The organism is Olivibacter sp. XZL3 (genome assembly GCF_004368405.1).
Lineage (GTDB): Bacteria > Bacteroidota > Bacteroidia > Sphingobacteriales > Sphingobacteriaceae > Olivibacter.
The window spans coordinates 1-46585 of sequence record NZ_SBJH01000017.1 but is presented as its reverse complement, the minus strand read 5'-3'; the positions used below and the strand labels follow the sequence as shown (position 1 = coordinate 46585).

The following is a 46585-nucleotide window of genomic DNA, read 5'->3' as shown; positions in this document are numbered from 1 at the left end:
CCAAGAGAAATTAACAAAAATGTAAACGGCTCCGAAAAAATAGTGGCCTAGAAACTTGTAATTTATTAGAGTATATGAAAAAAGCGTTCATCACAGGTGCAAACAAAAGCATTGGCTTTGAAGTGGCCAAACAGTTATTACAGCAAGGCTTTTACGTGTATCTCGGAAGCCGGAGTTTGGAAAACGGGCAAAAAGCGGTAGAAGAATTAAAATCAGAAGGATTAAATGATGTCGAAGTGATCCAGATCGACGTAACTGATGATCATTCGGTAAAAAATGCACGACTGGAAATCGGCAAGAAGACAGACGTTTTGGATGTCTTGGTTAACAATTCGGGAATTTCAGGAGTTAAGTTTGACGAAAACGGGAATTACATTCCGCAAACTGCGGCAGATACCAGCGTGGATGTCTTCAAAGAAGTGTACGAAATCAATGTCTACGGTGTGATTCGGGTAACGCAGGCTTTTTTGGATCTGCTCAAAAAATCTAAAGAACCGAGAATCGTCATGGTGAGTTCCAGTCAAGGTTCCATTACCTTGCACAGCGACCCGAATTACAAATACTACAATTTCAAAGGTGCGGTTTATCTATCGTCGAAATCGGCGCTCAATATGTACACGGTGAATTTGGCCTACGAATTTAGGGATACCAATTTCAAAATTAATGCAGTAAGTCCGGGTTTTACGAAAACGGATTTCAACAATAACCAAGGGACCGGCACGGTAGAAGATGCCGGAAAACGTATCGTAAAATACGCTTTAATCGGTAATGATGGCGTTACCGGCAAATTCTTCTGCGAAGAAACCAATCCCGAAACAGGCGAAATTCCGTGGTAGAAACCTGTTTATTACTTAAGCGAGAGCATTGCTTTCGCTTTTTTGTTTTTAATAGGCAATTGCGCTTCCCCCGATTTGGATACAAGGAAATCCTGTTTGGAAACATACCATTTTAGACTTCTGCCCAATTTTGCATTGTACATTTAAATAAGCAGAACCATGTCAAAAACAATTTTCATTACTGGTGCATCATCGGGTTTGGGAAAAGCAACCGCTAAATTATTTCAGGCAAAAGGTTGGAATGTCATCGCAACCATGCGAAACCCGGAAAAAGAAGCGGAATTATCGGCATTAGAAAACGTGACGTTACTCCCCTTGGATGTAACCGATTTCGAACAAATTAAGCAAACTGCACAAAAGGTCATTTCATTATATGAAATTGATGTGGTATTTAACAATGCGGGTTATGGACTAATGGGAGCTTTGGAGGCGTTGACCGACGAAAAAATCGTTCGGCAACTCGATACCAATTTGTTAGGTGTGATTCGCATTACACAAGCATTTATTCCGTATTTCAGAGCAAAGAAGAGCGGTTTGTTTATTGCAACCACTTCTATTGGTGGTTTTATGGGATTCCCATTACATTCCATCTATCACGCTACAAAATTTGCATTGGAAGGTTGGAGCGAAAGCGTGTCGTTTGAGTTGAGTAAATTCGGTGTCGGCATCAAAACCGTGGCGCCGGGCGGAATTTTAACTGATTTTGCCGGCCGTTCGATGGATATGAATCCGCATTCGGCATATGCGGAAATTGAAGCTAAGATGTTTGTGGCCTTCGAGGAAGCGTTTAAAAATGCTTCGACTGCCCAACAAATTGCGGAAGTGGTTTACGAAGCCGCAACCGATGGACAAGACCAGGTGCGTTATTTAGCCGGTGCAGATGCAAATGCGTTATATGCAAGACGCTTGGAAATAGGGAAAGAAGCCTTTCGGCAAGAAATCGGGAAACAGTTTGCAGAATAACGTTAGATAGGAGCAACTGTCTGAAAAAGGCGGTTGCTTTTATATGTCATGCAATTCCATTGCATATAATAGACAATTCATCTAAGTTTGTAAAAGAAAAACAACATGCACATCGTCAATTCCATATCTGAGTTTCATCAGCAATTGTCATTGCCTGAACCCTTGCATCCGCTTGTTAGTGTAATTGATGTTTCGGGCATAAAACCTGATGAAAGTGAAATCTGGGAGCAGTTTTTTGTGAATTTTTATAGCGTATCACTGAAAAGAGACGTAACCGCAAAAGTAAAGTATGGACAACAATACTACGATTTCAATAAAGGGACGATGAATTTTATTGCACCGAAACAAATTCAATCCCTGACGATTCCCGAAATCAGAAAAATGAAAATCGAATGCGGAAAAGGGTATATGCTGATGTTTCACCCCGATTTTTTGTATAAACATCCACTTGCAAGAGCAATTAAAAATTACGGGTTCTTTTCGTATTCACTGAATGAAGCGTTGCACCTTTCAGAAAAAGAGGAAGGTAATGTTGTCGAAATCTTTAAGAAAATAGAGCAGGAATATCAGCATATTGACCGCCATACACAGAATATTATTCTCTCGCAAATTGATTTGTTGTTGCAATACAGCAACCGTTTTTATGAACGACAATTCATTACAAGAAAAGCTGTTAACAACGATTTGCTTACTAAAATGGAACAATTGCTGAACGACTATTTTGACAAGGATGAGACGCTACAAAGCGGTTTGCCAACAGTAGAGTTTGTGGCGAGCCGACTGAATGTTTCTCCGCATTATTTGAGCGATATGCTGCGATCGCTCATTGGACAAAGCGCAAAATCGTACATTCACGAAAAGATGATCGAAAAAGCAAAAGAATATCTCTCTTCTACCCAATTATCCGTTGCCGAAATTGCTTATCAATTGGGCTTTGAATATCCGCAATCGTTCAATAAACTTTTTAAAAAGAAAACCGAAATGTCGCCGTTAGCATTTCGGGCGAAGTTTAATTAACCATAATTTGGCCTTTTCAGGATAATAAAATTGGACTTTTAAAGAAAGCCTACGGAAAATTTTATGTTCAATTTTGTAGCATAAAAAATTTTCAGGGAATGGAAACTCAAAAAGCATACATCATCACGGGGCCTACTTCGGGCATTGGTTATGAAACGGCTTTAGAACTCGCAAAACACGGCACCGTTATCCTCGTTGGGCGAAATCAGGAAAAGCTGAATCAAGTACAAAAAACAATTAAAGAGAACGGACAACATGCCGTTTCTGTTGTTTGCGATATTGCTGACATGATCAGCGTAAAACGTGCGGCAGAAGAAATTATTGATCTTGATTTGCCGATTGCAGGATTGCTTAACAATGCAGGAATCATGCCTCAGAAGGCAACGAAAAGCAAGCAAAATTTGGATATGACTTTTGCCACCAATCATCTCGGTGCATTTGCATTGACCGAAGCACTGGTGCCTCATCTTGCCGACGGAACAAATGTGGCGTTTATTGTTTCTGCTATCGAAGACCCCGAACGCAAACCTGCAAAAGTTATGGGAATGAAAGGTGGTCGCTATATCTCTGCCGAAGCAAGTGCAAGAGGTGAATGGAAAGAAGGCGGTTCTAAAATGCCTGGCGTAGATGCGTATGCAACGTCAAAACAGGCATTGCTAGCATCGGCACTTGCCTTTGCCCGGAAAATACCTCGGCTACATATTAATGCGATTGAACCGGGTATAACACGCGGAACAAATCTCGGTGGTGCAAATGCTATCGTCAGTTTCATCTTCGGGCATTTAATGGCTATACTTCCGCCTTTCAGCAAATACAGTAGTACACCCAAAAAATCGGCAAAAACCATTGCGAAAATATTGACGGATACTTCCGGAAAAACAGGAGTTTATTTTGATGAAAAGGGGCAACCCATGCGTGGCTCTAATTTAGCTCACGATCCAGAATTTCAAGATCGTGTCGTGGCCGAAACAAGAAGATTATTAGCAGGAATTAAATAACCAAAAGCTTTCGCAAATGAAAATATTAAGCGCAATATTAATTTTATTATCAATCTTTATCGGTTTCGCCCATGGATTGGGAACACTCATGAACAGTCCGTCTCCCGAAAGCCTAAAAATGATGGCAGAGGTTGGAATTACAGAACCTGTGAGAAAGTTATTAGGTGTTCTATCATTGACAACGGCTTTATTGGTTCTGTTTCCTAAGACATTTCTATTCGGTAATCTATTGAGATAATAATGTTAATTACAACTATTGGACTCTTACTAAATTCCAGAAACTATCAACTTGCATTGATAGAAATTCCTTTTTTAATGATACCATTGGTGTTAATTTATCTTGGCTATCCGCTGAAAAAGTAAGAAATTTGTAGGATTATCCCCACCCTAAATGAAAGAGCACGCAACGCATATGCACTATGTGGGCAAAGAAATCTCGCCCGAACAATTTATTGCTGAGCATACCTTTGTTTATGTCATAAAAGGCATCATGAATATTTATGACGGAAGTAAACAAACCGTCTTGAAAGCTGGCGATTGCTGCATTGCACGGAAAAATAGACTGGCTCGTTACAACAAAGAAAAAGTGAACAGCGAATTAGAAAAAGTGTTTGTCTTTTTTGACGAAACCTTTCTTGGAAAGTTTCAGGAACGCCATAAAACAATTGTTCGGAAATGCAATGCTGATGAAACGTTGCTACACATATCTCAAAATGATTTACTCCCCAATTTTATCCAATCTTTGCTGCCGTATTATAATCATGCGACGATTGCAGAGCCTTTTGCTGATGTGAAGCGTGAAGAATTATTACTTATCCTTTTACAAAAACAACCTGATTTGGCCGGCTTGTTCTTTGATTTCGGTATCCCACAAAAAATAAACATGGAAGAATTTATGTATAAAAATTTCCAATTCAACGTAAGTATTGAACGGTTCGCTTTTCTGACAGGGCGGAGTTTGTCAGCTTTTAAACGGGATTTCAAAGCAATATTCAACGAAACACCCAATCGTTGGTTGGTGCAAAAACGACTTCAAGAGGCCTATTTCCTGATCGAGAAAAAGAACAAAAAGCCGTCTGAAATTTATCTTGACTTAGGGTTTGAAACGTTATCTCATTTTTCTTTTGCGTTTAAAAAACAATTTGGATGCTCTCCATCGGAAGTTCGGCGTTCGTTCGATTAAACAACTGTTTTTTGGATACTCGTTTCGCGGTTTTGCATACCACAGTTAGTGTCGTTTGCGAAACTTTGTGTTCTAAAAATAAGGAAGCAGGACAATACAGGTAAGAAACTATGTTGCCTACCGAGAAAACGAAAATTCGGTCGGTGAAATATTGAAAGACGGGAAATAGGCACACACAACGTACAGTGAACTTCCATATTACGGTGTTTCTCATCTCGGCTGTGATAAGATCAAAAACGAATGGTATCCGGAATTTTAAAAAAAAATAAAAGTAGCTGTAGCGTTTATCTCTTTCCGGTCGTTTAGTCAATAAGTTGGATTAAAAATAGTAAGGGCTCCGTACTCTCAATATGGGGCTCTTGCGCTTTTTTAACTTACTTCTCAGAAGCCTAATTTATTTCTCTCTTTTGTTAATTGTTTTTTTATCTTCGTCGCTCGGTACAACGATTGTATCGAAACCTTATATATTATTTATTAATCAACCTTAAACTAATAGCATGTCATCAAGTAAGATGTTTTTATTAGCCGTATTGCTTTTTGTTGGAAAAAGTGTATGCGGTGCTGATCTTTTCCGTCCAGGATACGTTATAAATCATCGGGGCGATACCCTCCAAGGATACATCGAGTATCGAAATTGGTCAACAAACCCGCAAGTGATTCATTTCAGGTCTACGCCCACTGCGCAAGTCGTCTCCTATAAACCAGCCGATCTGTCCGCTTTTTCCGTCGCCGAAGAGTATTACGAAAGTGCGGCCATTCAAGTGGAAAGTAGCTCAAACTCTTTTGATCGACTAAGTGATTCCGCCGATTTTGAATTGAAAGCTGATACCGTGTTCTTGCAAGCTTTGGTGAAGGGGCGGAAGTCTTTGTACTTTCTGAAAAACAGAGAAGGGCAGTCTTTTTTCTTTATTAAGCAAGGAGATCAATATGTGTGGCTTGGATATAAGCGCTATCGCAAGCAAGAGAATGGAAAAAATCTAATCGCAAGCAATAATTTATACATCCATCAGCTGCAGCAGTATCTCAACGATTGCAAGGATTTGATTTTGCTTATTAGTCAAACTTCTTATAAGACTTCTTCATTGAATAAGTTATTCAACAGCTATTACACGTGTACAACAGATTCGGCTAATTATACCTTGCCACAGGAAAAGATGAAAACGGAGTTCGGCCTTTTGATGGGCGTTAGTACGGCCTCTTTTAATTTCACGAGTACCCAAAGCTTTTACTTGTCGGGCCGACATCGGGGCTCCACCAACCTACTGGGGGGCATTTTCCTCGACTTGGGACTGCCACGCAATTTCAATCGCTGGTCTATCTATAACGAATTGGTTGTAACCAGTTATACGGTGGAAGGTTCTTTAACAGCTAATCAGTACCAACGTCATGATGTGGTTTTCGGGCAAACGCAGCTTAAGCTGACCAATTTACTTCGCTATAAGCTTTCTTCATTTGCAGAGGGTGGTTTTTACCTCAACGTGGGGATGGCCAACGCTTTTGGAATCGCTGAAAAGAATGAACGTATAACGCATCGACAGTATCTGAGTGATGCCGTCACCTACGACAAGGCTCTGGAAATTATGCGAAAGTATGAGCAGGCGCTCGTCTTGGGCTGCGGAACGAATTATAAACGATTTTCTTTACAGGCTCGGGTCGACTTCGGAAATGGCTTTTCCGATTATTCGTCCTTTAAGGTAAGCAGTACACGATACAGCCTGCTATTCGGTTACAGGCTTTAACCCTTAACAGAACCAAGCCGGCTGAGCGCGATCAACAGGTGAGGGTACACATAAAAACAACTATTTTTTAACACTAAGCTAATATTGACAGGTTTACTTTTGCTGATAAAAAAAGCAATGAATCGTAGATCCTTATTAAAGAACCTCGGAATTGGCACGCTGTCTAGCCTGATATTGGGTAAATCTGTTGTTGCAGAGACACTTGACTCCGTTGCCAGTAAACCAAAATTAGCGAAACGTTCGCTGCGTTTTGCCCATTTGACGGATGTTCATATGCAACCGGAACTGGATGCACCGAAGGGCTTGGCCACTTGTTTACATCATGTACAGTCGCAAACCGATAAACCTACGCTCATTGTTAATACAGGCGATTGTATTATGGATGCACTGAAACAGCCGAAAGATCGCGTGGTTACGCAATGGGACCTTTGGCACAAGCTGATGAAAGATGAAAATAGCCTGCCAATCGCTTATTGCATCGGCAATCACGATTGCTGGGGTGCCGGTGAGAAACAGGATCCGCTTTATGGAAAGAATTATGCTTTAGAGATGATGCGGCTTGAGAAACCATATCGTAGCTTCGACCAAGCAGGTTGGCATTTTGTTGTGCTGGATAGTATTCAGATTCGCGCAACCGACGGGCAATGGTACGCTTGTCAGTTAGATGATGAGCAGTTCGAATGGCTCGGGCAGGACCTGGAAGCAAATAAAGATAAACATACCGTTATCCTGTCGCACGCGCCTATCTTGTCGGCAGCGCCATTGGTAGTTGGCCACTTGGGCAAGATTGATACCGGCTACCAACTGGGTGGTGGCGCTATTTTAAATGATGCGGAGCGCGTAGTGACCTTGTTTACCAAACATCCTCAGGTTAAGTTGGCATTAAGTGGCCATATCCACCTGAACGACGAGGTGAGGTATCAAGGCGTAACCTATATCAGCAACGGCGCTGTCAGTGGCAATTGGTGGAAAGGCGACCGATATGCAACAAAAAACGGCTATGCTATTGTAGACTTATACGACGACGGTACATTTGACAATGTGTATATCCCTTATGGATGGAAAGTGTAAAAAGACCGCTTATTGCGAAAAAAAAATAAAGCACTAAAATAAAAAGCCAAAAGCGGCGTTTATAATTTAGGTTTAGGTTGATTATATTACAAAGGCCACTGCTTCCCCAAAGCAGGGCCTTTGTTGTTTACGGTTCAGCGCTTTTAAAATTGAGATATGATATCGAAGGCATAAGGGTTAAAGGTGTTGGGAAGTTCGAAGAATCCTTACTAAATTTATAAAAAAGTAATGGCTATGGAAAACCTAAAGAAAGAAGATGTAAAACAGGAAGTTTTCGATCTATACGATGATTATGCGCATAACCGGATTACACGGCGCGATTTTATGCAAAAACTGTCTGTTTATGCAGTCGGCGGTGTCACTGTCAGTGCCCTGATGGGCTTTTTGATGCCAAACTATCAAGACGCCATTCAGGTAAAGGCAGACGATCCGCGGATAACTTCCACTTATGTCAACTATCCATCTCCCAAAGGCGGAGGCCAGATCAAAGCACTTTTGTGTATGCCCAAAAACAATCGGAAGAAATTGGGCGGTATTGTAGTGGTACACGAGAATAGGGGACTCAACCCCCATATTGCGGATGTAGCCAGAAGGGCGGCCTTGGCCGGTTTTATCAGTTTGGCACCTGATGCCCTGACTCCTTTGGGCGGCTACCCGGGTAACGATGATGAAGGACGGGAGCTACAAAGCAAACGAGACCGCGATGAGATGCTTGAAGATTTTATTGCAGGTTTTGAATTCCTTGAGAAAAATGAATTTTGCAACGGCAAAGTAGGGGTGGTTGGTTTCTGTTTCGGCGGCTGGATTGCAAACATGATGGCCGTGCGGATTCCCAACTTAGCGGCGGCCGTACCTTTTTATGGCGGTCAGCCTCCGCTGGAAGAAGTGCCGCAAATAAAGGCGCCGCTCTTATTGCACTATGCAGCACTTGACACACGTGTCAATGAAGGATGGCCGGATTATGAAAAAGCGCTAAAGGAAAATCATAAAGATTACGCAGCTTTTATATACGAAAATGCCAATCACGGTTTTCACAATGACACGACACCACGTTATGATAAAGAGGCAGCACAATTGGCCTGGAAGCGGACGATCGATTTCTTTTCACAAAAACTGAGCTGAAACGCTTGTGCTGAACGGTGTGTTGACATAGAATTCAGGTAATTCCAACTTCTTTCCAAAATTTAACCCTATACTTGTCGGGACGAATTGTGTATAGATGAAAATCTTAATAGTTGAGGACGAGGAGAGACTGTTGGAAGCCATTTCCGCTTCCTTACTGAAAGAACATTTTGTAATTGAATCGGCGGGCGATTACCAAACTGCGTCCGAAAAGATCGCGGTGTACGACTACGACTGTATTTTGCTGGACATTATGCTTCCAGGTGGAAGTGGTCTGCAACTGTTGGCTGAGCTCAAACGTACGCACAAATCGGAAAATGTAATTATTATTTCGGCGAAGGATTCGCTCGATGATAAACTGGCCGGATTGGAATTGGGGGCCGACGACTACTTAACGAAGCCTTTTCACCTTGCCGAACTCAATGCGCGCGTAAAAGCGGTTCTGAGAAGGAAAAAGCTAGACGGCAAAAATAGCATCGAAACAGCGAATATATTGCTCGATTTAAACGAGCGAAGGCTTTCGGTAAGCGGGGAAATCGTTGCGCTCAATCGAAAAGAATTCGATGTGCTGAATTATTTTTTACTCAATATGAACCGACTGGTTACAAAATCGTCCTTAGCAGAGCATGTTTGGGGCGATCACATTGATCAGGCCGACAACTTGGATTTTATCTATTATCAAATTAAAAACCTTCGGAGAAAATTACAGTCGGCAAATGCAGCTATTGAGATTGAATCAATCTATGGGATTGGCTATAAAATGGTGGAGAAATGAAGCTGCTCAATAAATCACTTAAATCGCTCTCTTTTTCTATCTTAATTATCGTAACCGCTTGGTCGGTCGTTTTTTATATCAATATGCTCGATGAGATCCACGATAGCATCGACGACGGACTGGAAAATTATAAAGTGCTCATCATTCAAAAAGCTAATACCGATTCCACCCTATTAAAGAAAAAGGATTTCGACGAAAGTAATTATGCGATTCAGGAAATCAGTAAGACGAGTGCGCTTGCGCGAAAGGACCGGTATTCCGACACCCTGATGTATATGCAGGATGAGGATGATCTGGAACCGGTGCGTATGCTTACGACGGCCTTTGAACACCAAGGTCATTTTTATGAACTGAAAATCATCAACTCGATGGTAGAAGAAGATGACTTGATTGAAGACCTCTTTTGGTCTGTGTTCTGGTTATACCTCATACTTGTGGTCAGTATCATTATTATTAACAATTTTGTTTTGCGCCAATTGTGGGAACCCTTTTACAACTTTTTGGGGCAGGTTACGAAGTTTAGGTTGGGGAGTAGCAAAGCGTTACCGGATATTGTAACCGACGTAAGGGAATTCAATCTACTGAAGAGCGCAGTAAACACCTTACTGCAGCATAGTCTGGAAACTTATGCGCATCAAAAGGAATTCATTGAAAACGCCGCTCATGAATTGCAAACGCCTTTGGCAATCGCAACCAATAAGTTGGAATTGCTCTTAGAAAAAGGAGATATGGAACCTGCCCAAGCGGAAAATATAGGAGAGGTTTTACAAATAATCGAACGCTTAGTCCGCTTGAACAAATCATTGTTGCTGCTAACAAAAATTGAGAACAAACAGTTTTTTGATAAGCAACGTATATCCCTAAATGAAGTCATAAAACAGAGCTTGGAAGACCTGGAAGAATTCGCTGCGTTCAAAAATATAGAAATACGAGTATATGAACAGGCCGAATTAACCGTCGAAATGGACCCGACGCTTGCCAATATCGTAGTTTCCAATCTGGTTAGAAACGCAATCTTTCATAACATACCCGAGGGCGAGGTATATATTGACATCGAAATGGATGCGCTGACGATCAGTAATACAGGAAAAAAAGAGCCGCTTGAAATCGATAAAATATTTAAACGCTTTTATAAATCGACTGACAAGACAGGCGGAACAGGTTTGGGCTTGGCTATTATGAAAGCCATCTGTAATCTATATGGTTTTAAGGTTTCATATCGTTATCTTGATGAAAAACATCGCTTCGAAATCCGATCTAATAACTTAAATAAAAACGGATTTTGATCATAGACGTGTTTAGACCATGTGTATACTTGCAATACCTTTTCTTTACCTATTGTTTACCTTTTCTTTACCCTATTCTATACCTTTTGTTTACCCTTTGCTTACCCTTTGTTTACCTAAAAGGTAGCATTTGGGTATGGTGAAAGTTAAGTGTGGTATTGTAAATGTATAGAAAGGAATACTGCACTTTAGTCGTAGCCTATTGTATTCCAACTTTTTTCCAGAATCCCATGCTTCCTTTGTTTAAAATTAAAAACAACAGATATGGAAAAAAGTATGTTAACCGGTTTTCTCGCATTGCTTATCAATAGCAGTATTTCTTTTGGACAGGATATCCAGGCCAGTCAGGTACCCTCGGTTGTGGTGAACAGTTTTCATAAGTCTTTTCGAGATGCGACTGATATAGAATGGGAGCGTCAAGGCGACTTGTATAAAGTGGAATTTGAAACAGGTTTATTAGCTAAGGATCATGATGCATGGTACGATAAGGGTGGCAAACTAATAGAACACAAAGAGGAAATTTCGAAAGCAACTTTGCCGGCAAAAGTTTTGGCTACGCTGAAAAAAGACTTTAACGGCTACCGCGTGGACGATGTGAAGAAGGTCACCAAAAGGCAAGGAGTCATTTATATAGTTGAGCTGGAAAGCAACGCAGAGGAGTTAAAGGTGATGTTGGATACCAACGGAGGTGTGTTAAACAAAATGTTCGACTAGTATGAAGATCAAGCCGTTTCTTTTTTGCATGGGAATTCTATTTTTATCTTATACTGCTTATAGTCAGGTCAGTCCGCCCGGTTTAGGGGCGGCAAAAGCCGCCAGTTGGTTTGCATTCGGATTAAAGCAGCGTTTTGGACGATCGAAGAAGTGGCAGTCAATGTCGTACATAGGGATGGGACGGAAAAGCAACCCAGATAACGGTGCCCCTTTTCTGAAACCCGCTATCTGGGTGCTCAATCAGGAATTTTATCACCAATTCCATCCAAACTGGCAATATTCCATGGCTTTGAGCTATCGGAAGCAAAACGAGTATAACGACGATCCGCCTTACAGTCAAACGCAGGCGGGCTATAAAGGGGAATGGAGGCTTTACGGTCGAATGGCTTACGCGCGCGGCAGCGAGCGACTCAAATTTACGACCACCCTGAGGCAGGAGTTTAGAAGCTTTGTGCATCCACTGGCAGAAGCAGCTAGCGAGGTGCTGCAACTCCGCTCGCGGCTGAAATTCCAGTTAGCTGTAAATCTCGATAAACGAAAGATACATCGGCTCATAGCAGGCTACGAATCGTTGTTTTCCGTGAGCCGGATTGCCCGGCCAGATGCATGGACGCCTTTTAAATATCAAGAAAGCAGGTTCACGCTATACTATGCTGTTTCGCCTCTAAACATGCCTTTTACAATTGATCTTGGTTATATGAACGATCTGGTCGGTTATAAATCGCCATACTCGGTGCATTACCTAGCGCTCGATGTCGTATTCAACAATCCGTTTAGCCTTTTAAAGCAAGGGAAAAGCAAGGAGCGCTAGATCGCTTTTATGGCAAAGTGCGGGATTCCAAGATATCAGTTGACCGTCCAGATGACATCGGTAAACCATTTTCTGCTGTCGAAGAGTTGACCAACAGGTTGGAAGCCACTCGCACTTGCCAATGCGTCGATTTGTTCAAAGCTGAATTTTTGCGAAATTTCCATGAAGATGTATTCGTCCTTCGCAAAACTTATCGCCGTTTCGCCGATCTGCACAGACTGGTCCGTCAGACTGATGAGGTAACTTTTGCAAGCACCACTTTCGGGATCGTAAGTAGCGTAATGGTCGAATTGACTGATAATGAAATTACCTCCGAGTTCGCGGTTAATCCTTTCCAACAAATTAAGGTTGAATCGTTTCGTGATGCCTTCTTTGTCATCATAAGCCGCTAAGATCGTTTTGGGGTTTTTCTTCAAGTCCATACCCATAAGTAAGAGATCGTTTTTCGATAAATAGCCACGAAGCTTTTTGCAGAAAGCCATGGCCTCATGGAGTGGCATATTCCCTATATTTGAACCCAGAAATAACACCACTTTCCGGTTTGGCGACAAGGATGTGGCTTGTTCGAGCATGTCAAAATATTCGCCGTTCAAGCCGGTTATCTGAAGGCTTGGCAACACCTTTGGTAAGCGCTTGCTAAGATTGTCAATGACGTTCCTCGATATATCAATTGGCACATAATGAAAGTCGATTTGCTGTTCTAATAACGCTTGTAGCAGATAAGTGGATTTCATCGCATCACCGGCGCCCAACTCAATGAGATCAAAGCGATCTCCCTGAGCGATAGTCTCGACCAATTCATGGGTTTTCTCGGAAAATATTTCGAGTTCCGCATTTGTTAAATAATATTCCGGGCAGTTCATGATTTCCAGGAATAGCTGGTCGCCTTTGGCATCATAAAAATATTTTGAATCCAGGTGTTTTGGAGTCGATTGAAGTCCCTCCATCACATCCTTACAAAAGAGCGCTGTTGTCGTATTTGTTATATCCGTCATTTCTCCCACTGAATAAAAGAGCTGTGTGTTCATAGGCTTATATCTTATTTTGCCAATCTGATACCGGTAAATTGCCAACGTAGATTGGTTTGAAAAAAGTTGCGGTAGCTGATCCGGCTATGCCCCGGTGAGGTGACCTCCGAAGCGCCGCGCAGCACCTTTTGATTAACCATAAATTTGCCGTTGTATTCGCCAATGGCGCCCGGCGCTTTGGCAAAACCCGGATAGGGCAGATACGCACTCTCTGTCCATTCCCAATTCTGGCCCCATGTGAACTGTCTGGCTGCCGCTTCCCACTCAAATTCCGTGGGCAATCGCAAGCCCTTCCAAGCGGCATAGGCATAAGCTTCGAAATAACTGACGTGTCTCACAGGAGCGTTTAACTGGAGCGGTTCGAGCCCACGGAAGGTATAATGGTGCCATTCGCCGTCGAGCTGATGCCAGTAAAGCGGGGCCCTTATGTTGTTGTTTTTCACCCAATCCCATCCTTCGGCATGCCAGTGGCGGAAGTCGTGATATCCTCCATCATTTATAAATTTCACGTACTCGGCGTTCGTTACTAAGCGGGTGCCTATTTCAAAGTTGTTCAGGTAAACCCGGTGCCTGCTCAGCTCATTGTCGAAGCAAAAACCATTCCCTTCAAAACCGATTTCGTAGATGCCCTCGTCTATGCGAATGAAATCGGAGCTTGGTTTTATGGTTGGTTCGGGCAAAGGGTAGTTCACATCATAGGCAGGGAACAAGGGGTTATGCCCTAATATATACTTGATGTCGGTGTATAGGAGCTCTTGGTGCTGTTCTTCATGATTGATGCCTAAAATCAGCAAATCTTGTATAGATGGGGCAATGGAGCTTCCCAGAAATTTCGACATTTCTTTGTCTACATAAGCGCGATAGCGGTAAATATCATCCACTGTTGGCCTGCTTAAGTTTCCTCTATCCGTCCGTATTACCCGATTGCCCACTGTTTCATAATAGCTGTTGAATACATAATTATAATCCGGGTTGAAGGGCTGATAAGCGGTACAGTAAGGTATCAATATGAAGGTTTCAAAGAACCAGGTGGTGTGCCCTAAGTGCCATTTTGGAGGGCTGACATCAACGATGGGCTGTACCACATAATCTTCGATTTGTAGCGGACGGCAAATCATTTCCGTGCGTTCGCGTGTATTTTTGTAGCGGACAAGCATTTCCATTTTTACTATTTTCTTTCTAAATACTGTTTAAGGTCTGATATGGTTTTGATCGCTAACGCGTTAGCCTGTGCCTGTCGCATCATCAGTGCATAGGTGTTATTGAAGCCTATAGGATCCAACCAGGTAATTCCGTAACTTTTTTTAAATGCATTTTTCACATAGGCGAAGGTTTTATCCTTGTCGCCGCCTAATGAATCGATCGTTCCTCGCGACGGTTGTAGAATGGCCAGTAAACCGGTTCCGGTGTATTCCGGGTAAAAGTCGATTTGGTCATTAACAAGCGCATCAAAGCAGATTTTCGTTCCGCCAAGTCCTGTTTTTGTAGCCACCTCATAATTGGTGTAACCTCGTATCAGTTGGCTGTATATGCTGGCTAAAATATATTGTTCTCCAAAAATTTTAGAACCCAAACGTACTACCCCGGTTTTTTTACTACGGTCTTCTTTCCATAGCCCCTGTGACTTTAAAAAGGCCTCAGCCACTTTGTCGGGTGATCGGTGGAGATAGTCGACCTGATAGTTCAGCTCAGTCATCACGCTGTCGTCTATTTTTCCGGCCAATAGGTTAAGCGTTTTTTCTAAGTCGGGAAACTTTATTAGGGATTCATTTCGCACGATAGGGGCGGCATAGTAGGGAGGGAAGACGCCCTTATCGTCTTTCAGTATCACCAAGTTGTAGGCTTTTAACCTGCCATCGGTGGAATAGCCGCTAATGACGTCCAACTGTTTCTCATAGGCCGCCTTATACATAACGGCGTCATTAATAACGACGGTATGTATTTTCAAGCCGTAAATTTTTTCCAGACCTATATTGCCGTCTTGGCGACCCATGAATTCGGGGGTGAATCCGGCGGTAAGCTTGCTGCCGTAGGCCGTATTCGGCACAAAATACAACAAACTAAGTAGTGCAAATAACAGGGGCGCTGTTACAGCGATTTTGCGGAGCTTTTTAACGCTTAATTTTTGCAAACGCGATAAGGAGAAGTCGAATAGCAGGGCCAGCAGAGCAGCGGGTATAGCACCTGTAAGGATCATATGGGTGTTGTTCAGCGAGATGCCTCCGAATATGAATTCGCCCAAGCCCCCCGCGGCAATGTAAGACGCCAAGGTAGCTACGCCTACATTAATGACGGTCGCCGTGCGTATACCGGCCAAAATGACGGGCATAGCAAGCGGCAGCTCAACCTGCAACAGGAGTTGCCATCGGTTAAGCCCCACGGCTACCGCCGCCTCCTTTACATGGGCATCAACACCGGTGATGCCTGTATAGGTATTACGGATAATCGGAAGCAAGGCGTAGAGAAACAAGGCAACAATGGCCGGCTTAATGCCGATGCCGAGCAAGGGGATCATAAAGCCCAGTAAGGCTATGCTTGGTATTGTTTGCAGGATGCCAGCAACGCCCAGTACAGGGCCCGACAAGCTTTCTTTTCTGGCGATAAGAATACCTAAAGGGAGGCCCACCAAAGTGGCAATAGATAAGGAAATGAAAGTGAGGCCTATGTGCTGCAAGGTCTGAATCAACAGCTTATCGGCTTGTTGCGACATATAATTCCAAAGTGTTTGCTGTGGTTCGTTCATGCAACGATATTTTTTTTATACTGGTAAAAAGCGGCCATCAATTGCTCAAATTGCACGGCTTTCAACTCATTCCGCTCGCGGTCGAGGATCTGCAGCGCTTCTGCCCCACGGTATTTAAAATAGGCCAAGGCACGCCATAGGGTGGTCTTGGATGGTAGGGCCGCTGTAGTTGCCGGCCCACTGCCCGGAGGCAACCACTTCCATAGCGCTTGCAGTTGGATGACCTTAAACTCGAGCTGCAAACGTTGTTCGTTCAGAAAATCCGTCACCAGCGGGCTCGACGGCCTAAAAAGCAAGTCCTCCGGCGCGCCCGTTTGCACGACTTTGCCTTTATCCATCAGGCAAATCTGATCGCCCAGCTCAAAGGCTTCCTGTACGTCATGCGTAACCATAATAATAGTTTTTCTTTTCAGCTCATCCAAGGCGATGAATTCTTCTTGTATTTTGGCGCGGGTCACATTATCCAGTGCACCGAAAGGTTCATCCATCAATAAGATTGACGGTTCTGCCGCTAAGGCCCTGGCAAGTCCCACGCGCTGTTGTTGACCTCCGCTTAATTCATGCGGATACATAGAACGGTACCTTGTCGAGAGGTGAAGCTTCTCCAAAAGTTCGTCTATGCGCTTTTCTATTCGTTTTTTATCCCACTTTAATAGATGTGGCACAATGGCAATGTTCTGCGCTACCGAGTAATGGGGAAAGAGTCCTGTGTTCTGAAGTACATATCCCATATTTCGCCGCAGATCGACGGCCGATTGATCCCATATGTTTTTATTGTTGATGAAAATCTGTCCAGTGTCCGGTGTGAGCAAGCGATTGATCATTTTAAGCATCGTGGTTTTACCGCAACCGCTTGCCCCCAGCAGGATCAGGTTTTCTTCCGCTCTGATTTCTAGAGACAGCTGGTCAACCGCTTTCCGGTCGCCGAACGATTTGCTTACCTCTTGTATTTTGATCATCGCGTTTAGTCATCCAAGGTCATAAACAGGTTATTTAATGATTCGGTATAGAGCGGGTGGGCGAACACACAATAGCGTATACGATCATAAGTTATTTTGCCTTCCATAGCCATTTGCAATACAGACATAATTTCACCGCCTTCGGCTGCCAAGATGGTCGCGCCAAGTACTCTCTTGGTTTTTGAATCGACAACAGCTTTCATAAACCCGCGCGTATTTCCCGTTTCGACGCCGCGGGCGACACTCGTCATGGGCAGTTTTGCCACTTTTATGTTGAGTCCTTGCTTTTTAGCTTCCATTTCGCTCAGGCCGATACGACCGAGCTGGGGGTCTGTAAACATGCAGTAAGGGACCGGTCTGGCACGCGTTGTGTACTGCTTGTTCTCCAAGAGGTTGCGATAAACAATCGTATAGTCGTTATAGGAAATATGGGTAAAGGCAGGACCTCCTTTTACGTCGCCTAAGGCATAAATACCCTTTACATTAGTCTCCAATTTGCCGTTTACTTTTATATATCCTTTGTCGTCCACTTTTACACCGGTGTTGGCAAGCTGAAGACGGGGTGTTTGTGGAACACGTCCCGCTGCGATTAAGACATGGCTACACCTGATGTCGCGTTTTTTTCCAGCAACATCAACGGTTGCGATCACTTGTTCTTTGCCGACTTTTTCGAAGGACTTAGCCGTTACATTTGCTAATACCTCGATGGCTTCCTGTTGCAATATTTTATGCATTTCGTCTGACACATCCTCGTCTTCACCGGCCAGAATGCGAGCTGATTTTTCCAGTATAGTAACCTTGCTGCCGAAACGGCGGAACATTTGACCGAATTCGAGGCCAATATAATTTCCGCCGATGATGAGGAGGTGCTCGGGCACTGCTTCCAATTCAAGTATGCTTGTAGAGGTAAGAAAGTCTATGGTGTCGAGGCCTTCAATTTCGGGTATGCGCGTCGTGGTGCCTGTGTTCAGAAAAAAGAGATCAGCTTTTAAGGTTTGCTCTGTACCTGTATTCGTTGTGACAAGCACCGTTTTAACATCGGTAAAAGTCGCTTCGCCTAAAATCAGATCCAGATTTTTCGTTTCTTCCAACGCTTTTTGGCTGCCTTTCCTGGCATTTTCAACAAGTTCATCTTTCCTTTTTTTTATGAAAGACATATCAATTTTATAGTCTTTCACAAAAATGCCTAAGTCGGCATTCTTCTGGGTTTCATAAGCTGCTTTAGCGGAAGCTATCCATGCTTTAGTGGGCGTGCAGCCATCGTTAATGCAAGTACCGCCTACCCACCGTTTTTCAATGATTGCCACTTTTTTACCCGCGTTTGCCAGCTTCTTGGCCAGCGGGACACCTGCTTGGCCAGAGCCAATAATGATAGCGTCATACTGTCTATTCATCATATCTCTCGGTTTTATAGGTGTTTGAAGGTCTACAATCACCTTCATTGCAAACAAGGAAGTGTCAAAATGGTTTTTATAATTGCGCAAACGGTTGAGATTTCCTTGCAGGCTTTTTGTGGAGTGTCTTCAAGTTCATTATACTTGGCTGATATCTATTGCAAATTGTTTAGTTTTGAGTGCGAGGAACCGATACTTCGCGTTTTATGTATACAGTCAATATTTGCCCCTATGTCGAAACTTTTTAGCCCTATCAAAATAAAGGGCATCACTTTAAAAAACCGAATAGTTGTTTCTCCAATGTGCCAGTATTCGGCCGTAGACGGATTTGCTAACGATTGGCATTTCGTGCACCTGGGAAGTCGTGCTGTAGGTGGAGCCTCTTTAATTATCGTTGAGGCTACTGCCGTAGCGCCGGAAGGAAGAATATCTCCTGAAGATTTAGGTATTTGGGATGATGCGCATGTAGGAAAACTCCACCAGATCGCGTCGTTTATCAAAAGCCAGCAATCGGTGCCCGGAATTCAATTGGCACATGCGGGTCGGAAAGCCAGTACCGCCGCACCGTGGAAGGGAAGGGGTAAGGTGGCGGTAGAAGAAGGGGGATGGGACACCGTAGCTCCTTCGGCAATCGCCTTCGCAGATGACTATCCGATGCCGGTCGAATTGAATAAAGAAGGAATTAATGCGATTGTGGCCGACTTTAAATCGGCGGCCGAGCGGTCTTTGCGCGCAGGATTCGAGCTTATCGAAGTGCACGCCGCTCACGGGTATCTATTGCATCAGTTTTTGTCGCCCTTAAGTAATCAACGCCAAGACGAGTATGGGGGGAGTTTCGAAAACCGCATCCGACTGCTGTTGGACGTTATTGAAAGTATTAAAACCGTTTGGCCTCCAGAATTTCCCTTGTTTGTAAGGATTTCGGCTAGCGACTGGGCCGATGGTGGTTGGGACTTGGAACAATCGTTGAAGTTAGCCGTTATGCTCAAAGCCAAGGGTGTTGATCTTATCGATGTATCCAGCGGTGGCCTCGTCCCTTATCAAAAAATTGCCGTCGGCCCGGCTTACCAGTTACCGTTTGCATCGAGAATTAAAAGAGAAACGGGTATTATGACGGCCACTGTCGGTCTGATAACCAATGCCGCACAGGCGGAAACCATCCTGGTAAATGGTGATGCCGATTTAATTGCCATGGCACGTGAGCTGTTGCGTAATCCTTATTTCCCTTTACAGGCTGCCGGCGAACTACATGAATCGGTTGAATGGCCTGTCCAATATGAAAGGGCTAAACCGACTGAAAGAAAGTGAAAGGGTGGTAATAAATCGCTAAGATACTATAGTAAGAGGATAAAAAGCGTCATAAACGGTGAAGTATTTGCGCTGATATTTGTTTGTCTAACCAATATCAGGTTGGGCAAGGGCACAGAACCTTGCTCACGAACAGCGAATCAATTTTAATTTTTATGATGAAAACATCCACTCTTATCGCGCTCACATTGGGTATTACAATCGGCTCAATACATGCTGTGAAAGCGCAATATCCTGTTATTCCCAAAGCCATGGAAGACTCGGCAAATGCCGAGATGGCTAAATTCCAGGCGCGCTCCGATGCGGCTTGGGCAAAGGCTCTATCCGTTATTGAAGAGGAAGCAAAAAAGGGCAAACCTTATATTCCCTGGGCCAGTAAGCCCGAAGATCTTCCACAAGCAAAAATACCGGCTTTTCCAGGTGCCGAAGGGGGTGGCGCTTTTTCTTTTGGCGGCCGGGGAGGCAAAGTGTATGTGGTAACCAGTTTGGCAGACAGTGGCCCGGGAACATTTAGGGAGGCCTGCGAACAGGGCGGTGCCCGCATCGTTGTTTTTAATGTGGCGGGTATTATTCATCTAAAGAGTCCTGTCAGCATCCGCGCTCCGTATATAACCATTGCCGGCCAAACAGCGCCGGGCGATGGGGTATGTATAGCCGGCGAATCGGTATGGATCGATACGCACGATGTCGTTATTCGCTACATGCGCTTTAGACGCGGCAGCACGGATGTGACCAGGCGAGACGATGCTTTAGGTGGCAATGGTATCGGAAACATTATCATCGATCATGTATCGGCCAGTTGGGGGCTCGACGAAAATATGTCAATGTATCGTCACGTATACAATCGGGGTGATAGTACAAAACAGGAGAAATTGCCAACGGTAAACGTCACTATCCAAAACTCTATTTTCTCGGAGGCCTTGGATCGGTATAATCACGCCTTTGGGAGTACCATCGGCGGGCTCAACAGCACGTTTATGCGGAATCTATGGGCCAGTAATATCAGCAGGAATCCTTCGATCGGTATGTATGGCGATTTCGGCTTCGTGAACAATGTGGTGTTCAATTGGTGGAACCGGAGTGCGGATGGGGGCGACCACCGTTCGTTTTTCAATTTCATCAACAATTATTACAAGCCAGGGCCAATTACACCGACCGACCAACCAATCGGCCACCGCATACTTAAACCGGAGGGAAATAGAGATCGCGGTCATGAGAATGAATATGGTAAAGCTTACGTTGCCGGTAATATAGTGGAAGGCAATGCGCGCGTGACGGCCGACAACTGGGCTGGTGGTGTGCAAATAGAAAATAAGCCCGATGCGGAGCCCTATACCGCGGCGATTCGCGTAGACAAGCCCTTCCCCATGGCGAAGCTTACCTTGATGCCTGCGCAGGAAGCTTATGACCATGTGCTAAAAAACGTGGGAGCGACCCTGCCTAAACGCGATGCAGTGGATGAACGCATCGTAAAACAGGTAGCAACGGGCAAGATTTTCTATAATGAGCAGAGTCAAGTAGATATCAGCAGTCCTTATATCAAACGCCGTTTACCGGCAGATTCCTATAAAAAGGGCATTATTGCTGATCCGGAGCAGGTGGGGGGATATCCAAATTATGACGGTAAACCTTATCCTGATGCCGATCAAGACGGTATGCCCGATGCTTGGGAAACGGCACATGGCCTGAATCCGAAGGACCCCAGCGATGCTACTCTTGATCGGGATGGCGACGGCTATGCCAATATAGAAGAATTCATCAATAGCGTAGTACCTAAAACCTTATAAGCGTGACAGCAGGTAAGGCCAGACTATACCTGAACGGGAAATATAAAAATTGCTAAAACAATAAAACCATCGCTTTGTTGAATAAACAAGGTTAGGTTGATTATAAAATAAAGGCCCTTGCTACCCAAAGCAGGGCCTTTATTATTTGCGTAGAAAGACAGGTGTTTAGTAATAACCGGCTTGTTGCAAACAGTATGGACGATTTACTTGTTATGGGATGAACGTTCGCTATGATGGCGATACGGTAACGAGGACATCGATTACTTGAAAAAACAGCATGGTTACAGATCTTACGCCTGATTTAATAAAAGCACTTTACGGACGTGGTTGCACGTTTCTTTACGCTCCCCATCAATTTCAATTTGACAACCCATTATGGATACCCATGATTGTGCCCTTGGACGAATGTGATTGGATCGATCCAGATAGCGATGCGATACTTACCATCAAAGAAGCCTTTAATATACCCTTTGAAAATTTTCTCAATCACAAAGTAATTATGCCCCAATAGGGACGATTTTTAAAAGGGGAAAACAATTTTCCTTACCTAGGGTAATTAGTAAGAACAATAAAATTACGAAAGGCATTTTATGGAAAATTGGATAAAAGAGAATGCGTATCAGCTAAAGGAGCCGTTAGGCTTAGGAGGCGTTCCCATCGGTACGGCATTTGAAAAAATATCGGCTGAAACGGCGTACGCCATCTTGGAAAAAGCGTGGGAACTAGGAATACGTTATTACGATACTTCTCCGTGGTACGGACTCACTAAAAGCGAGCGGATTTTTGGGGAGTTTCTCAAAGAAAAGCCACGGGAAGACTTTGTTTTTTCCACGAAAGTAGGTCGGCTTTTTCATGAAGTGCCGGCAAATGAAGTTCCCGAGACTATGTGGTTAGACCCCTTGCCCTACGATTTTGAACATGTCTACACCGCTGACGCCGTTAAGAAGGCGATAGAAGACAGTTTAGAAAGAACAGGACTCGGTCATATAGACATCGTTTACGTGCATGATCTCTCGGAAGATCAAGTGGGAGATCGATATCCCGACTTCCTTAAGCAAGCGACAGCGGGCGCTTTTAAGGTGTTGAGCGACTACCGGAGCCAAGGGATTATAAAAGCGTGGGGTATGGGCGTAAATAAAATAGAGCCCATACTCGATTGCCTCGATCGGGCAGACCCTGATATTTGTCTGTCGGCAACACAGTATTCTATTATAGAGCACGAAGATGCCGTCGACCGCCTATTGCCGGCCGTTCGGAAAGCGGGTGTGCAGCTGGTATCGGGCGCCGGATACAATTCCGGCTTTATTGCAGGCCGACAACGCTATAATTATAAGGACGTCATTCCGAAAGGCTATGAAGAAAAGAGAAGCCGCATTGAAGCCATCGCAGAGGCACATGGAATCGACATGATTACCGCTGCATTGCATTTCGTCTTGTCTGCCGATGAATTTGTCTCGATTATACCCGGTGCGAGTAAAACGGATCAAATAGAATCGAATGTAAGAGCGCTGAACACCGCGGTGCCGACCGAATTTTGGCAAGAATTGAAAGCAGAAGGCTTGATTTACAGTGAGGCACCTGTCCCTGAATAAGATTATTTGAGCCGAATCGCCAAGGGGCATCGTCAGCCGGTTAAGACAAAAAAGCACAGAATGAACTACAGCTCATCCTGTGCTTTTTTGATGACTTTGTTGAGGTCGATCCCTTTTCCCAATGCGCCCTTAAAAAGATCCCCAGTTTCCTTAAGTCGCTCATAGGCATTGTGTATGGTGAAATCGCTCATCTTCAGCCCAGATTTAACCTCGTCCCAAGCAAGCGGCATAGAGACGGTAGCACCCGGTTTTGGTCGCAGTGAATAAGGGCCCGCTATTGTCGCTCCTGGCCTGTTCTGTAAGAAATCAAGATACATTTTACCTTTCCGGCTTTTTACTTTCCGCTCTAAGCTCGTGAAGTCGGGCAATTGCTGGTGCACCAGGTTGACAATGACCTTGGCGAAAAGCTGCGACTGGTCGTAGGTGTATTTCGCTGCAAGTGGTATGTAGATATGTATGCCCGTAGAGCCTGAAGTCTTGGGATAGCTCGGCACATCGATGGCATCCAACACTTTTTTTACTTCCTGTGCAGCTTCGATCACTTGCTCAAAGGTGTTCTGATCTGGATCAAGGTCTATGACGCAATAATCGGGGTTGTCCGGTGATTGTATTCTGCTGAACCAAGGGTTCATTTCGATACATCCTAAAGAAGCCATCCACAACAAGGTCGCTTCATCATCACCTACCAGGTACTCCTTATGTTCTCCTTCGCTCGTAACATAGGGATAGGTCTTTTGCACCCACTCAGGAGCTTTACCTTTAATGTCTTTTTGATAAAAACTTGGCCCCTTTATCCCATTTGGGAATCGATTTAAGGACATCGGGCGGTCTTTTAAATAGGGAAGGATATACTCGGCAATCCGGTAATAATAATTAAACATGTCGCGTTTGGTAATGCCATCATCGGGCCAGTAAACTTTGCTGAGATGCGTAAACTTGAGTTCCTTGCCGTTAATTTCGCTGGTTTGCGTTTCCTCCCGTGGATTTAATAAGGTGCGTCTCTCTCCTTTGGCCGGCTTGGTGGCCGTCTTTGCCGTTTCATTTTCTGCTTCCGCCACGGTAGCTTCTGTGTCGCTGGGTTTTTCCATCACCACTTCATCGGCATCTTTATCCACGCGCATGCCTTTAAAGGAAGCCTGTCTGAAAATACCTTCGCTCGTTACTTCGGCATAATTAACTTCACACACCAATTCCGGTTTCAGCCAAGTAGGTTTAGCACCGAGGCGTTGTGGGCGGAAGCGCGAGGGTTTATCCACGTCGGGCGCTACGTCAAAAGGACTTTTGTCGGTAATCAAAGGCTTGAAAAGCTTCATCATTTCCTTTTGCTTGCTGTCGGAAAAACCAGTGCCCACCTTCCCAACATAGCGCAGTTTCTTCCCTTCATATACGCCCATAACAAGGGCACTGAAGGCCTTCGACGTTCCTTCGTTGTGCGTAAACCCTGCAATCACTACCTCCTGTCGGCGTTGCACTTTTATTTTAAGCCATTCTCTTGATCGAAGATCGGATGCATAGGTGCTATCGGCTTTCTTGGCCATAATCCCTTCGAGCCCCACCTGTTCCGCGGCATCAAAAAAGTCGATGCCTCTTGCCACAAAAACCTTGCTCTGACGAATGCGGTCGTCGTCTGTAGGAAGGATATCCTGAAGGATTGCTTGTCGTTCTACCAGAGGCAGTCCCATTAAATTTTTCCCTTCGTACCATAAGATGTCAAAGACATAAAACACCAGGTTCCCATCGGCTTCGCTTCTCCAGTTTTGTAAAGCACCAAAGTCTGATAGCCCTTTATCGTTCAGTACCACAATTTCTCCATCAATCACTGCATTGATGCGCCATCCTTTCAACAGATCTACAAGGGGGTAATATTTATCAAAGGGTATATTGTTGCGGGAAATTAACTTAACATCTTTGTCGCTCACTTTGGCAATGGCGCGGTAGCCGTCCCACTTCACTTCGTACAGCCAGTCGGGGTCATCGAAAGGCTCGTCGATCAGGGTAGCCTTCATCGGCTTGATCGTTTGTGGAACCGCCGATTCCGGTGCTTTTTTCAGTAGTGTAGGCACGTCCAGTTTCCTAGGGGCTGCACTTTCTTCTACATCTGCAGCCAGCTGTTCATCTGCTTCTGCCGGGCGGCTGTCCGCTTTACGTCGTTTCTTGGGTTTTTCAACATCTTCCTCATGACCATTCCGCCACACCTTATCGCTGTTTTTTTCGACTTCTTCCAAGGTTTTGTTTGAGAGTACCGATTTATCCTGTTTGGTAATGTCCGATTTACTGGCAAATTCATCTTTATGTTTGATCAGTAACCAACCATTTTCGCCCATGCCCTGTGTTTTTACCAGTGCATACTCGCCTTTGAGTTTTTTTCCTTGTAAACGAACTTTTAATGATCCTTTGTTGAGCTGCTCCAATAGGTGCTTTTCCTGGGCCTTTTTGGTTTTTAACGGTTCGATAGGCTCATAGGTTCCTTCATCCCAGACGATTACCGTTCCGCCTCCATATTGGCCTTTCGGGATCGTGCCTTCAAATTGCCGGTAATCCATCGGATGATCCTCCACCATCATTGCCAAGCGTTTATTCTGCGGATCGGTGGAAGGACCTTTGGGTACAGCCCAGCTTTTTAGCGTGCCGTTCATCTCTAAACGGAAGTCATAGTGTAGGCGTGACGCCTTATGTTTCTGCACCACAAAGGTCAGTTGCTTTTTGTTGGGACTTTTGCCCGCTTTCGGTTCGCTGGTCTTTTTGAAGTCCCTTTTTTTACGATATTGATCGAGCGCCATAGTGAAAACAGCCCTATAAAGGACTACTGTTTGTTTTAGTGAAAAATATTAAGCTCTTCTTTCCATAATTTAGCCTTAGTCTCTTTTTTGGTAAAAGCGTTTAGGCCGCTATCGCTTCCTTCGTTTTTGCTTTGCTGTGGCTGTGTTTTCGAAGATACTAGCTTAGTAACAAAAGAACGGTCAATCAGTTTTAAGTACGCTAGGGCATTCGTTGAAAAGCGCTCTATGTATTATCTTTGATCGGATCTGAATTACGGAGATCGTATACTGATTTTGAACAAAGCAATGAAACACCTTTTATCTACCTGGAATGAACATCGCCGGCGATCCTTTGGCCCGCTCTGTTTCCTATTACTTCTGTGTACTTTAAATGTTGCGCATGCACAAAAAAGCAGCCGGTTAAAAGGGAAGGTTATTTGTCTGGATCCCGGGCATGGAGGAACGGCGAAAACAGATGCTTACCGACAAGGGCCTGCTGGAGAAAGGGAAGAATGGATTAATCTCCGTGTAGCACGTATATTACAGGAATTACTGGTACAAAAAGGAGCAAAAGTGCTGATGACGCGTACGGAAGATGTGTTTGTCCCCATACCCGATCGGGCTAAGATGGCAGTAGAAAATCACGCCGACCTGTTTCTCTCCATCCATCATAATGCCACTGCGGATTCGGCCGTTAATTTTCCGATCATATACTTTCATGGGCATGTTTCGGAGAATAAGGCAAGTGTTGCATTGGGAAGAACCATCGCCAAAGCCTTACGAACGCAGTTTTATGGTGGCAAAACACCGCTGAGTTTGGTTTCAGACTATACCATTTTTGCCGAACGAGGGGCTGGCGTATTAAGAGGAACCTACGGCATACCTGCCGTGCTATCGGAAGCGTCCTTCTTCACCAATCCTACCGAAGAGAGCCGGTTGAAGGATACCACGCACAACAGAGAGGAAGCCATGGCCTATGTGGCTGCCTTGGAGTCTTTCTTTGACGAACCCCAACCGCCCATAGTACCGAAAAATTCGCTGGTGTCGGTTTTACCGTTCAGAGGGCTGCAGGAAGCCGCGCGGATGAGTGGGGAAGCCAAGACTTGGTACGCCGATTATAAGGCAGGTTTGCGCTTGATGCAACGAGGTGATACCGCATCCATTCGTGGGGCTTATGACCTCTTTACGCGTTCTGATCGGTCATTTCCAGACTCTTATGTAGCCCGGGAATGTCACCAAAACCGCGCCTTTCTGTTAGAACGGCAAGGTAAGAGCGCAGCCGCGGCAGAAGAGAGGAAGCGGGCTAAGGAATTTTATGTGGTGCTCGACTAAGGGTATTGGCTGCTTCTTTAAACTGGTCGAGGTATTTTCGATTTCTGACAAATACTCAAGTGACTTTCTTGAGGTTTTTGCACCCTTCGGTATAGACTTTGTGAATAGCCGAGAGCCGGTTCAAATAGTAATGTGCGAAAACACTTCAGCGTAAATAACGTTATCTTTAGAAGTATAATTATTTCAAGAAACGACTATGGGAAACTACAAGGATAAGCCTTTGTCTTACATAGGAAGGCTCTCTATTACGTGTTTAGTTATCATTTGTTGTGCCGCTTGCGGCGGAAACAACAAAGGCGAGAAAGCAGTTGATGGCGATGGTCAGACTGATGAGTCCCTTGGAAGTTCATCAGAATATGGTGCTGAAATTAAACCCTCGTCGCCTAAGGAAGACCAGTCGACAACAAAATATGCAAAAATTGTGGGCTGGGAAGAGGGGCAAACGCCTACTGCGCCCGTTGGATACCGTGTGGTAAAGTTTGCTGACAGTCTAAATAGTCCTCGAAACATCTACGTAGCACCAAACGGCGATATATTAGTTGCACAGGCGCGGACAGAGCGTGAGGGGGAAGATCCGAAAAAGGTTGATTCGCGTAACATCTTTCGTAGCAAAAGTCCGAACCAGATTCTACTCTTTCGCGATAAAGATGGCGATGGTATTCCAGAGTTCAGGGAAGTCTTCTTAAGCGGGCTGTCACAACCTTACGGTATGTTGGTTTTAGGTTCGCACTTTTATGTTGCTAACACGGATGGGCTGGTACGGTTTCCCTACCAGTTAGGAGCCAATAAAATTGACGGCAAGGGCGAAAAGATTGCCACCTTACCGGCCGGCGGATATAATAATCATTGGACCCGTAATATCCTGGCCAATGGCGATGGATCAAAAATATACATCTCTGTAGGGTCTGGTAGCAATGTAGGAGACAATGGGATGGAACATGAAATACGCCGGGCAAACATATTGGAGGTAAATCCGGACGGAAAGGAAGAGCGAATTTATGCCGCTGGCCTTCGCAATCCTGTTGGTATGGACTGGGAGCCCGGTACAGGAAAATTATGGACGGCAGTGAATGAACGGGACGAACTCGGCGATGAGTTGGTGCCCGACTATATTACACATGTCGAAGAAAACGGTTTTTATGGTTGGCCGTATACTTACTGGGGTAAACACATCGATCCGCGTTGGAAAGGAAAAGTACCGGACTCACTGGTAAAGGCGGCAATTACGCCTGATTATGCCGTTGGAGCGCATACAGCATCACTTGGCTTTGCCTTTAATAAGGCCCCCGGCTTTAATGCAGGAGCCTTTATCGGCCAACATGGTTCGTGGAACCGGTCGGGATTCAGTGGCTATAAAATCGTCTTTGTGCCCTTTAAAAAAGGAAAGCCTGCGGGTAATCCTGAAGACTTTCTAACCGGTTTTATTGCTGATGAATCGACAAATACTGTACATGGTCGTCCAGTAGCGGTTGTGTTTACCAAAAAATATATGCTGGTAGCGGACGATGCTGCCAATGTGATCTGGGCGATATTACCGGAATAGGTGGATGGGTTAAGCTATAATTTGAAAAGATCGGTCAGCTACGCGGTCCTGTGCCAAGAAGAAGTAAGGTCTTCCCGATAGGCACTTTCTCCGTAATCAAGATTGAACAAGTCGTTTATGGATGCATCCCGCTTTACAATTTCTTCCAAAGCCACGGTTCTGATATCTTCTTCTTCCCAGTCTTCGGTAATAAACTGCCAGTCGCCTTCTTCGTCGTGGTATACTTCAACAATAGGAGCCCCTTCCTCCAGCCATTGCCGGGTTGTAAATACGGCGAGGTTTTTATCTTCCATAAATTTGAAATCAGCATTTCGGTCGAGCAGCGGCTGTAAGCGCTTGAAACTAGGTTCGAAGTTTTCGGCCCAAGGGAATCGATGGTTTTTATCCGGCCAGACGAATTGCAGGGCTGGCATGGTGAGATCCTGATAATGCGCCAGGGCAGCACCGAAGTAGTCTTTGATGTTTGAAGGATCTACCGAAATAAATGTGGTTAAATAGTCTTCTAAGAAGTCCTGGTAAGGTTTATTTAGCTGAATCGTTTCGCCTTGTTTTATTAATTCCCCGATATCGTTGAGGATAAGATGCATCGTCTCCGCAGGCAGTCCTAAGCAGATTACTTCGGGATGGTTGAAATTTTGCCAAAGGCCAATGGTATAGGCAAATGAGGGCTGATAAGCAGTCGATTTTACCATGATGACATGCCAGCCATTGCTTGCTATGCTGTTTTCGAATCGTTCATTATCAAGGTAACGGGAGTTTTCATTTCTCATAATTTGATTGACGGATTTGCACGAATCAATAAGAATCAAGAAGTTTTACATTTCTGCTGTTAAACTTAATGAATAGTTTTCAATTTGCTGTTAAATATCCGTTTAAATGTCGTTCTGCTCTTCTTTATAGATAAGGCCTTCCTTTTACTCATTCCGCAGACTATCTATGGGGTTGGCTAAGGCCGCTTTAATAGCCTTTAAGCTGATTGTTGCAAAAGCAATAACAAAGGTGATAACTGCCGCAAACAAAAAGACCCACCAAGCCAAGTCCGTTTGATAAGCAAAGCTTTGCAGCCAACGGCGCATTACATAATAACTGACGGGTAATGTAATCGCGGTAGCGATAAGTACCGGTTTTAGTAAGTCTTTTGATAAGAGCATGACAATATGTTGAACGGACGATCCAAGTACTTTCCTGACGCCGATTTCCTTAATACGCTTGGCTGCGGTAAAGGAAGCCAGGCCGAATAAGCCGAGGCAGGCTATAAAGATGGCCAGTCCAGCAAAAATGCTCAGTAATGTTTGTTGAAGGATGTCCTTCTTGTATAATGTATCGAACTGCTGGTCGAGAAACCGATAGGCTAAGGGGTACGCTGGTGCCGCATTATTATAAATGGCTGTTACTTTATGCACAGCCTCGTTCAGGTTGCCGGCTTGTAGTTTGATTAAGCAGACCCGTCTGTCTTCTGAGGGGGAAATGACCAAAGGCTCGATGTTCTCTTTTAGGGATAAAAAGTTAAAATCCGCTACTACGCCTACTACGTTCCGCGCGGCACTATCTCTAACTGTATTTCGGATGCGCTTCCCCACAGCTTGGTCGGGCGTCCATCCGAGTTCTGCAGCTGCTGTGCGGTTAAGCAATACGGCGTTGGTTGAATCGGTGGGGAATTCTTTTGAAAGATCGCGACCTGCAATTATTTTTAAACCCAGCGTTTCAACATATTCAAAATCTGCGAATTCCGAGTGTGCCCGCCATTTCTCCGCATGTCCCTCCACCTCGAACATTTGAATATCGAAATAGCCGCCGGGTTCGCCCGACATCAGGGATACCGATTTTACGAAGCTCTCATTTTGCAAAGCGGTTTTAAAGGCCTGCATGTTTCTATAGATGTCCATATTGTCGATGGGAACGATGAGGGCTTGTTCGGCATTGTAACCGAGCTGCTTATTCTTTATATAACTCATTTGTTTGGCAACCGTAACGGTGCCTATAATCAAAAATACCGAAATACTAAATTGAATGATAACCAAGCTGTGTCTGAACAGAGCACCGCCTTTTCCTAATCGTAGTTTTCCTTTTAACGCTTGAATGGGAGAGAATGCCGAAAGAAAAAGTGCCGGATAAAAGCCCGCAAGTAGTCCTATAAACACAATCAGACCTATTAAGAATAACCAGATGGACGGACTGCTCCAAGGCACTGTGAGTGTATAACCCAGCAAGCTATTATATTGTGGCATAAGCACGAACAATAACGCCACGGCAACTATGCAGGAGAGGAGGGTTAGCAAAAGTGATTCACCTATAAACTGTTTAATCAGGTGGTCGCGTAGCGCGCCTAATACTTTTCTTACGCCGACCTCTTTGGAGCGTTCCACTGCCCGGATCGTCGAGAGGTTCATGAAGTTGATGCATGCAATCAACAGAATAAGTAGGGCTATGGATAAGAAGATATAGACAACCACTTTATCTCCGTGTTTGGCATTATCAAAAGTACTGTTCTCAAAATATACGTCTTTTAAGGGAGCAAGCGAAAGTGAAAATTTATACCCATACCTGCGTGCATCCGAGCCCATGTATTTTTCCATAAAAGCGGCAAAGCGACTTTCTACCTGTTGCTCGCTGGTTTTTGGATCAAGTAATACATAGGTATACATGCCGTTATTAATCCAGACCGTCATGTTAGGGCTGTTTTGGTAGTTGGCAAGCGGAACCAATAAGTCGAAATCAAGGTGGGAATTGGAAGGTACGTCTTTGGCAATGCCCATTACCTTCAATTGAAGGTTTTTGTCTAATTCAATAACTTGGCCCATAGCCTGATCGATGCCCCCGAAGTACTTCTTTGCCGTGCTTTCGGTAAGTACCACGTTTGTGGGATCTTTTAAAACCGTTGACGGATCGCCTGCTAGCAAGGGAAACGAAAACAGTTGGAGGAAGTCAGAGTCGACATCGTATATTTTTTTCTCCAGGAAAGATTGGTCGCCGATCCTTACCAGGCCTTCCGTAGGGTTAACACGTACCGCCTTTTTAATTTCTCCTTTAAAGTCATTGAGTAAGGCCGGTGCATAGGGCCCGGATAAGTAAGCCACATTTTTTTCTTGTTCGTTAACGGTAATGCCCCGCATAACACGGTAAATGCGGTCCTTCTTGTCGTGGAAATCATCAACGCTGAATTCGTTCAAGATGAACAAGAAAATCATCATACAGGTGGTGATGCCTATACTAAGTCCTAAAATATTGATAAAGGAGAAGAGTTTGTTTTTCATTAAACTCCGCCAGGCTATTTTAAAATAGTTCTTTAACATGGTGTTGCTTTTTTGTCTGCACGCGTAATTCGCTCCTGCCGATTTGCACCGTTCAATTACTGCTTTTTGTTGATGTACAGTAAGTAAGCCAAAAATGTATTTGATTGTATTTGTGCTGTTTAGGTAGGTTCGATTAGCAGAAGTGTCCGAAAAGCGGACACCATTTTGTCCATTAGCGGACATAGGTAGCCTGTAAGCCCGACTTGTTTTGGAAAGAACCGCCGGTTTTAGTATGTTTAGGGCATGCGGAGAAATAATAACTATACATCGATGTTAGGAATGACGCTCTTTTTTTTGCATTTCCTTATTATAGAGCCTGTTGTTGCGCAACAAAAGCGGGCACGCGATTTAGGCATAGCGATCGGGGTACTTCCTCCAGGTCCACTGAATGCCATTACCGATGTGGAAGGCGTATTGGTTGGCCATGAAACGCTGATAGAAGGCGATTCCATTCGGACGGGTGTGACCGCGATTCTTCCCCATGGTGGGAACCTCTTCCAGGAAAAAGTTCCCGCAGCTGCTTTTGTGGGCAATGGTTTCGGAAAATTGGCTGGAAGTACGCAAGTGATGGAGTTGGGTAATATAGAGACTCCCATTGTTTTAACCAATACCCTTAATGTGGCGGAAGGTATCGCGGGCGTTGTGGAATATACCCTGTCTCAAAAAGGGAATGAAAATGTACAATCGGTTAATGCAGTGGTGGGCGAGACCAATGATGGATACTTGAACGATATCCGAGGTCGGCACATCACCAAAAAACATGTAATGGCTGCCATCAGCCAAGCAGTGCGGGGGCTCCCGGAGGAAGGCGCTGTAGGAGCAGGAACTGGAACCGTATGTTTCGGTTTCAAAGGCGGCATAGGCACGGCCTCCAGGAAACTTCCGGAAAGTTTGGGCGCTTACACCGTAGGCGTGCTGGTGCAAAGCAATTTTGGCGGGGTACTGCAAATTGCCGGTGCACCGATCGGGAAGGACCTAGGCAAATTTGCCTTTAGTGATCAACTGCAAAACAATGGAGATGGCTCTTGCATACTCGTTGTGGCGACCGACGCCCCTTTAGATAGCCGCAACTTGAGCCGACTGGCTAAACGGGCCTTTATGGGGCTGGCAAAGACAGGAGGAATCGCCTCGAACGGCAGCGGCGATTATGTATTGGCTTTTTCCACAGCCCAAGCCTTACGCGTGCCCTATAGCGCTGAAAGGCCTACGCAAAGCGCAGCATATCTCAACAACGACGCCACATCACCGCTCTTTATGGCTGCGATTGAAGCGGCCGAGGAAGCGATTATTAATTCTTTGCTAATGGCAAAAACCACGGTTGGAAAAGATGGCCGGAAGGTTTCTGCCCTGCCCATGGAACAAGTGCTTCCTTTATTAAGGCGTTATTCTGTCCTCCCAAAAGAAAATAAACCGCATTAAAGATTGTTTAGCCTTTGTTTAAAGGCATCCTGAATCGTCCGGGTTATCGGCCCGACCTCCTCGCGTCGAAAAAGAGTCTCGTTCTCTTTGTCTACTTGCCCAATGGCCAATACCTGTGTCGTTGTGCCAGTTAAAAATAGCTCGTCCATAGTCGGCAAGCGATCCAAAGGTACCGGTTCTTCCTTCACCTCTATGCCAAGTTCCTTACAAATAGCGATCACTTCCATCCGTGTAATGCCAGGGAGAATTTGCGGTCCTTGTGGATGTGTATATACGTGGGCTTGCTTCACAAAAAAGGAGGAAGTATGAGTACCTTCAGTTAAAGAGTCGCCACGATATAAAAGTGCTTCCTGATATCCTCGGTGATGCGCTTCATTATTAGCCAGCACATTCCCCATTAAGGACGTCGATTTGATATCACAACGATGCCACCGCTTGTCTTCGAGCACAAGTACCTTGGCTCTTTTATGTTCAAAACCAGCGAGTTGAAGAGGGTAAGCGTAACACAATACCGTCGGTTCTGTCTGTTCTGGAAAAAAGTGGGTACGCGGCGCTGTACCGCGACTGACCTGCATATAAACGGCACCATCTGCATTGGACAAGCCCGCATGCTGGATTGCTTCTGTCACTATATCTTCCCATGAAACGAGCTTCGTCATAATTGCTACCTCCTGCAAGGAATAATGGAGGCGATTGAGGTGCGCCTGTAACAAAAACGGCTTTCCTTGATAAAAGGGAATCACTTCGTATATGCCGTCGCCGAGCATAAAACCGCGGTCAAAAACAGATAAGGTAGCCTGGTCAGCCGGTATCCAGCGACCGTTCAGAAAAACAGTTTGAGGGTATGTTGGACTCATATATAATGCAGTTGCAGAATTAGACAGCGCTAATTTATAATAAAGAACGCAGAAATCTCCGTCTTTATCGAATGCTGTCGGTGTTTTGTTTAAGTGACCCCACCTTTTCGTCCGTGGGGCCGGCAAAAAGGTGGGGCATAGCGGGGCTAATCACGTGGGAAATAACTGGCTTTGATTAATTCATCCAAATTGTTAAAAGGTTTATTGGGTTTGAGGTATTGCTCTAGAAATTTATATACTTTTAAACGAATTTCCTTCGCTCCATAATTATCGATCCGGTCATAATGGTGTCCTCCGGGCTTATCTTTATATATCTCATAGTCAAACTTTTTACCCTCTGCTTTCAGCGCTTGGATGAGATGTTCTACTTCCAACACGTTTACATCCTCATCATTGGTGTTAGTGTGTACCAATAGGGGTGTTTTCAGCTTTGCGGCATTCCAGGCTGGCGATCTTTTACGATATTCCGCTACATTATCTACCGCCTGTTTCCCCATGTGGTAATCCGCCGCATATAAATCCCGATAGCTTTGACTCTTGTATCCCATTCTTGCCACCAAGTCGCTCACGGGAACACCAGCATAGCCTACTGCATAATTTTCGGGGTGATTAAATAGGCTCAATAGCGTAATCATGCCCCCGTGACTCCATCCCATAATACCGACCCTGCCTTTATCCAGAAAATCATAGTTTTCCAGCATATAATCGCGACTCGCCTGTACGTCGTCCACTTCTAAGCCGCCATAATCGATTAAACGATAAAAGCCGGCGCCGTAGCCTGTGCTTCCGCGATAATCTGGCGCTACCACCACATATTCCTGTACCATTAATTCACGGATAATATGCGCATAAGAGGTTTCAAAATAGGCATGTACACCGCCGTGAGGTAATACAATTAGTGGATATTTTTTATGGATGTCGATTGTTTTCGGAACAAAAACGTAGGCCGAGAACAAGATCGGATTATTTGCCCCTTGTGCTGTTGGATTCTTAATCACCGCGGGCGGGGGACCGGTGATGATGACTTTATCCGTATAAGCATAGTCGGCCAACTTATCATACCATGACAAATCGTCGATGCCTTTCGTAATTTTCTGAAAGGTATGCTGCATGTTTTCGACCTGACGTTCCAGGGCGGCGATCTGGGCTTCCGCTGACTTTTCTCTTTCCTGCGCTTTCACCGGCACAAGATTGCCTAACACGATAAAGAATAACAATAAGGTGGAGTGTAATGAAAATGGATTCATGTTTTTACGTTTAATTTGAATAGGGTATTTATATTAAAACTTGCGTGTATATGTAGCTCTTACTTAGGCTGTAATTCCAAAACCTGATCTGCTACCCCTTCAATCTTTTTTTTTGAAAAATAAACCGGGAAATATCGATTATCTTTCCAAAGGGAAAAGAGGTCGCGGTAATGCACACTTTCAGGATCTCCGGATTGCTGGACGAATAAGCCTGCTAAACGTTTTTCTTTTGTCTGCATGGTACTAAGCGTTTACTTTGTTTACGGGTAGATTGCGATCGGGTCAAATAAACTGGGCGCTTCGGCCGGACTATTGCTGTTTGAATTTAATTCATTTTGCGAATAAATAAATCGGGCGGGTAGGCGCGAACCGTTCGTTGGCGTCAGTTTAATGCCATAAACTTCGTTTCGGTTGCGGCGTTCATCGTTCCAACCAATATGCTGTCCGTAAAAAGTGACATAACGCTCCTCTAAAATTTCTCTGAGTAAGGCCGCTTCTTGGCTCAGTCCGTCTGTATTTTCTATGCCTCCTACTGCGAAATCGGCTAAGTCGTAAGGTAAATACCGATAGGTTCCATCTTCCTTATAGGTGTTATGCAAATAGCCGCCTTGATTCAAAAAGGCACGATAACTGTTGAGATGGCCAAGGGCCACTTCAAGCCCTTTGCCTGATCGTATGGCCATTTCGGCAAGGGTGAGACTGTTTTCCTGATAAGTGACCAACGGAAATGAAGCGTCTTCGGCGAAAAAACCGCGTTTATCATTTGTGGTTAATGTATTGGGTTCGATAACGCCGGGTGCGTTTATTCCGTTTTCCAAATAATAAAAACGGAACCGCGCAGTTTCGTCGGTTTTGCTATTTCCACGATAAGCTGCATGCTGCGGATTTAGAATCAGCGCATTGTAAGCATCTTCACCAGTAATACTGCCGGTGCGAACAGAAGTCAGCAAAGTAAACGTCGCATTTTGGTTGGCGTTCACTGAGGTGCCATGCGGCGCATACAAAGAATTTGTATAGGTGCTGATCCCGTGCTGTGCCGCTTCATACGCTTCGGTATAGGCCTTTACGTCCGTATACAAACGCGCTTTCAGGGTATAGGCCACTTCCTGCCATTTAGCTGCATCGCCGCTCAAGAAGAGGTCTTCCGTACTCAGGGTGCCTACGCCCGTAGCGAGGTCGGCGATGCCTTCGTCCAACAAAGCTTGCAGCTTTGGGTAAAGTTCGTCCTGACTTTCGAATCGCGGATTGGGATAAGCTTCCGGATCGCTTGTTTCCGAAAAAGGGATGTCACCCCAGAGCTCTGTGGCAGAAGCCATGGCATGTGCTCTCAGTATCTTCGCCACACCGGCCATTTTCCTGTTCCCCAATTCGTCCGCTTTCTGAATGGCAATAAGCAGGTTTTTGTTGGCGCCGGTGAAATACAAATTCCACTCGTCGTCAAAATTGTTTGCAGTAATTTGATAAACGCCCCAAGTGCCGTATTGCAAGGCTACTCCTTTCCCGTAGCTGGCCCAAACCAAAGATAACCTACTGGTCATGCCTTCATGCGCGGCCATGTGGGCGATTTCGGCGCCCTTAAACACAAATGCGGCCGTGGCATCCGTCGGATCATTTGGGTTGTTATTCAAGTTTTCTACGAGGTCCTCGCAGGAGGAATGGACCAAGACAACAAATCCCAACAAAAGTGATTTCCATATATAGCTCTTCATCTTCCAATTCATGAGATTAATAATTAATTTTTAAACTAAAAACCAGCGATCGGGTGCTCGGATTATTAAAATAGTCCACCCCCCTTGAATTTCCCACGCCTGCTACATTGGTTTCGGGATCGATACCTGAAATTTTCGTCCACAGGAAGGGATTTCGAGCCGTAACCGTGATGTTGACCGATTTTAATTTCGACCAGTTTTGAAATTTAGGCGAGTTTAAATCATAGCCCAATGAAATTTCGCGAATGCGGGTCCAGCTCCCATCACTTACGAACTGTTCTGCAAGCTGGCCGGTGTGACTACCGATGGACGTATAAAAAGATTGATCTAATAGCACCGGACCTCCGCCAAAATCACCGATATTGCCGCGAACAACACTGCCTGCGGGAATGACGTTGCCTGCATAATTATACAGATCCTGTGTTAAGGCAACTTCATGCCCTACATCTGCATGTGTTCCGAAGTTATAAAGGGTTCCGCGGGTTCCTTCGTAGAAGTCGCCCCCCTGAAAGGTTTCCAATAGGACATGCAAATGGACCTTTTTATAGGAAAGATCAGTTCCGATGCCTCCCCGCCAATTGGGATTCGGGTCGCCGATAATTTGGGACTCGGTAGACAATTGCGGGAAACCGGTCGATGTTAGTGCCAAGGAACCGTCCGGATTGCGTTGATAGGCCCCTCCATAGAAGGTAGACATCGCAGAGCCGACGCGCGCGACCGTACTCAGTGCACCACCGGTGAAGGTGATCAAGTCGGTTCCCGCTAGATCGGTCACCCGATTGCGGTTTCGGCTCCAATTGGCAAATACATTCCACGAAAAATCGTTCTTGCTCAATATATTATAATTTAGGTCCAGCTCCATTCCTTTGTTTTCCATTTTGCCGGCATTGGTATAACGCTGCCGGAAACCGGTGGAGCCCGCAGCAGAAACTTGTAAAAGCAGGTCGACAATCTTGTTCTGATAATAGGTGTATCCCACGCTCAGTTTATTGTCGAAGAAGCGCAGATCCGTTCCTATTTCCCATTCGGTTTTACGTTCCGGTTTTAAATAAGGATCTCCCTGTACCGTGCTTTCTACGTAGGCTCCGCCATAACCGGCACCACTCAGGTCGTTTGCCCAATTACCAAAGGAGGCCGTTATAAAGGGGGTCGTGTTTCGATAGGGCTCCGGTTGAATGCCGACAATTCCATACGAGCCTCTTAATTTTCCGAACGATAACACCTTGTTCTGCAGACCGGGAAGTTGACTAAACAGCCAGGCAATATCTGCCGAGGGATAGTAGAACGTCGATTTTGAGGCGCTTCCGAATGTAGAGCCTGACTCGCCGGCGCCTGAAAGGTTTAGATACAGTTGCTCCCGGTATCCTAAGTTGAGGGTCGCATACAAACGCGCCGTACGGCGGTGGGATTCGCTGTTGTATGGATAATTATTTTCGTAGGTTGAATTTGAGAAATTCGGAGGCACGTCGTCCATAATGAAATTATTCATCGTGCCGCCCAGCTCATGGTATTTTCGGTCGTTAACGTTAAAGCCGAGGATCCAGGTGCTGCTAACGGCCGGACTGATATCCTTGATAACCCTTCCAATAATGTCCAGGTTATTTTCTGTCTCCTTGATGATCTCCTGTTCATAGCTTCCTCTTCCCGAATTGAGTACCGAGTTTAGCGGGTGATTCGTTACACGGCGGTCGTTGTAAGAATCAATACCGCCGCGGGTGGTTAGGTCAAACCAATCTACCGGTTTAATTACCAATTCGGCGCTCATTAAAAACCGTTCTACCTCTGTTAAATTGGTCAGCTCGTGAATACTCCAAAGCGGGTCGTTATAACCTGGGTTTGCCGAGGCACCTAAGTAATTCCGGTAAGACCGCTGACGGTTGGGGATAGCAGATGCGGTAGGAGAGGCGTAATAATCGCCTTTCCAATAGCGGCTGTCAAAATCAGGGGAAGAACGCAGCATGCCGATATACAGCCCACTGCTATTGTCGCCTTTTTGAATGCGGTTTGCCGACGTTTTAATATAGTTGGCACGTGCTGAAGCGGTAACAAAGTCGTTGAATTTTCGGGACGTATTCAGTCGTACCGTGTTTCTTCCGTAATCACTTTGGCCGTTAAACACACCCTTCTGATCCAATCGGCCCAGACCTAAATAAAAATTCCCCTTCTCATTGCCACCGCTTAAACTTAGGTTATTATCAAAATAGGTGCCTGTACGGAAAACTGCATTTTCCCGTTCTTCGTTGTAGATCTCCCTTGAATTCTTTTGAATAATGGGATAAAACGTTTTGCCGTTATAGGCTTCAAAGCGTGCTCCGTTGCGGTCGACTTCGTCTTCGCCTCCGGAACGGTCGTCGATTTTGTCGCCCCACGAAAATTGGGAAGTAGGGTTAAAGACGCCGTTCGAACCTTGTCCGTAGTTGCTTTGCAAAGGATGAAGGCGGTTCACCTCATCGAGCGAAGTGGTTGATGAGAAGTTGACGTTGAGCTTATTGTCGTTTGCGCCCTGCTTAGTCGTAATCACGATTACTCCATTGGCCGCTCGCGAACCCCACAAGCCTGCAGCGGACGCTCCTTTTAATACTTGCATGCTTTCGATATCTTCCGGATTGATATCATTCAAACGAGACTGCTGCGCTACGCCACCCCGCGCATCGCCCAAGGTGCTATTACTCATGGGAATCCCATCGATAATCACTAAGGGCTGGTTAGAGCCGGTGATGGTATTTTGCCCCCTGATCTGGATATTTGAGCCGGCGCCGGGATCACCGGAAGACCGGTTGATTTGTACGCCGGCAGCTTTGCCGGCCAAACCATTAATTAGTCCGGTTTCACCCGATCTGACGATGTCTGAGGCTTTGACCGTTGAGGAAGTCGATCCTAAACGGTCTTTCACCTCTTTAAAGCCCAAGGCAGTTACCACGACGGCGTCTAATAATTGATTATCAGGTTCCATTTGTACCGTTAGCGAAGTGGATTGACCTAGGGCGATTTCTTTCACCTGATAACCGATATAAGAAAAGCGCAGCTTGGCTGCTGGGTCGGTTACCGAAATGTGGAAAATCCCTTCCTCATTGGTTGATGTGCCGCCTTGTGCGCCTACCACACTAACGCTAACACCGCTTAGCGGTTGACCATCTTCTCCTAGCACTTTACCTGAGATCTGTTCTTGCACGTTTAGTACTTCACGGCGGTTCGGCTTATTTTCCTTGCGGATGATAATGGTCTTGTTTTTCAAAAGATAAGTGAGGCCACTGTTTTTTAACACTTGATCCATTGCGGTCGTCAATGATGCATCATGGAGGGTGATGTTAGGTACGGAAACGTTTTTTAAATCACTGACTTTATAAATAATCGCATAATCCGTTTGTACCTGAATTTCATGGAAGATTTGTTCCAAGGTTGCCTTACGTGCTGATATACTCACTTTTTGTGCTTTTGCTGCGTAGCCCAGCTGTAAAAGGAAAAGAGTCAAATAAAGTAAGGTAATAGGTAGTCGCATTGTCCATTTATTGCACAAGATAGTCTGATAAGGCAGGTGCCCGATGCTTCGGTAATTATTACAAATGAGGCTACGTAGAGCAATGTAGCATCCCTTTATAATGCAAATTTTCATACATTTGTTGCATTAGGTTAATTCCATATTCTATTAGTTTGCTGCCTTTTTTATAAAGGCTTGATGTGTTTAACCTAACTTTACCCTGGAATGCGGCTACATTCCGGGGTTCTTGTTTCGGTTATATCTCGATGTTCGCTTTTAAGGCATAACCACAATCCTCCTTTCCTTCTCGCCGGGGGGAGCCGCGAAAATTTTAAAATGTATTCCTCCCAACTCCGTTAAAACGTCCAATAAATCTTCGACATGTCGAAACTGTTTAACTACTCCTCCAAACTGGTCAGAAGGGAGATCACCCTGGTAGGTTACGTTTACTCGATACCAACGGGAAATTTTCCGCATAATCGCGTAAATGTCTTCATTGTCAAGAGTCATATAGCCGTTCGTCCAGGCAACGACCTGATCGGTATTTACCTTGTTTAGAATAATGTTTCCGTCTTTTAATGTCGCTTGTTCTCCCGGCTTTAAGAGGGTATGGTTCAACTTGATTCTTCCATCTACTAGGGTCGTTTTTAAGCCCTCTTCGTCCGGATAGGCGAGTACGTTAAGTTTCGTGCCTAATACCGTAATCTGCTGGTTCTTAGCTTCTATGATGAACGGGATGCTCATTTTTTTTACATCAAAGTACGCTTCTCCCATGAGTTTTACCCACCGTCGGTGTTGCGGCGTGGAGGGGCGGTAGATCAGCGCCGAGCAGGCATTTACCACCACCCTGGTACCATCCGTTAGTCTGATCCGTATCTGTTTTCCATAGGGCACATCAATCCGATGGAGAGCCGACGAATAGGCGGCTTTTTCCATATTATGCTGTTCATATCTAAGTTCGCTTGCAGTTTCTTTGTATATCCGGACGCCCGCGTCGCCGATCCATGTACCTTGCTGCATGTCGTCTATGACGAGTTGCTGTCCATTTGATAAGGTGAGCGTTGGTCGATCCGTCCAACCTGTTTCTGTCATTAGCATTGGCCGGTTTTTAACGCTTCCCATATCGTTGGCATAGTGCCACCAGTAATACGCACCGGAAGCAAGCAGCAGAACAGCTATGGCCGCAGAGAACCGCCTCAGTATGGACTTTGATCTCTTTCTTTGTTCGCCAAATTGTAAAATCGCGTTGCGCGTATGCTGATCGGCCATCTTTATACGTTCCAATAAATGGCTTGCCCGGCGGTCGTCTAAGGCATATTCGATTTTTTGGCGATCAAAAGCATCTCCCAATAAGATCTTTAGCTTACTCATGTACACCGGATCAGCAAAATAGCTGAGCAGTTCCTGCTCCTCGGAAGGCGTTGTTTGCTGGTTTTTATATTTTTCGAACAGAAAAATAATCCGGGCGTCGTACATAGTGTGGGTTATTTAGTAAGATGACACCTGAATTATTAAAATGGGGTAGTTTGATGTTGTTTTTTTTGGTAAAAAAAGTTTTTTGCTTTTTATACGAGCTTTATTTTCTTAAAAATGCGAAAAGTAGCACAAATACGGCGTCTATTCTGGCGCCTATATAAGTTCTGATGGTTTTTAGTGCTATTTTCATGTGAGAATGTACGGTAAGTGAAGAAATGTTTAGTTTTTTGGCCGCGTCTTGGTATTTATAGCCTTCTTGATAGCATAAGTTGTATACTTTTTTTTGCTGTGGTGTAAGTCGATCGATCGCTTTTTTTAGCAAATTTTCCAAAGCTTCTTGGTCGATATATCCGGCATCTTCTTCTTCTATGAAGAAGACGTCTTGCTGCATTTGCTCCCTAGCCTTTTCGCGAATAGCTAATTGTCTCAGCGCATTATAAACCTGGTTCCGTACGGCACGATTAAGGTAGGCACCAAAGTTTTGCACTTCGACCATTTTTTTCCTTCCCATCCAAATGCGTATGAAGACTTCCTGCACAATTTCTTCCGACAAACTATCAGAACGCGTTAATCGTTTCGCAAACGAATAAACCAACCCTTGATAGCGGTCAAAAATCGTTTCAAACGCTATGCTGTTTCCTAAAGAAAGTTCTTTTAATAGTTTTTTCTCTTCATAATCTTTGATTTTTTTCATAAAAAAAGGCTTCAATTAGTAAAAAAAGCTATATGCTGTCGAAATCGATAAAATGTGTGTGTTTTTATTTTAGTTTCAGCTAATGTAGTATTTTTAACTAATGAATTTTATGTTTTTATCAAAAAAATATGGATCAGTGGTGTTTGTTTGTTAACGAAATCCGTATTAAACGGCTAAATATTTAAAAATATTGCTGTTTATTTATTGAAAATGTTAATACTGTCTTTCCGTGTTACTCGGATAGAAAGTACGCGCCGATTTTAAAGTGCAAATCCTCATATTTGACGCCTGTCATGTTTACGGTTATCGCCACAATGAGCTCTTCGGGTGGATATAAGACAAAAATAGTCGTTCCACCGACTGATCCACCACTGTGTCCTATCCAATCGCGACCGTCGAAGTGATAGGTTCGCCATCCCATGCCGTAATCTGTTGATGTACCCGCTGTAGTTTTCTGCGGTGTCCAAAGTAGGGACTTTGTAGCGGCTCGCAGCAGGTTGTTTTCCAGAAAGGCCCTTCCAAATAGAATGAGATCTTCTGTAGTGGAAAGAAAACCGCCTCCGGCCCATTTATAGCTATTATCGACAGTAGGGGCGTTTAAGAGCTGTTGCTGTTCGTTTTGAACATAATAGCGGGTGCGATTTTGAATTAGGCTATCCATGAATTCAGGCACAGTGTTCGTCATGCCCATTGGGCCAAAAACATGTTTTTGCATATAGGGTAGAAAATCCATTTCGCTTGCACTTTCCAACGCAGCGCTGATTAGATTCCATCCATAACTTGAATAACTATAGTCGGTTCCAGGTTTAAACAGCAAGCTGTCTTCCCGAAAGATCGCCAAGCCTTCTAATACCGTTGGATAGTATTTATTGCTCCAGTTTTCTTCACCCCGGTAATGGCGTATGCCGGCTGTGTGCCCGGCTAGTTGTCGCAAGTTTATGTCCCATTTCTTTTTAGGGAATTCCGGAACATACCGCTGGATAGGCGCTTCCAAATTTAATTTACCCTCTTCGTATAACAGACCGATGGCCGTGGATGTAAAGGTTTTAGAAACGCTTCCTATCCTAAATTTGGTGTTTGCCGGATCAACTTGCACACCTTGCTCCAAGTCTGCATAACCAAAGCCTTCCGACCAAATGAGTTTACCCTTTTTCGCAACAGAGATGCTTAATCCTGGCAAATGGTGCTTTTGCATAAAGGCCTTCACGAGTTTTTGCGAGGCTATAATGGCGGAATCCTGACTGTAAGAAGGAAGATAACTAAAGGTGAAAAAAGCAACTGATAGGCCGATTGATATCCATTTAGCGACCAAGGAGGGGACGTTGAACATATTTTTTTCCATGTTTTAAAAAACTAGCGTTGGTTAAGGGGCTTTCTTTTCTTTATATGACACCTATAACGGTGAGTCGGGGTAGTTGCCGCGCGACTTTTATTGTGCGGTGGTCAAGAACCTTCTCAGCGGTTTATATAACGTATTCCACTAGGGGCCAGCCAATATGAGTATGCCTTATTGGGGCTCGAAATCGGAGCTCTTGGAGGTGATCGGATTGGCGAGATGGGCAAAATTCACATTGCTGTGGAGAAGTTTCCAATGGATCAGGCCTTGGAAGTATGATAAAATGCGGGCGGGAAAGTTAAGAGGACGTGCTGTTTTGATGCCGTAAATTCGCTTTAAAGGTCAAAAATGAGGCGGTCGGCTTGAATTTTATGATTTTGAACAGCAGTAACTAATGTCACGCGTCTATCTTTCAGTTCAGATCAGTCCAAAAGCAACCGCAAACCGGATCAGTTCGGCTAGGCTCGTAATATTGAGCTTGCGGATGATGTTCTTTCGGTGATTGTTTACGGTGTGAATGGAAATGAATAATACATCCGAGATATGGCAACTGCTTTTCCCTTCGGCAATGAGGCTGATAATCTCCTTTTCACGCTTGCTTAGTGCGTTGAACAGATGAAAGTGTTTCGCACAATAGGCGCTCTGATCAGCTAAGTAATGGAACTGGTTAGAAGCCTGTGTTAAGCCTTCCGCCGGCAATGAGAGATGGAGTAGCAGACCGGCTTCTGCATGATATGTACGTGTAGTGGTGAGGTGCCATTCATAAGTACCTTTATGTCCCGTCTTCACCCGCTGATAAAAAGAGAACAATGTCTGCGAATCATCACGCCGTAAGTAATTCAGCAATTGCTTTTTAATAGCAGGCATTTCATCTTGTGGAAAAAACTGTTTAAAATAATCGGGTCCCATCAATTGTAGCTCCTCCGATGAGCGACGGAGCCTGTCCGCTCCGTAGGTATTCATATAAATATTTGTTAAACTTTTAATGTTCTGTAGCATCACACTGCCGGGTAAATAGTCGCCAATGTCTTCTAATTTCAGTTTTCCCTGTTGTAGTCGATTACCGAGGGTATACAATTGAGCTTGCACATGCTGCCCTAGGGAGGCTGATGGAATGGATTTTAGGTTTGCCATTGCATTTCTGTTTAGATCGACAGGATATATCGATTGATCATATAAATATAGAAAATAAATTTATATGATCAATGCATAATTTGCTTGGAACAGAAATAAAGATTCAGCTTTTGCGCTATAAAGGTTGTCGCAAGTAAACATTTATGTATCTCTTTCTGTTGTAAAAAGAAAAATACATACGATGGCAGACGATAAAAGTATCAGAAACGGAAGAGACAGGCTGTTGATAAACACGAATGAGCAATACGAAATAGCATATTTGGAGAAAAAGTTTGGAGTCAGTAAAGAGGAAGTGCTCCGGGCTGTTGAGCAGGTAGGCAATGAGCGGGACGCGGTGGAAGCCTATCTCCGTAAATCGGAATGAGTTAAGCGGTGTTTTTGGTGTTTTTTTAGTTTTAGGGTAGTCCCGCCTGCATATAGATGATATGTAGGCGGGTTTTTTAATAGGTTTCAATCAAAGTGAATCATGGAAATAGCAATCAGCAAAGAGCTTCTGCAAAAACTGAAAGAGCAGGGGTATACCGTACTGCTAGCCGAAGAGCCGCCAATGGGTGAGGAATTTCTGTTAACGCCTTGTCGATGGGACATGGACGATTTCCTTTACTCTCCGCTGGCGAAAGAGCATGAAGACAGTGAATTCATTATCATCGACGATTTGTTAAAGTACGGTTGTGATGAGCATACTTGTTATAAAGTCATCCACAAAGGAAACACCGGATAAAGAAGATGGTAGCAGCGGCAAACATAAGACCCTGCTTTTGTGTTACCCTTTCTACATAGTAAGTAAAACCTTTTTTATGAAAGCTACCACTGCTGTTATATCGTTAAGCTTTTATCTATTGACATATACCGTCTTGGCATCGATGGGAGCTTCTTTAGTCCTTCTAACTTGTTTATACCTGTTTGTACGTCTTCAAACTAAATTAGACACATTAGGATGAAACCTTAAGGAGACTTTCGAGTTATAAATTTATTAATTTTT

The 46585-nt window shown here is 44.6% G+C and carries 39 protein-coding genes; 22 read left to right on the top strand and 17 right to left on the bottom strand.

Annotated features, from left to right (window positions below; translation table 11 throughout):
* Positions 1 to 74 precede the first annotated feature (74 nt).
* From EPX21_RS05905 to EPX21_RS05850, 12 genes are all read left to right on the top strand, one after another.
* Positions 75 to 836: an SDR family oxidoreductase gene (locus EPX21_RS05905; protein ID WP_134088742.1), complete on the top strand. Its 762-nt coding sequence runs from the start codon at positions 75 to 77 to the stop codon at positions 834 to 836.
* 159 nt (positions 837 to 995) lie between these two features.
* Positions 996 to 1799, top strand: a complete 804-nt coding sequence (locus tag EPX21_RS05900) for an SDR family oxidoreductase (RefSeq protein WP_134088741.1) — start codon at positions 996 to 998, stop codon at positions 1797 to 1799.
* 105 nt (positions 1800 to 1904) lie between these two features.
* Positions 1905 to 2816, top strand: a complete 912-nt coding sequence (locus EPX21_RS05895; RefSeq protein WP_134088740.1) for an AraC family transcriptional regulator — start codon at positions 1905 to 1907, stop codon at positions 2814 to 2816.
* Positions 2817 to 2914: 98 nt separating this feature from the next.
* Positions 2915 to 3814, top strand: coding sequence for an SDR family NAD(P)-dependent oxidoreductase (locus EPX21_RS05890; RefSeq protein WP_134088739.1), 900 nt, complete (start codon positions 2915 to 2917; stop codon positions 3812 to 3814).
* A 391-nt stretch (positions 3815 to 4205) separates the two neighbouring features.
* On the top strand, positions 4206 to 4997 hold the full coding sequence (locus EPX21_RS05885) for an AraC family transcriptional regulator (protein WP_134088738.1): 792 nt from the start codon (positions 4206 to 4208) through the stop codon (positions 4995 to 4997).
* Between the two features lie 497 nt (positions 4998 to 5494).
* Positions 5495 to 6736, top strand: a complete 1242-nt coding sequence (locus EPX21_RS05880) for a hypothetical protein (protein WP_134088737.1) — start codon at positions 5495 to 5497, stop codon at positions 6734 to 6736.
* Between the two features lie 117 nt (positions 6737 to 6853).
* The gene (locus tag EPX21_RS05875; RefSeq protein WP_134088736.1) at positions 6854 to 7807 is read left to right on the top strand and encodes a metallophosphoesterase; all 954 of its coding nucleotides are present in this window, start codon (positions 6854 to 6856) and stop codon (positions 7805 to 7807) included.
* Positions 7808 to 8041: 234 nt separating this feature from the next.
* The gene (locus EPX21_RS05870) at positions 8042 to 8929 is read left to right on the top strand and encodes a dienelactone hydrolase family protein (protein ID WP_134088735.1); all 888 of its coding nucleotides are present in this window, start codon (positions 8042 to 8044) and stop codon (positions 8927 to 8929) included.
* Positions 8930 to 9026: 97 nt separating this feature from the next.
* Positions 9027 to 9704, top strand: a complete 678-nt coding sequence (locus EPX21_RS05865; protein WP_134088734.1) for a response regulator transcription factor — start codon at positions 9027 to 9029, stop codon at positions 9702 to 9704.
* On the top strand, positions 9701 to 10990 hold the full coding sequence (locus EPX21_RS05860) for a cell wall metabolism sensor histidine kinase WalK (protein ID WP_134088733.1): 1290 nt from the start codon (positions 9701 to 9703) through the stop codon (positions 10988 to 10990). Before EPX21_RS05865 ends, EPX21_RS05860 begins: the two co-directional genes overlap by 4 nt.
* Positions 10991 to 11254: 264 nt before the next feature.
* Entirely contained in the window at positions 11255 to 11704 is a 450-nt protein-coding gene (locus EPX21_RS05855; RefSeq protein WP_134088732.1) for a PepSY-like domain-containing protein, read from the top strand.
* A gap of 28 nt (positions 11705 to 11732) precedes the next feature.
* A complete protein-coding gene (locus tag EPX21_RS05850; protein WP_166670686.1) occupies positions 11733 to 12515 on the top strand; it encodes a DUF2490 domain-containing protein in 783 nt (260 codons plus the stop codon).
* A gap of 35 nt (positions 12516 to 12550) precedes the next feature.
* Here EPX21_RS05850 and egtD read toward each other — a convergent pair whose 3' ends face one another.
* The 5 genes from egtD to EPX21_RS05825 are packed head-to-tail and all read right to left on the bottom strand — an operon-like array spanning position 12551 to position 18642.
* Positions 12551 to 13543 carry an L-histidine N(alpha)-methyltransferase gene (gene egtD / locus EPX21_RS05845; RefSeq protein WP_134088730.1) on the bottom strand — a complete coding sequence of 331 codons (993 nt, stop codon included), beginning with the start codon at positions 13541 to 13543 and terminating at the stop codon, positions 12551 to 12553.
* Positions 13544 to 13554: 11 nt separating this feature from the next.
* Complete coding sequence (gene egtB / locus EPX21_RS05840; RefSeq protein WP_134088729.1) at positions 13555 to 14706, bottom strand: ergothioneine biosynthesis protein EgtB; 1152 nt, start codon at positions 14704 to 14706, stop codon at positions 13555 to 13557.
* Positions 14707 to 14711: 5 nt separating this feature from the next.
* Complete coding sequence (locus EPX21_RS05835) at positions 14712 to 16286, bottom strand: ABC transporter permease/substrate-binding protein (RefSeq protein WP_134088728.1); 1575 nt, start codon at positions 16284 to 16286, stop codon at positions 14712 to 14714.
* On the bottom strand, positions 16283 to 17245 hold the full coding sequence (locus EPX21_RS05830; RefSeq protein ID WP_134088727.1) for an ABC transporter ATP-binding protein: 963 nt from the start codon (positions 17243 to 17245) through the stop codon (positions 16283 to 16285). The genes EPX21_RS05835 and EPX21_RS05830 overlap by 4 nt, the downstream gene beginning before the upstream one ends.
* A 5-nt stretch (positions 17246 to 17250) precedes the next feature.
* The gene (locus tag EPX21_RS05825; RefSeq protein WP_134088726.1) at positions 17251 to 18642 is read right to left on the bottom strand and encodes a mercuric reductase; all 1392 of its coding nucleotides are present in this window, start codon (positions 18640 to 18642) and stop codon (positions 17251 to 17253) included.
* 228 nt (positions 18643 to 18870) lie between these two features.
* On the opposite strand from EPX21_RS05825, the gene namA reads away from it, so the two are divergent.
* The 4 genes from namA (at position 18871) to EPX21_RS05805 (ending at position 23326) form a co-directional block, all read left to right on the top strand.
* On the top strand, positions 18871 to 19947 hold the full coding sequence (gene namA, locus EPX21_RS05820; protein ID WP_134088725.1) for an NADPH dehydrogenase NamA: 1077 nt from the start codon (positions 18871 to 18873) through the stop codon (positions 19945 to 19947).
* 158 nt (positions 19948 to 20105) lie between these two features.
* The gene (locus tag EPX21_RS05815; RefSeq protein WP_134088747.1) at positions 20106 to 21734 is read left to right on the top strand and encodes a polysaccharide lyase family 1 protein; all 1629 of its coding nucleotides are present in this window, start codon (positions 20106 to 20108) and stop codon (positions 21732 to 21734) included.
* A gap of 277 nt (positions 21735 to 22011) precedes the next feature.
* A complete protein-coding gene (locus EPX21_RS05810) occupies positions 22012 to 22245 on the top strand; it encodes a hypothetical protein (RefSeq protein WP_134088724.1) in 234 nt (77 codons plus the stop codon).
* A 79-nt stretch (positions 22246 to 22324) separates the two neighbouring features.
* Positions 22325 to 23326 carry an aldo/keto reductase gene (locus EPX21_RS05805; RefSeq protein WP_134088723.1) on the top strand — a complete coding sequence of 334 codons (1002 nt, stop codon included), beginning with the start codon at positions 22325 to 22327 and terminating at the stop codon, positions 23324 to 23326.
* 65 nt (positions 23327 to 23391) lie between these two features.
* Here EPX21_RS05805 and ligD read toward each other — a convergent pair whose 3' ends face one another.
* Positions 23392 to 26106, bottom strand: a complete 2715-nt coding sequence (ligD, locus tag EPX21_RS05800) for a DNA ligase D (protein ID WP_134088722.1) — start codon at positions 26104 to 26106, stop codon at positions 23392 to 23394.
* A 285-nt stretch (positions 26107 to 26391) separates the two neighbouring features.
* On the opposite strand from ligD, the gene EPX21_RS05795 reads away from it, so the two are divergent.
* Together EPX21_RS05795 and EPX21_RS05790 are read left to right on the top strand one after the other, a co-directional pair.
* Entirely contained in the window at positions 26392 to 27417 is a 1026-nt protein-coding gene (locus EPX21_RS05795; protein ID WP_134088721.1) for an N-acetylmuramoyl-L-alanine amidase, read from the top strand.
* A gap of 196 nt (positions 27418 to 27613) precedes the next feature.
* Positions 27614 to 28960, top strand: coding sequence for a sorbosone dehydrogenase family protein (locus tag EPX21_RS05790; protein WP_134088720.1), 1347 nt, complete (start codon positions 27614 to 27616; stop codon positions 28958 to 28960).
* Between the two features lie 38 nt (positions 28961 to 28998).
* On the opposite strand, the gene EPX21_RS05785 is transcribed toward EPX21_RS05790, so the two are convergent.
* Positions 28999 to 29730, bottom strand: a complete 732-nt coding sequence (locus tag EPX21_RS05785) for a DUF4262 domain-containing protein (protein ID WP_134088719.1) — start codon at positions 29728 to 29730, stop codon at positions 28999 to 29001.
* 144 nt (positions 29731 to 29874) lie between these two features.
* On the bottom strand, positions 29875 to 32253 hold the full coding sequence (locus EPX21_RS05780) for an ABC transporter permease (protein WP_134088718.1): 2379 nt from the start codon (positions 32251 to 32253) through the stop codon (positions 29875 to 29877).
* A gap of 243 nt (positions 32254 to 32496) precedes the next feature.
* On the opposite strand from EPX21_RS05780, the gene EPX21_RS05775 reads away from it, so the two are divergent.
* Positions 32497 to 33672 carry a P1 family peptidase gene (locus EPX21_RS05775; RefSeq protein WP_240768543.1) on the top strand — a complete coding sequence of 392 codons (1176 nt, stop codon included), beginning with the start codon at positions 32497 to 32499 and terminating at the stop codon, positions 33670 to 33672.
* Here the strand turns inward: EPX21_RS05775 and EPX21_RS05770 are convergent.
* From EPX21_RS05770 to EPX21_RS05735, 8 genes are all read right to left on the bottom strand, one after another.
* On the bottom strand, positions 33669 to 34529 hold the full coding sequence (locus EPX21_RS05770) for an aminotransferase class IV (protein ID WP_134088717.1): 861 nt from the start codon (positions 34527 to 34529) through the stop codon (positions 33669 to 33671). The genes EPX21_RS05775 and EPX21_RS05770 overlap by 4 nt on opposite strands.
* A 146-nt stretch (positions 34530 to 34675) precedes the next feature.
* Complete coding sequence (locus tag EPX21_RS05765; protein WP_206106014.1) at positions 34676 to 35776, bottom strand: S9 family peptidase; 1101 nt, start codon at positions 35774 to 35776, stop codon at positions 34676 to 34678.
* Between the two features lie 59 nt (positions 35777 to 35835).
* Positions 35836 to 36015, bottom strand: a complete 180-nt coding sequence (locus EPX21_RS05760; RefSeq protein WP_134088716.1) for a penicillin acylase family protein — start codon at positions 36013 to 36015, stop codon at positions 35836 to 35838.
* A 21-nt stretch (positions 36016 to 36036) separates the two neighbouring features.
* On the bottom strand, positions 36037 to 37497 hold the full coding sequence (locus EPX21_RS05755; protein WP_206106013.1) for a SusD/RagB family nutrient-binding outer membrane lipoprotein: 1461 nt from the start codon (positions 37495 to 37497) through the stop codon (positions 36037 to 36039).
* Between the two features lie 4 nt (positions 37498 to 37501).
* Complete coding sequence (locus tag EPX21_RS05750) at positions 37502 to 40984, bottom strand: SusC/RagA family TonB-linked outer membrane protein (RefSeq protein WP_206106012.1); 3483 nt, start codon at positions 40982 to 40984, stop codon at positions 37502 to 37504.
* A gap of 255 nt (positions 40985 to 41239) precedes the next feature.
* Positions 41240 to 42439, bottom strand: a complete 1200-nt coding sequence (locus EPX21_RS05745; RefSeq protein ID WP_134088715.1) for a FecR family protein — start codon at positions 42437 to 42439, stop codon at positions 41240 to 41242.
* 100 nt (positions 42440 to 42539) lie between these two features.
* Positions 42540 to 43133, bottom strand: coding sequence for an RNA polymerase sigma-70 factor (locus tag EPX21_RS05740; RefSeq protein WP_134088714.1), 594 nt, complete (start codon positions 43131 to 43133; stop codon positions 42540 to 42542).
* A 232-nt stretch (positions 43134 to 43365) separates the two neighbouring features.
* Positions 43366 to 44475 (bottom strand): serine hydrolase, encoded by a 1110-nt coding sequence (locus EPX21_RS05735; protein WP_134088713.1) that lies wholly within the window; start codon positions 44473 to 44475, stop codon positions 43366 to 43368.
* Between the two features lie 154 nt (positions 44476 to 44629).
* Here EPX21_RS05735 and EPX21_RS05730 point away from each other — a divergent pair, with 154 nt between their 5' ends.
* Positions 44630 to 44797 carry a hypothetical protein gene (locus EPX21_RS05730; RefSeq protein ID WP_206106011.1) on the top strand — a complete coding sequence of 56 codons (168 nt, stop codon included), beginning with the start codon at positions 44630 to 44632 and terminating at the stop codon, positions 44795 to 44797.
* 89 nt (positions 44798 to 44886) lie between these two features.
* Here the strand turns inward: EPX21_RS05730 and EPX21_RS05725 are convergent, their stop codons facing one another.
* Entirely contained in the window at positions 44887 to 45603 is a 717-nt protein-coding gene (locus tag EPX21_RS05725; protein WP_134088712.1) for a response regulator transcription factor, read from the bottom strand.
* 181 nt (positions 45604 to 45784) lie between these two features.
* On the opposite strand from EPX21_RS05725, the gene EPX21_RS05720 reads away from it, so the two are divergent.
* Together EPX21_RS05720 and EPX21_RS05715 are read left to right on the top strand one after the other, a co-directional pair.
* Positions 45785 to 45967: a DUF3606 domain-containing protein gene (locus tag EPX21_RS05720; protein WP_134088711.1), complete on the top strand. Its 183-nt coding sequence runs from the start codon at positions 45785 to 45787 to the stop codon at positions 45965 to 45967.
* Positions 45968 to 46069: 102 nt separating this feature from the next.
* Complete coding sequence (locus EPX21_RS05715) at positions 46070 to 46324, top strand: hypothetical protein (protein WP_134088710.1); 255 nt, start codon at positions 46070 to 46072, stop codon at positions 46322 to 46324.
* The last annotated feature ends 261 nt before the right edge of the window (positions 46325 to 46585 follow it).

Coding starts and splice junctions, on each gene's coding strand:
- EPX21_RS05905 (WP_134088742.1), top strand. CDS start 75: ATGAAAAAAGCGTTCATCACAGGTGCAAACAAAAGCATTGGCTTTGAA.
- EPX21_RS05900 (WP_134088741.1), top strand. CDS start 996: ATGTCAAAAACAATTTTCATTACTGGTGCATCATCGGGTTTGGGAAAA.
- EPX21_RS05895 (WP_134088740.1), top strand. CDS start 1,905: ATGCACATCGTCAATTCCATATCTGAGTTTCATCAGCAATTGTCATTG.
- EPX21_RS05890 (WP_134088739.1), top strand. CDS start 2,915: ATGGAAACTCAAAAAGCATACATCATCACGGGGCCTACTTCGGGCATT.
- EPX21_RS05885 (WP_134088738.1), top strand. CDS start 4,206: ATGAAAGAGCACGCAACGCATATGCACTATGTGGGCAAAGAAATCTCG.
- EPX21_RS05880 (WP_134088737.1), top strand. CDS start 5,495: ATGTCATCAAGTAAGATGTTTTTATTAGCCGTATTGCTTTTTGTTGGA.
- EPX21_RS05875 (WP_134088736.1), top strand. CDS start 6,854: ATGAATCGTAGATCCTTATTAAAGAACCTCGGAATTGGCACGCTGTCT.
- EPX21_RS05870 (WP_134088735.1), top strand. CDS start 8,042: ATGGAAAACCTAAAGAAAGAAGATGTAAAACAGGAAGTTTTCGATCTA.
- EPX21_RS05865 (WP_134088734.1), top strand. CDS start 9,027: ATGAAAATCTTAATAGTTGAGGACGAGGAGAGACTGTTGGAAGCCATT.
- EPX21_RS05860 (WP_134088733.1), top strand. CDS start 9,701: ATGAAGCTGCTCAATAAATCACTTAAATCGCTCTCTTTTTCTATCTTA.
- EPX21_RS05855 (WP_134088732.1), top strand. CDS start 11,255: ATGGAAAAAAGTATGTTAACCGGTTTTCTCGCATTGCTTATCAATAGC.
- EPX21_RS05850 (WP_166670686.1), top strand. CDS start 11,733: ATGGGAATTCTATTTTTATCTTATACTGCTTATAGTCAGGTCAGTCCG.
- egtD (WP_134088730.1), bottom strand. CDS start 13,543: ATGAACACACAGCTCTTTTATTCAGTGGGAGAAATGACGGATATAACA.
- egtB (WP_134088729.1), bottom strand. CDS start 14,706: ATGGAAATGCTTGTCCGCTACAAAAATACACGCGAACGCACGGAAATG.
- EPX21_RS05835 (WP_134088728.1), bottom strand. CDS start 16,286: ATGAACGAACCACAGCAAACACTTTGGAATTATATGTCGCAACAAGCC.
- EPX21_RS05830 (WP_134088727.1), bottom strand. CDS start 17,245: ATGATCAAAATACAAGAGGTAAGCAAATCGTTCGGCGACCGGAAAGCG.
- EPX21_RS05825 (WP_134088726.1), bottom strand. CDS start 18,642: ATGATGAATAGACAGTATGACGCTATCATTATTGGCTCTGGCCAAGCA.
- namA (WP_134088725.1), top strand. CDS start 18,871: ATGTCGAAACTTTTTAGCCCTATCAAAATAAAGGGCATCACTTTAAAA.
- EPX21_RS05815 (WP_134088747.1), top strand. CDS start 20,106: ATGAAAACATCCACTCTTATCGCGCTCACATTGGGTATTACAATCGGC.
- EPX21_RS05810 (WP_134088724.1), top strand. CDS start 22,012: ATGGTTACAGATCTTACGCCTGATTTAATAAAAGCACTTTACGGACGT.
- EPX21_RS05805 (WP_134088723.1), top strand. CDS start 22,325: ATGGAAAATTGGATAAAAGAGAATGCGTATCAGCTAAAGGAGCCGTTA.
- ligD (WP_134088722.1), bottom strand. CDS start 26,106: ATGGCGCTCGATCAATATCGTAAAAAAAGGGACTTCAAAAAGACCAGC.
- EPX21_RS05795 (WP_134088721.1), top strand. CDS start 26,392: ATGAAACACCTTTTATCTACCTGGAATGAACATCGCCGGCGATCCTTT.
- EPX21_RS05790 (WP_134088720.1), top strand. CDS start 27,614: ATGGGAAACTACAAGGATAAGCCTTTGTCTTACATAGGAAGGCTCTCT.
- EPX21_RS05785 (WP_134088719.1), bottom strand. CDS start 29,730: ATGAGAAATGAAAACTCCCGTTACCTTGATAATGAACGATTCGAAAAC.
- EPX21_RS05780 (WP_134088718.1), bottom strand. CDS start 32,253: ATGTTAAAGAACTATTTTAAAATAGCCTGGCGGAGTTTAATGAAAAAC.
- EPX21_RS05775 (WP_240768543.1), top strand. CDS start 32,497: ATGCGGAGAAATAATAACTATACATCGATGTTAGGAATGACGCTCTTT.
- EPX21_RS05770 (WP_134088717.1), bottom strand. CDS start 34,529: ATGAGTCCAACATACCCTCAAACTGTTTTTCTGAACGGTCGCTGGATA.
- EPX21_RS05765 (WP_206106014.1), bottom strand. CDS start 35,776: ATGAATCCATTTTCATTACACTCCACCTTATTGTTATTCTTTATCGTG.
- EPX21_RS05760 (WP_134088716.1), bottom strand. CDS start 36,015: ATGCAGACAAAAGAAAAACGTTTAGCAGGCTTATTCGTCCAGCAATCC.
- EPX21_RS05755 (WP_206106013.1), bottom strand. CDS start 37,497: ATGAATTGGAAGATGAAGAGCTATATATGGAAATCACTTTTGTTGGGA.
- EPX21_RS05750 (WP_206106012.1), bottom strand. CDS start 40,984: ATGCGACTACCTATTACCTTACTTTATTTGACTCTTTTCCTTTTACAG.
- EPX21_RS05745 (WP_134088715.1), bottom strand. CDS start 42,439: ATGTACGACGCCCGGATTATTTTTCTGTTCGAAAAATATAAAAACCAG.
- EPX21_RS05740 (WP_134088714.1), bottom strand. CDS start 43,133: ATGAAAAAAATCAAAGATTATGAAGAGAAAAAACTATTAAAAGAACTT.
- EPX21_RS05735 (WP_134088713.1), bottom strand. CDS start 44,475: ATGGAAAAAAATATGTTCAACGTCCCCTCCTTGGTCGCTAAATGGATA.
- EPX21_RS05730 (WP_206106011.1), top strand. CDS start 44,630: ATGAGTATGCCTTATTGGGGCTCGAAATCGGAGCTCTTGGAGGTGATC.
- EPX21_RS05725 (WP_134088712.1), bottom strand. CDS start 45,603: ATGGCAAACCTAAAATCCATTCCATCAGCCTCCCTAGGGCAGCATGTG.
- EPX21_RS05720 (WP_134088711.1), top strand. CDS start 45,785: ATGGCAGACGATAAAAGTATCAGAAACGGAAGAGACAGGCTGTTGATA.
- EPX21_RS05715 (WP_134088710.1), top strand. CDS start 46,070: ATGGAAATAGCAATCAGCAAAGAGCTTCTGCAAAAACTGAAAGAGCAG.